Below are 57,671 nucleotides of genomic sequence, written 5' to 3'. Positions count from 1 at the left end.
AAAACTTTACCTGTGGATTTTGTTTTTCAGCTTCAATTTCAATTTCAAAATATTCTGCCTTTTTGAAGTTGGTAATTCCAGCAATAATGTTTGAAGGAAATGAATCTATTAAAATATTAAAATCGCGAGTCGTACCATTATAATAACGTCTTGATTTTTCAAGGTCAGATTCTATATCAGATAATTCGTTTTGCAAGTTTAAAAAATTCTCGTTTGCTTTTAGTTCAGGATATTGTTCAGCTACAGCATATAAGTTTATTAAAGCCCTGTTTAACTGATTTTCTGCAGCTTGTTGTCCTTCAACAGTCGTCGTGTTCTGTGCCTGATTTCTTGCTTTGGTGACATTTTCAAAGGTTTCCTTCTCATGGCTTGCGTAACCTTTTACGGTTTCGACTAAGTTTGGGATTAAATCATACCGTTTTTTTAATTGCACGTCTATACCACTCCAGGCTTCAGCTACGAGTGTGCTTAATTTTACCAATCTGTTGTAGATGCCAACTCCGTAAAATGCTGCCAAAACTACAAGACTAATTAATACATATAATACTATCATTTTGATTGATTATTTAAGAATTAAAGGTATAGAAAAATTAATGAAAATTGCTGCGACTTAAAGTGTAAAAGAAATATTAAGAGATGAAATCGAAAAAATATTGAATATACTACATACAGGAATACACTAGAAGGATAGTCTAACCCTTTAATATCTTATTTAAAAATAACGAAAGCACATCAATTGCTGTAATCTGCCTACGACTGGCAGACACAACTGCTCGCAGCCAAGACTATTGTACGTAATTTTGATAAGATGAGTCACAGGAAAGTAATAACTATTGGGATTTTGGTTTTTATCACTGAGTTGATAATTATGGTTCTGTGGTTTAAGCAAGCGCAACCAGAATCAGAATCGGCTCTTCCTATATTTTATGTGATTCCGATATTATTTGTGGCTAATATTTTAATAGGTTTATTATTCTATTTTATTAAGAAACCGATAGGCCTCTTATTCCTGGCAAATTCAATTCTCTGTCCAATACTGTTTTATGCAATCTGGATTATGTGGTTCACTTACTGGGCACAATAAATATTGGTTTCATTTTATTGAACAGGAAGTTTTAAAAATGAAAAACTACTTACAACAACAGCTCTGCTCCTTCACTTCGCTAGAACGTCATCAAAAATTACTACATTTAATTAAATCAATAATGGCCTAAAAGCCTCGGGCTATTATGAAGGCCGAGATCAAAGCAAATACCATTGTACTTGAGGTTGAAAAATCAAACCAAGGAAAAATATGGATAGAAAAGAAATTTTTTGGTTAGTAGGAACCGTCGGACTTGTGCTAGTTTTAACATTTGTTCTTTTTGGACTTGATGGATTTAGAGCGGACTCCACTTTCGATTATAATATCCACGATACATATTTTGTTATTGCAGATATTCATATAGTTCCATTACTAGTTGTATTAACTTTTTTCACTGTCTATCTTTTTCGAACAATACGTCAAAAGTTTAAAAACTTTACGGTAAATGTAATTCTGATCATTGCTACGATATTGTTCGTACTCGTTCTGGGAAAGACAATTGTATTACTAGATTTATTTGGTAAACCAACTATTAATACTGAATTCAACAAGGATGAGAATCCGGTGGGATATGCTTTGAAAATCTTATCTGATAGCATGTTTATAGTCCAAACAGGGCTTCTGGTATTCCTGGCGTATACTGGTTACAAAACCGGACAAAATTACATTGCTAAAGAAAATAAACACTAAACACAACAACGGCTCCAACCTGCCTATAGCAGGTTTACAGGCCGAAGAAATGCAGGTTTAGCACTGCCTTCCCAGTAAATCGAAAATGCCTATTTTTAATAAAATAAGGAAGTGGCCTTTATGGCGTAAAGCCAGGACCGTTTGCATCAAGCAAAACATATGAAAGTTAAACTTAAAAAATTAGGATTATTAGTAGAAGTATTAGGAGGAATTGGCATCTTAATCTCATTAGTTTTTGTTGGCATACAATTGAAAGAAAACACAAAAGCCACGAGATCATCTACTGCAACTGCCACCATAGATACCATGACAAATTGGTACGTTTCAATGGGCACAAATGCCGAGACAAGCGCATCGTTTTACAGGTTTCTTGAAGACCCGGAATCCATGACCAAAGAAGAAAGATTACAACACATTTATAATTTTCATGGCCTTTTCCTCGCTTTTCAAAATAGCTATTATCTTTCTTTGGAAGGTACTCTTGATGAAAGAATTCCAAAATCTTTAAATCAGGTTATTTATGGCGTAAAGGACCAACCCGGATTTATACTTTATTGGAAATCAAGAAAATCTATATTCTTTGAAGAATATAGAGCTTATGTAGATGATCTTCTTGTCTCTACAGACATTGTTTCTGATGGTGTTTATTACAATGAGAATTCTGACTAAAAGCCATTTGCCGGCAACGGCTCCAACCTGCCTAGAGCAGGTTTACATACCGAAGTAATACAGGTTGGTCACGCCCCTGGCCGCGACCTTCCAAGCCAAGCGAACAGCGCAATCTATTCATAACCTGGACTGTTGTGCAACCTATTAGGCAATTGTTTCCCTGATTGAAAACAAATTGCAAAAAGAAGTAGTTAACAGAGTAAATAAGATACATTGAATAACAACCTGTAAGACCTGGATTTCGGTGGACATGCCGCAGTGAAGATTGCAAGAAAATTATTGCCAGGACCATTGTGGCCTATTTTGAATAAAAAAGACATGAATAAGAAACTATATATTTCAATTGCGTTTTTCATCTTTCTTTTTTCATCTTGCAATGTTGATCTTGAAAAAGAGTCTTTTAGGGCTTTGGTCAAGGATCCCTCCACATCATTAATCATTTATGACATAAACATAATTGATATTATACACGGTGATGTTCTTCAAAACAAAACAATTTTTATAAAAGGTGATTCCATTTTTGATATAACCGAATCCTACTTATTGGAACAGGAAATTGATTCTGCAAAACTTATTGTTGGAACTTCCAAATACATCATTCCTGGTTTATGGGACATGCATGTTCATACAAATGGAAAAGGTTCATTTAAAGAAATGGAGATCCCTAGGTATATCGCTTATGGTATTACCGGAATTAGAGAAATGTTGGGGGATGTAGTTGATTTAAAATGGAGAGATAGTATAAATCAGGGCTCTTTAATAGGTCCAAAAATGCGTGTAGGGCAATTCACGAATGGTTTTTCTGTATATACGGATAGCCCGCAAGATTTAATAATAACCAAGAAAGACAAGGTTGAGACCACAATTGACAGCCTGTATGACTTAGGATACGATTTTATAAAAGTGTATGATAACCTTCAAGAGGATGTATACAAAGCCATCCTCAAAAAAGCTGCAGCATTAGATTTTGAAGTGAGCGGGCACATTCCATTGGGAGTTAAAACAAAAGACGCCATTCTGTTGGGACAGAAGACGTTTGAACATTCTTTGGGAATTGAATTGGGTTCAACTCAAAAAGAGGATAGTCTGCGTACTATCTATCGGAACCTTCTAAGTAAAATGGACTCAAACACCACCATGGAGGAGGAAATAGCAATATTCAGAAGAAGTGAAACAGATGCATTAACAAGTGTAAATCCAGAAAAAAGGGAGGCTCTTTTTCAAACAATCAAAAAGAAAGAATCATGGATAGTACCTACTTATATTTATCAATATTTGGTTTCGTATCCAACATCCAATAGTCTTATTAATAGTCCGGAAATGCAATATTTGACGAAGAATCAAGTCAATTTTTCAGATGACAAAGAAATGTGGAATCCTACTGGTGAACTAGAAGCAACTATAAATTATCGTTTATCCTATCTAAAAGAAATGCATGATGCCGGGGTAGGCATTTTAGCAGGAACCGACACTCCTTTTGGTTTCTTTTTGCACCATGAATTGTTTTTATTTGTAGAAAATGGTTTAACTCCCCTGCAAGCATTACAAACTGCCACGATTAACCCTGCAAAGTATTTGAATATGACAGAATCATTAGGAACGGTTGAAGAGGGTAAAATAGCGGATTTAATTATTCTTAATGAGAATCCCTTAGACGATATTCATAATATTAGTGATATCAATGCTGTATTGCTTAATGGAAGATTATTTGACAGGGACACCTTAGACAACATGTTGTCTGAAGTTAAAATGGCAGTTGATGAATTGAATAAATAATACCAGCACAACAAGGTGCATAGTTCATTTTGATATGACTCCTTTTATGTACGAATCCGGTTAGGCCAGTATTTTGACCTCCATAGCGCCTACCTCCTTGGATATTTTCTCCGCGGCCATTGAATTTTCTTTCCTAAAATCTGTACTGCATAGCTTTCTATCTCCCACTTCAGTATAAGGAATAGGAAACTGATCCCGATTATTTATAGCTGTATCCAAACTACCGACTGCCCCCAGTAATACTGCTCAGAGGCCGTTATAAAATGCCGTATTCGGGCTATTTTCAGAAATAGCTGCCGTTGAAACTATGTTCAATACATAAATAATTTTTATGCTTTAGATAAACAATATAAATAAAAATATATGTATGGAATGTGCAATCTTTGCAACAGAAAATGAACAGTTAACAAGAATTATACTAAAAATTCAACTATGATGGAAACAAACAACTTAGAAAAAGCTGCAGCCACCACCCAAAAACTACAGCTTATTAACGGAGAGTTCACTCCTTCGGAGGCATCTGAAGTGCTACTCGCCTTGATTGATGAAAAAATCAACTTTCACAAAATAAAGAGGCTCCAGCTTTGGGAAGGTGACCATAAGTACGAAACAAGTCACATGGACAGTCGAATCGCAGAACTAAAAGAGGAAAAAAGAATTGCGAGTGAGTTTATAACCAATATTAAAGCTAGTGGGAAAAATCTGAAAATAAACGGAATCGTGGAGATTAGCGTAATCGATTAAGAACAACAACACAGATCCTAAAATAGTCAATCCTCATTACATAAATAACATATCAAATGCATTTATCAAAATCAAAGATATTACCTATCGCCGGAATATTTACGTTAATTGCCTTTATAGCATTGTCCTATTTCAATGGCCAGATCTTTATGGATAGAATATTGGTGTGTGCTTTCATACTATTATTGGTGTTTATGCTCAAAATGGGAAGTGACCCGGGGCAATCACCCTCAAATTCAAATAATGGGAACCTTTAAAACGATCCCGATGAACGATAGCATTACGTTCATAAAAGGCCGTTTTAGTCCTCCGGAAGCGGCAGACATTCTATTGTCGCTGCTCAATGACAAAATCAAATTCCATACGGTAAAATCACTTAATCTTCGAACCGAAGAACCAGATCTCAACATGGCTTCGGAAGAGCGTATCAAAAACCTTAAGGAAGCGAAAAAAACAGTTGAACGATTGGTAATTAAGGCGCATAAAGAGGGGCTGATACTCTCCATAAAAAGCGCTATAGAAATTGAACTTATCGAAAGGCCGGATGCATAGAAAAGCTACGAAACACAGTCCCTGTTTACAGCCATACACGGTTTTAGTCAGGGTCTTTTTTCGACAAATTCTCCTAGACGCCTTTAACCTTAACCCATTACAAAATCTGTAAAATATTAAACATGACCTCCAAAAACAGTTCAAGCCCGGATAATTCAAAAATTACCACAGGAAAAAGCCAAGGTGTCAACAATTCTATGGTTCCTGCGCTTATTACATCGCTCCTATGGATCCTATTCGCGGGAAATCTTACCTATTTGATTTTAAATTATACCCATATCTCCGAATGGCGCCTGGGAAGCATATTTAGAATTGATGGTTTTACGATATTGATCTGGGCAGTTGTCACATTTTTTAGTGCGCTTGTCAGCGGTTTTGCAGGAAACTATTTAAAAGGTTTCAGACATCATTCTAAGTTTATGTGGCTATGTCTGGGATTTACAATGTCCGTAATGCTTCTTGTAATGTCCGAACATGTTATCCCCCTGGTGATAAGTTGGTTGGTCATGGGGGTTTTTATGTCCCGACTGATCGGCATAGATTCCGATTGGGGTGAAGCACGCGAAGCTTCCGGATTTACACAACGATATTTTCTGTTGGGCACCTTGTTTTTGAGCCTGGGAATATTCCTCTTAACCTTCTATAGCAATGAATTCACCATCACTGGCCTGATGGCATCTTTAGATAATATCCCCTCCTATGTTACCTTAATCGCCGGCTTATTGATTATTGGGGCAGCCATAGTACAGTCGGCAATCTATCCCTTCCATCGCTGGTTGTTGTCCGCGATGACCGCGCCTACTCCGGCATCAGCACTAATGCATGCCGGTTTTGTAAACGGTTCCGGAATTTTGCTGGCTTTGTTTGCGCCGCTGTTATTTGCTTCCAACACCTTAGATATACTTTTTATAATTGGAGGTCTCACCGCTATTGTTGCACAATTCAATAAGCTTCTTCAGGTGAACGTTAAACAAAAATTAGCCTGCTCTACCATTGCACAAATGGGTTTTATGATTATGCAGTGCGGATTGGGATTTTTTAATGCGGCGGTGGCACACCTTATACTTCATGGATTTTACAAAGCATATCTCTTCCTATCTTCAGGGGAAGGAATAGCAATGTCTCAACCACAAAATGCGCCACGTATTAAAATTAAACCGCTGCAGGCTTTGATTGTGCTATTTTTTGGTGCCCTGGGAGCGTTTCTTTTTATAAGTTGGACCGGGAAAGAGACCGTACTAGACAGCGGCATTTTCCTTACCCTCATAGTAGCAATTACTGTAGGACAGGCAACGTATAATATCGTAAAAGAGAAGAGTCTTTCGGTCCTTCAAAAAACGTTCTTACCACCACTACTGTTCGTATTTGGTATAGGAACCTATGCACTTATGTACAACGGTGTTTCTGCCTTGATGGCCGATATGCCCATGGTGGCTGTGCCTATGCCTGTTTCCATGCTTCAGATTGCATTCGGTATCATTTTCTTGGCAGGATTTTTCATCATGAAATTGGGCGTCTATCGAAAAATTCCCTGGCTGTATGTAAAATTAATGAACCTCTCGCAACCCTATAAAAAGTCCATTTTAATGTATAAATCAAATTCCTGATGAATCAGCAAAACATTCAAGAAAGTATCGTTAAGGCATCCCGGGTTATTGGTAAAACATGGCCTTTATACTCCTTTGTGACTTCTAATCCGCTATCCGGATATGAAAGATTCCCATTTAAAGATGCAGTAAGCAGTGCAAAGAAACATTTGAACGCCAACGTTTACCCTGATACCAAAATATATCAGCAGGCGTGGGAGCAAAATGAAATCGGAGACATAGAATTGTTGAGCCTTCTGCGCGAAAACGGACTACATGAATCCCCAGAATTCTACCTGGAAAAAATGGAATCCTTAAAAAGGACGACAGAGAAAAATAAGAATCACGATCTGGACAGGATCATGGCAAAGTGGCTTGCTGCTTTTATGGATGAGGGTCTTGCAGAATGGGAAATGCCCAATAAAAAAGATGGTTTTTACGGCGCATGGCGAACATTAGCAAAATATGACGGTGAGATAGGCATCAAGGATAGTCGCGAAATACCGAAAACAAGCTCTGAGGCATTAACAGGCATTTTAAAGGACTATTCCACAGAAGCCTGCGTGGACATCTTCACTCACCATCTGGCTTCCTTATCCGGCTGGACAGGATACATTAACTATCGCAGTGAATCAAATTCACCTTGGCAGCAAGAATATCCGATCAATTTAGAAGATTACCTGGGTGTACGTTTATGGATAGCTCAACATTTAAAGCTGCCGATCACAACCAACAATGATACAGTTCAAACAGACGAGACCCTGGAAAAGCTCCAATATATCTGTTTAAAAGCGTGGGAAAGTAGCTGGCAGAATCAGCTTATCAAGACAATAATGGAGGCGCCTACTACTACAGAACCTACTCCAAAAGAGCCGTTAGCTCCAGACGCACAACTGGTTTTTTGTATCGATACCCGCTCTGAACTTATACGCAGACATGTAGAATCCAAGGGGAATTATGAGACCTTTGGATATGCCGGATTTTTTGGCATCGCCATGGATTATGAGGATCTGGACAATGGCCTTACTCGTAAATCCTGCCCGCCGATAGTTGACTCTGCTTACAAAGTTTCGGAAATGCCTCAAACAGACAAAAAAGAAAAATTATTGGCCTATGAAAAGAAAAACGAAGTCTCTAAGTTTGGTGAATACTTTCTAAAAAGGATGAAGAATATGTTGCCTTCCGCATTTGGATACGTGGAAGGATCTGGAGTCTACTACGGTCTTTCTTTACTAGCCCGTACCCTGGTTCCCGGACATTTGTATTCTTTAAAACAAAAAAACACCTCATCCCCTGAAAGCTACTGCCACCCTACCATAAACAGTGTCCATCCACAGACGGATCACAATTTGCAAATTCCTTTAGATGAAAAAGTGGCGATCGTAAAGTCTGCTTTCGACCTTACCGGTTGGAAACAGTTTGCGCCTTTGGTGCTTTTCGTGGGCCATGGCAGTCATACTGCAAACAATCCGTTTGGATCTAGTCTTGATTGTGGGGCCTGTGCCGCAAGTCCCGGTAGGCATAACGCACGTATGCTGGCAAAACTTGCCAATATGCCCGAGGTTAGAAAAGCGCTTTTAGAGCGCCATGAGATGACCATTCCAGACACAACCATATTTATTGGGGCAGAACACAATACCACTACCGATGAGATCGTAATCTTTGATTCCGAAGTGCCAGATACGCACCATCGCCAATTGGAAGATGTAAAAGCCGATTTACTGCGTGCCCAGGAAACCGCCACCAAAGACAGGTTAGATAACGCACACAATAGTGTTTCACTAGCTAAGACCAAGGCCAATGACTGGGGAGAAACCAGACCAGAATGGGGCCTGGCAAAAAATGCAGGATTTATAGTGGCCCCAAGGAAATTGACCAAAAACACCAACCTCAATAGCCGTTGTTTCCTACATTCCTATGACTGGGAAATGGATGTTAGCGGTAAGGCATTGGAAGGTATCATGCAGGGACCTATGGTGGTTACCCAATGGATTAATAACCATTACTACTTTTCTACGGTAGACAATACCACCTTCGGTGGAGGCTCCAAAATTACCCATAACGTTACCGGGAAATTTGGGGTGGTCCAGGGTAATGGAGGCGATCTTAAGATGGGTCTGCCACTGCAGTCATTGCGCAGTTCCGACCACGAAATGTACCACCAGCCTTTGCGACTCTCTGTGCTCATACATGCGCCCCTTAGCCGGGTTTCTGAAATCATTTCGAGAAACGAAAACCTAAAAACGCTATTGGATAACGAATGGATCTACTTAATGGTTCAAGATCCCAAGCAAGACAACACTATCAAACGCTATCAGAAAAATATAGAATGGATCTCCTCTTCGGAAAAACCCGGTACAAAAGAAAATTCCAATTCTCACATAGAAACAGAAATATTGGCGGAAATTCCTGGATAAAGTTTGGTGGCTCTAAAACACAGAGCATGTCAACTATTTGTTGCTCTTTCTTTTTGAGACCCGTCTTGTTGAAAACGAATAGCTATTTGCCGCTTTACGAACCCCTTGATCCAAAGTTTCAGCCACTTTGAATTTGAGGGGTTTTGTATTAGTCTTTCTTTACACTTAATACCAGTACAGGGATCTTAGCCGAGAATTCGGCCTTATGGATAGTATTCTTTTCCCACAAATTGGTAAACACTCCCCTTTTTCTTCTAAAAACACATAACAAATCAGGATGTTCACCCATAATATGCTCCAAAATTCCTAAATAGGTGGTGGCATGTTCTGCCAGGGTTAATTTAGAACTGATGTCCATCAAAGCGGTATGTATCTGTAGATCCCTGTCTATGTATCCAGGAGTTTTTACCAGTAGCAAATGAATGTTGGACTTGAACTTTTTCTTGATCTCTATAAGCGGGTTTAAAATTCGTTTTCTTTTTAAAACACCCGACTTAAAACCAACCAATACTGTTTTAAAAGGAGTAAACTTTGTCCCCTTGGGAACTATGAGGGTAGGGATGTCTGTCCGTTTGATAATCCTCCCTGAGGTGTGCCCTAAATAAAGCTCTTCCTTAACATCATTACTTCTTGGAGCAATTACCAAAAGATCTATCCCTATCTCATGGTCTATCTCTTTGAGTCCGTCTATCAGATCCCCATTGTAGGTGGCTATCTTAATCTCTACTTTCTTGGCATCCACCTTTTTGATCACCTCTTTAAGTCGCTCTTTCCCACTTTGGGCGACCTTTGCTGACAGGTCCTTTAAATTTCCTGCTCCCTGTGTAACATTAAATACTTCCATTACAAATACCTGTGATGAAAACTTCGAAGCCAAATCTACAGCGTATTGAAGCGTCTCAAAGGCATTAGGGGAGGTTCCGATTGGTACTAATATGTTCTTCATAATGGTTAGCGATTAATACTATAAATTTACGGATTAATTGTAATGAATAGATGATTAGACCTGCAAAGTTAGCAGAAATTCCTCAGATCCTGGGTCTTACGAAAGCCTGTGCTCAACATATGAAGGCCAATGGAATATTCCAATGGAACGAACATTATCCATCCAAAGAAGCTTTTAAAAACGATGTGGCAAGGAAAGAACTTTATGTGCTGGAGGAAGAGTCTGTGATCTTGGCTTGCATAACCATATCTACTGTAATGGACCAGGAATATGCTCCGGTTCAATGGCTCACACCAAATAATTCGAATCTTTATATTCATAGGCTAGCAGTGCATCCTGAGCAGCAGGGGAAGGGAAAGGCCCGGAGGCTTATGGGATTTGCAGAACAAAAAGCAAGGGACGAAGGGTATGTTTCTGTTCGTTTGGATACTTTTAGTGAGAACAAACGCAATCAACGTTTTTATGAGACGCTTGGATATCAAAGACTTGGTAATATTTATTTCCCAAAACAGAGTAGTGACCCTTTTTACTGTTATGAACTAGTACTTTAACCTTCATTTTTTGAAAACTGTCGTATCATTTAAGACCATCAATAAACTAGCTATCCCGGCCACTATAGCAGGTATTGCAGAACCTATTTTGTCTATCACAGATACGGCCATTGTGGGGAATATTCCTGTAGACGGCCTCGAATCGCTAGCGGCAGTTGGAATCGTAGGTGCCTTTCTTTCCATGCTCATCTGGATCCTGGGACAGACCCGCAGTGCCATCTCGGCCATCATTTCGCAATATCTGGGAGCAGGCAAGCTAAGAGAGGTGTCCAATCTTCCTGCCCAGGCCATTTGCCTCAATGTATTGTTAAGTGTAGTCATTTTAGTGGCCACTGTCTTTGTAGTAGAAGATATCTTTATGCTCTTAAATGCCAAAGGCAAGATTCTGGAATTCTGTGTGTCTTACTATTCCATAAGAGTCTGGGGATTTCCGCTAACACTATTCGTATTTGCCATAATGGGCATCTTCAGAGGATTGCAAAATACGTATTGGCCCATGATGATAGCCATTGTTGGAGCCGTCCTGAACATAGGCCTGGATTTTGCCCTAGTATACGGAATTGAAGGAATCATCTCGCCCATGTATATAGAAGGTGCCGCCTGGGCCAGCCTAATTTCCCAGGGAGTAATGGCAGTCATGGCCCTGTATCTACTAATCACAAAAACCAGTATTTCCCTTATCCCAAAACTGCCAATCCATCCGGAATTGGGCCGACTAGTGGTGATGAGTCTCAATCTATTTGTTAGAGCAGTAGCCCTGAACATTACCCTGGTGTTGGCCGTTAGAGAAGCAACAGCCCTGGGTGATAAATTTATTGGTGCGCATACCATTGCCATAAATCTTTGGCTTTTTGCTGCCTTTTTTATTGATGGCTACGGAGCGGCAGGGAATATCATGGGAGGCAGACTATTGGGTGCCAGGGATTATCCTAACCTTTGGAAACTGGCCAAAAAGATCATGCTGTACGGGGTCTTGGTAAGTCTGGTTTTAATGGCAATAGGAGCGCTTTTGTACAGGCCCCTGGGATCGCTATTTTCAAATGATGCAGCGGTATTGAAAACCTTTTATTCCGTGTTCTTTATTGTTATTCTGGCCCTTCCGGTGAACACGGTGGCTTTTGTGTTTGATGGTCTTTTTAAAGGCCTTGGGGAAATGCGCTACCTACGAAATGTGCTGCTCTCTGCCACCTTCCTCGGATTTATTCCGGTGCTCTATCTTAGCAATCTTTTTAACCTTGGGCTACAAGGTATTTGGATAGCCATTAGCGTATGGATGTTTATTCGGGGAGCTGCTTTGGTATGGAAGTTCAGGGTAAAATTTCGCCCGCTATTGCAAAAGATGTAATTTTGAGTAAATATAGAATCCATGGGAACTTCCAGAACAAATGGTAGTCTTTATACCAATATTCAAAATAAGATTGCAACAGTAGAATTTGGCCATCCGGCAAGTAATTCCTTTGTGTCTGAACTGCTTCAGCGCCTTACCAAAACCCTGGATGAGCTTTCCCAGAACGAAGAGGTCTCCCTTGTTGTATTGCGATCTGAAGGAGACGGACCTTTTTGTGCCGGGGCATCCTTTAATGAGCTAATGGCAGTTTCATCGCAGGAAGAAGGAACGGTGTTCTTTAGCGGGTTTGCGCATGTGTTGAACGCTATGCGGCGTTGTTCCCAACCTATCATTGGCCGTGTACAGGGGAAAGCCGTTGGCGGAGGTGTGGGACTTATCGCTGCCTGCGATTATGTATTTGCCAGTGTGGACGCGGCGGTTCGACTTTCAGAATTAACCATTGGTATTGCCCCCTTGGTCATTGCACCGGCGGTAGAACGAAAAATAGGCCTAGCCGGATTGGCCGAAATGTCCTTGGCCCCTACAGAATGGAAAAATGCCTATTGGGGTAAAGAAAAAGGACTTTTCTCCAAGGTCTATGATACCAGGAGGGAGATGGATAAGGAATTAGATCATTTTATTTCTCAACTAGGCAGCAATAATCCTGAGGCTTTGCGTGAATTAAAAAAAGTTTTGTGGCAGGGGACAGATCATTGGGACCAATTATTACCCGCCAGAGCTGCGATTACGGGCAACCTCGCACTTTCGCCACATACCAAAAAAGCACTGGAGGCCTTTAAAAAGTAAACATTTTAACCAAGACTAACAACATGGCCGTGTTCTCGTCCATTAAAAAGTTCTTACAAACCCCCTATCCCTTTTATTTTAGAGGAAGGTCACTTCTGTATTTTGGTCTTATCATCTTTTTCTTAGCTTTATTTTTTAACTACTTCTTTCTCCCCTTCAATGTAAATTCGGCTGAACACAAAATGGATTATTTCTGGATCTGTGTATTGCATTCACTCATGCCCATGCTGATTCTACTTCTTATGTACCCATATATCCATTTTTCACCTTCCCTGGATGAGCATTGGACCATAGGAAAAGAACTGGTTTTTCTAAGCGTCTTTCTGCTGCTTATTGGTATAGGCCAATTTCTTATCAGAGACCTTATTTTCGACAACCCTAACAATTGGTCATGGGGCTATTTGCGGGAAGAAGTGAGCAATACATTTTTGGTGGGTATTCTTCTGGTGGGCCTAATTGTCTCCGTTAATTTCAATAGGCTAAATGCGCGCTATATTAAAGAAGCAAATTTTCTTGAACACTCGCGACGGGTATTTAAAGCCTCTAATCAAATTGGAATTGTTCCTATAGAAACGCAAGTTAAAATGGACAGGTTTGATCTCGAAGTAGACCAATTTCTATATGCTAAAGCGGAAGGAAACTACCTGATACTATACATGTATACTGGCAATGATCTCCTCCAACTATTAAAGAGGATCACCATAAAAGAATTTGAACAGCAAGTAAGTACTATAGGCCAGATCGTACGCACGCATCGTTCGTATATTGTAAATCTTTCCTTTCTTGAGCATGTTAAAGGGAACGCTCAGGGATATCAGCTTACGCTGCAACACAGCAGTAATACTATCCCGGTCTCCAGGAACATGATCCCCAAATTAGAATCCAGATTGCAAAAATAACTTTCTCCTTGTCATTCGCCACAAATCCTTGCTATTCAACACATCCATTTAAAATCAGGAATTTTTCACAATAACTTTGAGTAAAACTTAAAGATATGCGACGATACGATCTGGATTGGTTACGGGTACTTGTTTTTGGATTACTCATTTTTTACCATGTGGGAATGTTCTTTGTTCCATGGGGTTGGCATATTAAAAACAATGTGGAATACTCATGGCTACGCTACCCCATGTTATTTCTAAATCAGTGGCGACTCCCCATCCTTTTTGTGATCTCTGGAATGGGCACCTATTATGCCTTAAACAAGAGAACAGCCTGGCAATTCAGTATGGAGCGAATTACAAGATTATTCTTACCGTTGGTAGTGGGTATGCTATTAATTGTTCCCCCTCAGGTATATATTGAACGGATCGCCAATGGAGAATTTCTTGGATCTTATTTTGACTTTTGGCCTTCCCGGGCATTTGTTGGGGTATATCCAGAAGGTAATTTAAGTTGGCATCACTTGTGGTTCTTACCGTATCTGTTACTATTTTCATTGGTCCTTCTTCCTCTGTTTCTTTATCTCCGGAAACATCCGGGAAACAAATTTCTATTATGGATACAAAAGAAGGCTGAGAACAAATACGGACTTTTCTGGTTCCTGCTCCCATTATTTCTTTTCGAGTCTCTGCTGGAGCCATTTTTTAACGTTACACATGCGCTTGTAAATGACTGGTTTGCAATTGTAAATTTTAGCAGCCTATTCTTCTTTGGCTTTTTGCTGATCTCTGTAAGAGAACAGTTCTGGAATACCGTAACGGAACATCGCAAATTCTATCTTATTTGCGGAATCACAGGATTCACCCTATTCCTTAGTTTGATATTGACCTTTGAAGACTCGGTATGGGAGCATTTTGTGGAAGCCTTTTTGAAAGTCTTTAATCTTTGGTCATGGATCCTGGCACTCTTTGGCTATGCTGCACAATACCTGAACAGGCCCAGTAGGTCCTTGTCCTATGCGAATGAGGCCGTGTATCCTTTTTATATACTCCATCAAACTATTACGGTCATAACGGGCTATTATATTATGAACCTATCCTGGGGACTACTGCCAAAATCGCTTGTTCTTATTACAGCCACCTTTGGCGGCTCGTGGATACTCTATGAACTTTGTATCAGAAGGTGGAAACTTATTAGACCCCTCTTTGGTTTGAAAAAACCGAAGAAACCATCTGCCCCTTCTTAAGAGATACACGGGCCAGGGTAATTAAATAGGGGCTTCCTTTTAAAGAATTCCTACCTTTGTCTTTTAAGCATCTCACAAATGAATAAGATACGAGTAACCAAGGAGTTTAGTTTTGAAACGGGCCATGCCCTTTATGGTTACGATGGGAAATGTAAAAATGTCCATGGACACAGTTACAAACTGGCCGTAACAGTCATTGGAACACCCGTGTCAGAAAAAAATGCCGTAAAACTTGGCATGGTGATCGATTTCGGAGATCTTAAAAAAATAGTCAAAGAAGAAGTAGTTGATGTCTTTGATCACGCTACCGTCTTTAACAAGAACACCCCGCATCTGGAGTTGGCAGAAGAGCTGGAAAAAAGAGGACATCAAGTTATTCTGGCCGATTATCAACCCACCAGTGAAAATATGGTACTGCATTTTGCTGCCAAGATAAAAGCCCGACTCCCTAAAAACCTTAAGCTTCACTCCCTGAAACTTCGGGAGACCGAGACAGCCTATGCCGAATGGTTCGCGGAAGACAATGCATAAACCCCTAGCCGTTTTTCCTATCTTTACACTCAAATGAAGCAAATTCTCGTACCTCCAGGAAAGAAGATCTATTTTGCCAGCGATAATCATTTGGGGGCTCCTACCAGAGAAGAAAGTGCCGAAAGAGAGCGCATTTTTGTCTCCTGGCTAAAGCATGTAAAAAAAGATGCCGCCGCAATCTTTTTACTAGGTGACCTATTTGATTTCTGGTTTGAATACAAAACCGTGGTCCCTAAAGGATTTGTACGCACCTTGGGTACCCTGGCAGAAATTACGGATAGTGGTATTCCCGTTTATTTTTTTAACGGCAACCACGATCTGTGGATGAACGGCTATTTTGAGGAAGAACTGGGAATCCCCGTATTTCATCAGCCGGAACAATTCGAAATAAACTCAAAACGACTTTTTATTGGCCACGGGGATGGACTGGGACCAAATGATAAAGGCTATAAGAGGATGAAAAAGGTATTCACGAACCCACTTGCCAAATGGTTCTTTCGTTGGCTGCACCCGGATTGGGGCGTGCGCCTGGCCCAATACTTTTCAGTAAAAAATAAATTGATTTCCGGGGAAGAAGACCGTGAATTCCTGGGAGAGGAAAATGAATGGCTTGTTCAATATGCCAAACGAAAATTATCTCAGGACCATTATGACTACTTTGTTTTTGGACACCGCCATCTGCCTTTGGAAATACCCTTACAAGAAGATTCGGTCTATTTCAATCTGGGCGACTGGATAAGTCATTACACCTATGGTGTGCTAGATGGCGCTGATTTTAGGCTGGAACATTATAACCCTTAGGAGGCCCTAAGATCTTTCAGTTTCAATTGTAAATGCACCATGCCATTCCACACATTTTCCTCAAGGGTATAGACAGCACTGAACTCTCTCTTGTTCTCTGCCAGGGGTAATTTATCCCCAAGGCCAAACCCGATAGCTCCTATGGGTTTTGGAGTGCGTTGTATTACCGACAATTTTAAATGCTTGTTCCCCTCCCCAACACCTTTGGCATATCCGCTGTCTTGCAGATGGTGCGATAAAAATACGGGCTTCATGTTCCCGGGGCCAAAAGGTGCAAACTGATTGATGATGCGCATCAGTTTAGGTGTGATCTCGGATAGTTTTATTTCGGCATCTATGTTGATCTCTGGAGTGAGCAGCATAGGGTCTATAGTGCTTGCCACCACCTTTTCGAACTGAGCCTTAAAATCCCCGTATTGTTCTTCGATAAGTGTTAAACCAGCCGCATATTTATGACCCCCAAATTGTTCAAGGTGCTCCTGGCATAATTCCAGTGCATTATACACATCAAATCCCTTTACAGACCTTGCAGAGGCTGCCAATTTATCTCCACTTTTGGTAAACACCAGCGTAGGCCTGTAATAGGTCTCCGTTAAGCGAGAAGCTACAATCCCTATAACCCCTTTATGCCATGATTCCTTATAAACTACAGAGGTAAATCTCTCTTCTTCTTTATTCTCCTGAATCTGCACTAAAGCTTCTTCGGTGATCTCCTGATCTAAACCACGACGATCCGAATTAAAGGTTTCAATCTCTTTGGCCATTTCCTCGGCCTGCTGGAGATTGGTCTCTGTTAATAGTGCAACGGCATAACGTCCATGCTCCATTCTACCTGCCGCATTTATTCGCGGTGCAATAACAAAAACAACATCCGTAATGGTAAGATTAGTTTTTTTAAGGGCCTTTAGAATGGCCCTGAAACCCGGACGGGGGGCCGAATTAATTACCTGCAGGCCATAATGTGCCAGAATTCTGTTCTCCCCGGTCATTGGAACAATGTCTGCGGCGATCGCCGTGGCCACCAGATCCAGGTATGGAACCAGATCGTCTATGGATCCTCCCTTGCGCAACTCTATGGCCTGAATTAATTTAAACCCAATCCCGCAACCACACAATTCATCATACGGATAGGAGCAGTCTTCCCGTTTTGGGTCTAGCACAGCCTCTGCCTGTGGTAAATGTTCGCCCGGCCTGTGATGATCACATATAATAAAATCGATTCCTTTTTTGGTGGCATAGGAAACCTGGTCTAGCGCTTTAATCCCGCAATCCAGGGCAATGATAAGGTCTATGTCATTATCATCAGCAAAATCTATCCCGGTAAAGGAGATTCCATACCCCTCGGCATACCGATCGGGGATATAGGTTGCAACCCTTGGATAGGAAGCCAGTAGATACGAAGATAGCAGCGCCACTGCGGTGGTACCGTCCACGTCATAATCTCCGTATATCAAAATATGTTCTTCTTCCTTTATGGCACGTTCAATACGCTCAACGGCCTTGTCCATGTCCTTCATCAGAAAAGGATTATGGAGGTCTTTAAGTTGTGGTCTGAAAAAATGAAGTGCTTCCTCATAGGTGCTAATGCCCCTTTGAAGCAAAAGCGTAGCTACCAATGAGCTCACTTTCAATGCCTCACTTAATTCCTTGATCGCAACTGCTTCGGGTTTTGGTCTAAGCGTCCATCGCATCTCTGAAATTTCATTGAGACTCATAAGGTAACGGTATAAGATGCATTATTTGTGCAGGAAGGTGTGCAATACTAAAAAATTGTAACTATTCCCTGGGACAAAAGATCAGGATTTATGGAAAATGGTCTGCGTAGTGACCCTGGCAAACTTCCGAAACATCTCCATAACACCGCAGTATTTTTCAACAGACAGATCTACCGCCCGTTGTAGTTTCTTCTCATCCAGGTTAGATCCGTAAAAATGATATTCTACTTTTACCTCATCATAGAATTTAGGGTGCTCTTCAGTGAGATTTGCAATGGTTTCTATATGAAATTTATCGACCTCTAATTTCATTTTCTTGATCAGGGAGGCTACATCCAAGCCAGAACAGCCTGCCAAAGAAGATAACATCAATGCCTTTGGCCTAAAGCCCTTTCCTTCACCTCCATCTTCTGCTCCTGCATCCATTATGAACTTATGGCCGGAAGGATTATTACTCTCAAAGGCCATATTACCCATCCAATTGGTAATGATATGATTTGTCATACTTTTTTTTTGTTTCTTGTGACTCAAAATTACAACAATAACTACAAAAATAATCCTATGCCACTGGTCAATCCACTTTCTCCCGATCACGATGCTGAAACTCGAGAATTAGCTGCTTTTTTTAATGAAACACTGGGCTTCTGTCCTAATTCTATTCTTACCATGCAACACAGACCTGCCATCTCCAAGGCATTTATAAATTTAAACAAGGCCGTTATGGAAAATAAAGGTCGGGTTACTTCGGCCCTAAAGAGAATGATCGCCTGGGTAAGTAGCAATGCCACTGGCTGCAGGTACTGCCAGGCACACGCCATCCGCGCCGCGGAACGCTACGGAGCGGAACAGGAACAACTAGAAAATATTTGGGAATACAGAACACATCCTGCTTTTTCAGAGGCAGAACGGGCAGCCCTGGATTTTTCGTTAGCCGCCTCCCAGGTTCCCAATATGGTAGATGAAAAAACAAAAGTGGCCTTGTACAATTATTGGAATGAAGGTGAGATCGTCGAAATGCTGGGGGTGATCTCACTTTTTGGCTATCTGAATCGATGGAACGATTCCATGGGCACCTCTATTGAAAAGGGGGCGGTTGAAAGTGGGGAGCAATACCTGGGAAAACACGGGTGGGAAAAAGGGAAACACCTTTAGTGAGATCTAATTTAACCCAATAAAAAGTGTTCCAATAAATAGATTGTTAACATCCCCCAAAAAGTCCCGGTAGCCATGCTTAAAATTGCCAATACTACCGCGTGTGGCATCCATTTCTTTTCATAAGCTGCCGTAACTGCCGGTGCCGTAGCAATCCCCCCAACATTGGCCATACTGGCAATAGGTACCCAGGCCATATTGATGTTCAATACCTTGGCAATACCCATCATAAAAATAAAATGCCCTAGCAGCCAAATTATCAGGAACAGTAAAAAGTACGTATTAAATCCGAGGGTTTCGAATTGTAGTTTAAGCCCGAGAATGGCCATCACAATCAGGATAAGGATAGCCCCGAACTTTAAAGCGTATTTAAAATTCCATTGCGGCCAAACATTGCTGATCGCCAATCCGATCAGCGAAAGAAGAATAACCTTGGCTATAAAACTATCCAGGAGTTGATTCATCAGTAAGACCGATGCTATCAGCACCAGTACCACAAGCCAGGAAGGTAAGGTTTTGCCGCTGCTAAACCTCAAACTCTCGGGGATCCCAAGGTCTGTGATCCTGAACAACTTGTTCATCTTGTTACTCCCTTTTATGCTTTGGAACATAAGGATGGTCCAAATATTCACGAGTATATTATCCATCACCAAGACCGAAAGAAAAATATCTTCGGGGCAGTTCACTAATTCTTTAAGGACCAACTGACTTGTACTACCGCCTATCCAGCTACCTACTATAGGTGGTACCCCTCTCCAATAACCTTCTGTGACCAGGGTTTCTGAAATAAATTCGGTTTCCTGAAAACTCATGGCCAGCACAAAAGGGAAAAGAGCAATAAATACCGAGCCGCTTACAAAAAGTACTATCGGCTTCCATCCTATGGCCCTTAGTTGTCCTAATGACAAGCTGCTCATCACTGCAACGATCGCCAGGGGGATAAAATAATCCCTGCTAAAATCATGGATGGGGGCCTGGGAATAATCCACATTTGCCAGCTGAGAAATAATAGCGGGAATTATATAGGCCAGTAAAATGGCAGGGACCCAGTCGAATAGCGATTTAATATGTTTATTTTCCCAGCGATCCAGAAAGAAGACTACTATGACGGTAAATAAAGCAATTAGCCATGGGGTGATCATTGGGAAAAAATACAACTTTTAATGACACTCAGGAAACTATTTCTTGCCTGCGACTACCAAAACAAACTCTCCCTTTACCGGATGGGTTGTGTAATAAGCGAGCACTTCGGATAAAGATCCACGGATAGTTTCTTCGTACAACTTGGTTAGTTCTCTGGAAACTGATGCCGGTCTTTCTGGGCCAAAATAGCTTGTAAACTGTTCCAGGGTCTTTAGCAATTTGTGGGGCGATTCATAGAAAATCATGGTACGTGTTTCGGTTGCCAACTGCTCTAATTTAGTTTGCCTTCCCTTCTTTAATGGGAGAAAGCCTTCAAAAACGAAACGGTCTGCCGGCAGGCCACTGTTCACCAAAGCAGGGATAAGGGCTGTAGCACCGGGGAGACATTCAACCGAAATTCCCGCCTCAACGCAAGCGCGGGTAAGCAAGAATCCAGGGTCCGAAATAGCGGGGGTCCCGGCATCGGAGATCAGGGCAATAGTATCTCCTCCCTTGAGTCTCTCCAATAGCTTGTCCAATATCTTATGTTCGTTGTGCATATGATGCGACTGCATGGGAGTGCCTATCTCATAATGTTTTAATAGCTTTCCGCTGGTTCGCGTATCCTCTGCCAGGATCAGATCTGCCTCTTGTAGAACTTTAATAGCCCTAAGGGTTATGTCTTCCAAATTCCCAATTGGGGTGGGTACCAGATATAGTGTTCCCATGAACGAATTTGATGTATGTTAAAAATAAGAAGCCGAAAGCTAGATCCTCAACTTTCGGCCAATACGTTTCTAATGTTTCTTCAACTTATGAAAACCGCCGTTCTACCAAGGCCATAAAACGAGAAGCGTACTCCTCTTTCCCCTGCCAGTTGTTGTACTCCGGTTTAACCATGTTTTCTATGAAGGCCAGGGAACGTTCCTGACTTTCTATTGTATTCAATTGTGAAAGGACCCGGTTAAATTCTTCAGTGCTGTCATTAAACAAATGCTTCACAAAAGCCAGCCGGTCATTCAATCCTACAGCCATTTTATTAGCAGTGTGTGTGTCATTCAAAGACCTGCTCTTGGTATTTTTTGAAAGTGACTCCTTATCTGGAGTTACATCATTCATGTCATTTTTTAGGACTTCGGTCTTTGCCACAAATTCTGCAAATAATTGTTCAATATGAGCATCCTTAGGCATTTCAGAGACCATGTGTTTAATGGTATCTATCCCCGGAGTCATAATATCCTCGTCATGTGGGTTACTTTCCGGGACCGTTTTATTGCCATCCATCACGGCGCTGGCCATTTTTTCAAACTTTGCAGCGATCACATTCTTGGAAACATCTATTTCAACATCGTTCAATTTCTCCTCAATAAATTTTAATACGGCCAACCTCTCATACAAATTCTTTGCGGCTTCGTACAATTCAGAAATATCACCCATGTCATGGGAGGTAATAATCTCCGTAGACAACTTCACTAATTCCTCTTTCAATTTACGCTTCATTTCTTTTTATTTTTCTGCCCTGTAAAGGTCTATCTTTTTTAATACTTTTATACATCTATAATTCTAACGGAGGAATAGACATATTTCGTCTAAAATTACAAAATGTTTCTCGAAAATACTGTTAATCATAAGGAACAATTTGGGTGGATAGAAGTGATCAGCGGGTCCATGTTTTCAGGGAAAACAGAGGAGCTTATCCGAAGATTAAAACGCGCCCAGTTTGCAAAACAAAAAGTAGAGATCTTTAAACCCATCGTGGATACAAGATACCATGACGAACGTGTGGTATCTCACGATGAGAACGAGATCAGGTCTACTCCGGTGCCTGCAGCAGCCAATATCAGGCTATTGGCAGACGACTGTGATGTGGTAGGGATAGATGAAGCACAGTTCTTTGATGATGAGATCGTCACTGTATGTAATGATCTTGCCAACAAAGGGATCAGGGTGGTGGTAGCAGGTCTCGATATGGATTTTAAAGGCAACCCATTTGGCCCTATGCCTGCTTTAATGGCAACAGCCGAATATGTGACCAAGGTGCATGCGGTTTGCACGCGCACCGGGAATTTGGCAAACTACAGTTTTCGTAAGTCCGACAATGACAATCTTGTCCTTTTAGGAGAAACAGAAGAATACGAGCCCCTGAGCAGAGCTGCATTCTACAAGGCGATGTTGAGGGAAAAAGTAAATATGATGGACGTGAAGGCAGCAGAAATAGTGCAAATACCGGGATCTAAAAAGCAAAAAAGAGCACCAAAGAAATAATTTCCCTTCAAACCATAAGAATGAATCTCATAGTTGTTAGTTGGAGCTTGCCAGTACTAAATCATTTCAATGACTAAGTTGAGCGAGACCGTTTTAGAAATAGATCTTGGTGCACTGGAGCATAATTATCACTTCCTACGAGCTAAACTCAGCCCCACCACTAAGTTTATGGGAATTGTAAAAGCTTTCGGGTATGGAAGCGATCCGCTGATCATTGCGAAGAGATTAGAATCCTTAAAAGTCGATGCTCTTGCCGTTGCCTATGTTTCAGAAGGTGTTTACCTGCGAAAAGCAGGTATCAAATTGCCCATTCTTGTTTTGCATCCTCAGTTGGCTAATTTTGACTTGCTTATGGAACATTGTCTTGAACCGAGCATCTACAGTGCCAGAGTATTGAGAAGCTTTCACCAAGCTGCGTTGAATGCGGGCCAGAAAGAATATCCTGTACATCTGAAGTTTAATACCGGATTGAACAGACTGGGGTTTTGGGAGAATGATGTAGCGCATATTGCAAAAGAACTTAAAGGGTCGGAGGTATTAAAGATCAAAGGGATATTTTCACATTTAGCCGCCTCCGAAGATGCGGCGGAAAAGGTTTTTACCCGGGGTCAGATCGAAGGCTTTAAAAAGATCGTAAAGAAAGTCGAATCTGCATTGGGCCTTGTTGAAATTAAACATCTGTTGAACACTTCAGGAATCCTGAATTACCCCGAAGCACAGTGGGATATGGTAAGAAGTGGGATTGGCCTTTATGGCTATGGCAACGATCCCATAATAGACCCCTTACTAAAACCGGTAGTGTCTTTAAAAACCATTATTTCGCAAATTCATACCATTGAACCCAATGAGTCCGTAGGTTATAACCGGGCCTATCGCTCTGAGGGATACAGAACCACTGCTACCCTTCCCCTGGGCCATGCAGACGGTATTGGAAGGCAATATGGAAATGGCAGGGCCTGGGTAATTATACAAGGGAAAAAAGCACCTATTATCGGCAATGTTTGTATGGACATGCTTATGATAGATATAAGCGGTATAGATTGTAAGGAAGGAGATGAAGTAATTGTTTTTGGAAAAGGGCAGTCGGCCGAAGCCTTCGCAGCCTATGCCCATACCATCTCGTATGAACTTATAACAGGAATCTCATCTCGTGTTAAACGTGTTTATAAATAAAGCCAATAAGTTCATTACTACATACTTAGGAATGTTAAAAAAACCTATCTTGCGGCCTAAACAAACAATCATTAACTAATTAAAACAAACAAACAATGTTTAAAGAATTTAAAAATTTCATTATGACCGGCAACGTCATAGAATTTGCTGTTGCCGTTATTTTAGCCGGGGCCGTTGGGCAGGTGGTCAATGGATTTGTAAATGACATCATTATGCCCATTGTCGGTGAATTTTCTGGTGGGGTCGACTTTGCGAATCTAAAATATGTGCTTACCGAAGCATCGGGGGTAGCAGGAGAAGCAGGAGCCATTGCAGAAAATGCCATTCGCTATGGTGCCTGGATCAATACTATTGTGAATCTTATCATTGTAGGATTCGTGTTATTTGTGATCATCAAAGCGTACAATAAAACGAAGACACCTCCGGCACCTCCGGCACCGGCAGGGCCTTCTCAGGAAGACCTTTTGGCAGAGATAAGAGATCTTTTAAAAAAGAAATAAAAAGTAGATACCTGTTCCTGCAGGGAAACCGCTACACTATTTACTACTATAAACCCCTTGTTTGGTGCTAAACTAAACAAGGGGTTCTTTTTGTTACAAAAACAACAATATGTTATATTTTTATAAAACTCATGGCAGAGTTTGTGGCATCTTGCTCATTCAATTACCTTTGGCCCTATAAAAGTAGTTATATGAAATTAGCAGTAGTTGGTGCTACAGGCATGGTAGGCGAGGTAATGCTCAAAGTATTGGCGGAAAGGAATTTCCCTATTTCAGAACTTTTAGTAGTTGCCTCCGAAAAATCGAAAGGTAAAATACTCCATTACAAAGACAGACCCTACACGGTAATTGGGTTACAAGAAGCCGTGGCGGCTAAACCAGACATAGCCATATTTTCGGCCGGAGGAGACACTTCTTTGGAATGGGCCCCAAGATTTGCTGAGGTGGGAACTACAGTGATCGATAATTCATCGGCCTGGCGAATGAACCCCAAGATCAAATTAGTCGTGCCCGAGATCAATGCTCATGTGCTTACCCAGGACGATAAGATCATTGCAAATCCCAATTGCTCCACCATTCAATTAGTGATGGTGCTGGCGCCTCTTCACAAGGCCTACCATATGAAGCGAGTAGTGGTATCTACCTACCAGTCGGTAAGCGGCACTGGAATAAAGGCCGTAAAACAAATGGAAAATGAAATGGCAGGCACCCAGGCAGAAATGGCCTATCCCTATCCCATTCACAGGAATGCCCTGCCACATTGTGACGTATTCCTGGATAATGGGTATACCAAAGAGGAAATGAAATTGGCGATGGAGCCCCAAAAGATCCTTGGTGATAGCAGTTTTGCAATAACCGCCACCGCCGTGCGTATCCCAACTGCCGGTGGGCATTCTGAATCAGTAAACGTTAGCTTCAGTAAAGAGTATACCCTCAATGATATTCGCAAGCTTTTAAGAGACACCCCAGGGGTTGTGGTGCAAGACAATCCGCATACCAACACCTACCCAATGCCCCTGTATGCACATGACAAGGATGATGTTTTTGTGGGCAGGATACGACGGGATGAATCACAGCCCAATACGCTCAACATGTGGATCGTAGCAGATAACCTTAGAAAAGGTGCCGCCACTAATGCCATTCAAATAGCTGAGTACCTGCTTAGCGAAAAACTTGTGCCTCAGCCAGTTTAAAACTCTGTAAAAAAAGACAAACCATCTTTCTTATCCTGAAGATTTTAAGGTATTTTTAAGGCCACTTATAAGCCCTTGTTTATGAAAAAAATTGCCTTTGTGCTTTCCGCAGGTATTGCCTTAATTGCCTGTAAAAACGAATCAACCTCAGAACCTTTGACCGTGAATTATCCTGTAACTGAAAAAGTAGATACCGTAGATACTTATTTCGGTGTAGAAGTCGCTGATCCATACCGATGGATGGAAGACGACCGTAGCCCTGAAACTGAAAATTGGGTTGCCGAGCAGAACAAAGTAACCTTTGGCTATTTAGAGCAAATTCCGTTCAGGGAAGATCTGAAAAAGCGAATGGAAAAATTATGGGACTACGAAAAAGTCAGTGCCCCCTTTAAGGAAGGATCCTATACCTATTATTACAAAAATGATGGGTTACAAAATCAGAGCGTGGTCTACCGAAAAAAAGATGGTGGGGACGAAGAAATTTTCCTTAATCCAAATACCTTTTCTGAAGATGGCACCACCTCTCTTGCGGGTTTGAGTTTTAGCAAGGATGGATCCTTAGCTACCTACCTTATCTCCGAAGGTGGAAGTGATTGGAGAAAAGCCATTGTACTGAATGTAGAAACAATGACTGCGATCGAAGATACCCTAACCGACATTAAATTTAGTGGTATTGCATGGAAGGGGAACGAAGGGTTTTACTACTCCAGTTATGATAAGCCCAAAGGCAGCGAACTTTCTGCAAAAACGGATCAACACAAAGTATATTATCACGCCCTGGGACAGGATCAGGACATGGACGAGTTAATATACGGGGGGACCATGGCTGAAAAACACAGGTATATTTCGGCCAGTGTTACCGAAGATGAACGTTATCTGATCTTATATCCCGGTACCTCAACCTCTGGCAATAAGATGTTAATACGAGACCTTACTGATCCTAACGGACTTTTTATTACCGTGCTCAGTGATACAGACTCTGATAGTTATGTCATAGACAATAAAGAGGCTACCCTATATATACAAACCAACAGAAACGCTCCCAATAATAGAGTGGTAACCGTTAATGCTTTGAAACCAGGTCCTGAAAATTGGAAGGACCTAATCCCTGAAACAGAGAATGTGCTAAACACAAGTACTGGCGGGGGATTTATTTTTGCAGAATATATGGTAGACGCCATCTCCAAAGTAATGCAATACGACTACGACGGGAAACTTGTTCGCGAAGTTAAATTACCCGGAATTGGTAGCGCAGGAAGTTTTGGAGGAAAGCTGGATGCTAAAAAACTTTATTTCTCCTTTACGAATTACAATACGCCAAGTTCCATATATCAACTAGATCCAAAAACGGGTGAATACGGCAGTTACTGGAAGCCTGAGATTGATTTTGATCCAAATACCTACGAATCCAAACAGGTGTTTTATTCTTCTAAGGATGGTACCAAAGTGCCTATGATCATTACGTATAAGAAAGGCCTGGAGCTCAATGGAAAGAACCCAACCATTTTATATGGGTATGGCGGATTTAATATAAGCTTAACCCCTTCCTTCAGTATCGTGAACGCCATTTGGATGGAACAAGGCGGAGTCTATGCAGTTCCCAACCTGAGAGGTGGAGGCGAATACGGCAAAAAATGGCATGATGCAGGAACCCAATTACAAAAACAAAATGTTTTTGACGATTTTATTGCAGCCGCGGAATATTTAACCGCAGAAAAATATACCTCTCCCGAATATCTGGCCATTCGTGGTGGGTCTAACGGAGGATTGTTAGTAGGGGCAACTATGACTCAACGACCAGATCTTATGAAAGTTGCCCTCCCGGCTGTGGGAGTGATGGATATGCTGAGGTATCATACCTTTACCGCAGGGGCAGGGTGGTCGTACGACTATGGTACGTCTGAAGACAGCCCAGAAATGTTCGATTACTTAAAAACCTATTCTCCGGTCCATGCCATTAAAGAAGGGGTGTCTTACCCGGCTACCCTGGTAACTACTGCAGATCATGATGACCGGGTGGTACCGGCCCATAGTTTTAAATTTGCAGCAACGCTACAGGAGAAACACTCTGGCAAGAATCCTGCTCTTATACGCATTGAAACAAATGCAGGCCATGGCGCGGGAACACCCATCAGTAAAACTATTGAACAGTATGCAGATATTTTTGCATTTACTTTCTATAATATGGGTTATGACCAATTACCTAACCAAGCGGTATTAAAAGAATTTAAAGACTAAGTATCGATATAGTACAGCGAAATCCGTTTCTTTAGAGGCGGATTTTTTTTCAATAAACCACAGTACCAACATACCAATGCTGCAAGTAAATAAGCTTTCCTTCGCTTACGACACCTCCAATGTGCTCGAAGGCCTCTCATTTGAGGTGGCCCAAGGCGAACATGTGGCTATTATGGGTGAAAGCGGCTGCGGAAAGAGCACCTTGTTAAAACTAGTGTATGGTCTGCTTACCCCTGGAGATGGCAATATCCTATGGGGAAAGGAAGAGGTAAAAGGCCCCCTATATAGGCTAGTGCCCGGAGAATCGTATATGAAATACCTGTCTCAGGAGTTTGATCTGATGCCATTCACCACTGTAGCCGAGAACATTAGTGAACACCTATCTGTATTCTTCCCAAAGGAAATGAAAGAGAGGACGGATGAGTTACTCGAAATGATTGAAATGACGGCCGATGCAAAGACCAAGGTAAAAAATCTGAGCGGAGGTCAGCAACAAAGGGTGGCCCTTGCCAGGGTCCTGGCTCAGAAACCAGATGTACTGCTGCTCGATGAACCCTTTAGCCATATTGATAATTTTCGAAAGAATAGTCTGCGCAGAAATCTATTTCGATACCTTAAAGAAGAAAAAATAACCTGCCTTACCGCAACCCACGATCATTTAGATGTACTTCCATTCGCAGATCGCATCCTGGTACTAAAAGACAAAGAACTGCTCATAGAAGGAGCAACAAGGCAAGTCTATGAATCACCTCCCAATATCTATGTAGCCAGTTTGTTTGGAGAAGCCAATATTTTGCCCATCACAGTATTAAAGTCATATGCCGATAGCAAAAGAAACATCATTGTCTACGCCCATGAGTTTAAGGTTTCAAACTCTTCCGGTTTAGCTACCAAGGTAAAAAAAATCTATCCCATGGGAGGATATACGCTGGTAGAAGGAGACTCTGAGGACGGTACATTATTCTTTCATTCTGAAAAGGATCTGAAAATTGGCACTAAGGTCTACCTGAATGTATCCATTGAAACCATTAACAAGCGACTAAAAGATCTTCCTTAGACCAATATTAAAGAGGCGACAAATACAGCAATAGCGGCCGTAGTGCCAAGGACTACCGTGCCTAATCCAAACAATCTATAGCCCGTTTTTACGTTCATTCCGCTCATTTGTGTTACCACCCAAAAAAAGCTGTCATTGGCATGAGAGATCATCGCCGAACCAGCACCGATAGAAACTACCACCAATGCCTTTTGGATCTCAGTTTCATACCCCAGTGATGACATCATGGGGGCTAATATAGAAGCTGTAGTCACGAGGGCAACCGTAGAGGATCCCTGGGCCGTTTTTAGGGCTGCGGCCAGCAGAAAAGGAAGAAAAATCCCAATGTTCAGGTCTTTTAGGGAGTAACCAAGAACCTCGGCTATCCCAGACATTTGTAAAACCGTGCCAAAAATACCTCCGGCACCGGTGATCATCAGAATTGAGGCGGCATCTTTTATGGCGTTTCCTACCCACCCGGTAGATGACAGCATCTCCAAATGAAGTTTTTTGGGGAGTAGTAAACAAAGAAATACTCCTATGAGCAAGGCAATCACCGGGTCCCCTAAAAATGAGATCAGGCTTTGAAGTAGGCCCAATTCTTCCGCTCGTGCTTTTATGAATAACGACTTTAATACGATCAGGATAATTGGGATAACAATTGGCAAGGAAGATCTAACAATTCCCGGATCTTGTACCTCCTCTGTCTTTTTGTCTTCATTAGAGTCGTCCTGGCCCGGATCAATATAGGTTTTGGCCGCAAATTTCGTCGCAAAAAGCACTGCTGCCCCAAGGGCAAGTAAACTAACCGGGATGCCAATGGCAATGACTAACCCAAGATTTGCTTCCAAAATTCCTGCAGCTGCTATAGGTCCCGGGGTGGGAGGCACCATCGTATGTGATGCCATTAAGCCCAGTCCTAGGGCAATGGCAGCACCAGCCAGGGAAATTCCTGCTTTCCTGCTAAGTCCTTTACTTAAAGGGTGTAAAAGCATAAATCCACTATCTGCAAATACCGGGATGGAAACAATATATCCAATGAAACCCATGGCCAATGGGATACGTTTTTTCCCAATTAGTTTCAGCACGCTTTTTGCAATGGTCTGCGCACCTCCTGTGTGTTCCAGAAAGGCGCCAATGATAACTCCCAATACGATGATCAACCCTATTTTGCCCAAAGTACCCCCAAAGCCATCATTAATAGCAGTGGTAATATCCTGCAGCGGCATTCCCGCAAAAATTCCGTATGCAATTGAGATAAGCAAGAGAGCGAGAAAAGGGTGAACTTTAAGCCTGGTGGTTAAGACCACAATAAATAGAACCGCAATTATTAAATAAATGATTTCCATTGGATAAAACCTCTAGTGTACTTCAAGTACTACGGAAAATTACATATTTCTGGGGAGTCCGCCTAAAAGATCAAAAATGATGAAAAAGTAGTTAAACTATATCCGCCAACTCTTTGCCAACATGGCTGCCTATTGCAATCCCCATACCGCCAAGACGCACCCCGAAAGCAACTCTATCTGTAAGTCGGATTACTATAGGTCTTTTCTGCGAACCTGTTCCCATAATGCCACTCCAGCGCCGATCTATCTCAAATGGGATGTTAGGCAGGATGGTTTCTCTCAATACCTCTTCCAATTTTTCCTGAATCTTTGATGTAAGCCCAAATTTGGTAGTTTCTTCGGTCTTAAAATCCAAGTTTCGGGCACCGCCAAACATGATACGATCCTCAACATTTCTAAAATAATAATAGCCTTTATCTAAATGGAATGTTCCTTTAATTTTAAGTCCGGCTATCGGTTTTGTGATCAAAACCTGTGCCCTTGCAGGCACTATATCTTCCCGAAGCCACTCTGCCGCAAAACCATTTGTCGCAACTAACATTTTCCCGGAGCGGAATTCAAAATCTTTTGTACTGATGGTGACTCCCGATGCATCCTCTTCGTAGGAAGTTACCTCCATGGCATTTAAAATGTGCACACCAGCTTCCCTTACCTTCGTCAAGAGCGCTTGCATCATAAAACCCGTGTTGATCTGCGCCTCAAAAGGATTGGTGATATAATTGTCTACCAATTTTTCAAATCCAAAAGTGTTTGGTTGCACCTGAAAGGCATTTTTTCCAAAAACCGGCCGCAGCAAATCATTGACCTCATCTACGCGATCCAGGCATTTTTGAAATAATTTTTGATCTTTTTTAAAGAAAAGTTCGTGTCCACCCCTCCGCTGGTAATCAATGGTTTTGTCTCCGAGAGTAGCTCTAAGCAGTTCAATACCTTCCCAACGTTCCTGGACCAATTGTAGGACTTCAGCCTCACTGTGATGTTCCAGGTCTTCCAGGATCTCAGAAATACTCCCAAAACAAGCAAATCCGGCATTTTTAGTACTGGCGCCCTGTGGCATACTGCCTTTTTCAAGCAGTAAGATCTTTGATTTTGGGTGTTTTTTACGAAGTGAAAGCGCACATGATAACCCAACAATACCACTGCCTATTATGGTATAGTCCACATTGTGAAACCATGTTTTGTATTCCCAATAGCTAAGATTCATAGGTATAAAAAACTCCGGACAAGGCCGGAGTCTATATTAGTTATTTTCAGGTTCCGGATCCATTTTAAATCCTTCCATAAATTTAGTGGTGTAATTCCCAGCTAAATAGTCCGGATGATCCATTAATTGCCTGTGAAACGGAATAGTTGTTTTGATCCCTTCGATCACAAACTCATCCAGTGCCCTTTTCATTTTATTGATGGCTTCTTCCCTGGTTTGAGCCGTAGTAATTAATTTGGCGATCATTGAATCATAGTTTGGCGGAATGGTATAGCCACTGTATACATGGGTGTCTAATCTAATTCCATGGCCTCCGGGCGTATGCAAGGTGGTGATCTTTCCTGGAGATGGCCTAAACCCGTGATATGGATCTTCGGCGTTTATCCGGCATTCTATAGCGTGTAATTTTGGATAGTAATTCTTTCCGGAAATCGGCACTCCTCCGGCAACAAGGATCTGTTCCCTGATCAGGTCGTAGTCTACCACCTGTTCTGTAATGGGGTGTTCTACCTGGATGCGGGTGTTCATTTCCATAAAATAGAATTTGCGGTGTTTGTCCACTAAAAATTCAATGGTTCCGGCCCCTTCGTACTTAATAAATTCGGCGGCCTTAATTGCCGCTTTTCCCATATCCTCCCGTAACTTATCTGTCATAAAGGGAGAGGGGGTTTCCTCTGTAAGTTTCTGGTGTCTTCTTTGTATGGAACAATCGCGCTCAGAAAGATGGCATGCCTTTCCATATTGATCTCCCACTACCTGGATCTCAATATGTCTCGGTTCTTCGATAAGCTTTTCCATATACATCCCCCCGTTGCCAAAGGCAGCGGTGGCTTCTTTTACAGCGCTGTTAAAAGATGCTTCCATCTCTTCTTCCTTCCACACGGCACGCATACCTTTACCGCCCCCGCCAGCAGTAGCTTTAATCATTACCGGGTAGCCTACTTTCTTCGCTGTTTTTATGGCGTCTGGTACGTCCTTTAATAGTCCTTCTGACCCTGGCACTATGGGAACCCCGGCCTTTTTCATGGTCTCTTTTGCGGTAGCCTTGTCTCCCATTTTATCGATCTGTTCTCCGGTGGCTCCGATAAACTTAATATCGTGTTCGGCACAAATTCTGGAAAACTTGGAATTCTCGGATAGAAATCCGTATCCCGGATGAATTGCATCTGCATTTGTGATTTCTGCGGCTGCAATGATGTTAGGGATCTTCAGGTAGGATTCACTACTGGGTGCAGGTCCTATACAAACTGCCTCATCCGCAAAACGCACATGAAGACTTTCTTCATCGGCCTTGGAATAAACAGCAACCGTTTTGATGCCCATTTCCTTGCAAGTACGAATGATTCTAAGGGCTATTTCACCTCTATTCGCTATGAGTATTTTTTTAAACATATTTACCTAGGTTTCGCTGCCAGGGAAGTTGTTTCTGCTTTTATACAGAGCAACCATAGTCCCGGGCTATGTTAGTTTCTTCTTAAGAAGGATCTACGAGGAATAAAGGCTGATCGAACTCTACCGGAGAAGAATCGTCTACCAATACCTTTACGATCTTTCCAGATACCTCAGATTCAATGTCATTGAAAAGTTTCATGGCTTCAATAACGCACAATACATCGCCTACTTCAATAGTATCTCCTACTTCCACAAAAGAAGGTTTGTCTGGAGATGGTTTTCTGTAGAAAGTTCCTATGATAGGGGATTTGATAGTGATCAAATTTGAATCTTCCTCTTTTTTTGCCGCTGGAGTTTCGGCAGGCGCTGAGGCCTGAACCTGTGATGCTTGCGGAACACTTACGGGAAGTTGCTGAATATATGTGGTCTCCCCACCAGACCCGGCAGCTCCTGTCCTGATGGTTATTTTAATGTCGTCTGTTTCCAGTTTAACTTCACTGGCTCCTGACCTTGCCACAAACTTAATTAAGCTTTGAATCTCTTTAATATCCATGGAATTCTTTTTTGATTAGTTCTTGCTTAGTTATATGCCCATTTTAAATAGATAGACCCCCAGGTAAATCCACCGCCAAAGGCCGCGAAAACCAGGTTATCTCCTTTTTTTAATTGCTGCTCATAATCACTTAATAAAAGTGGCAGTGTAGCAGATGTTGTATTTCCGTATTTCTGTATGTTCATCATTACTTTGGAAGGCTCAAGGCCCATTCTATTTGCGGTGGCATCAATGATCCGCTTGTTAGCCTGGTGTGGTACTAGCCATTGTACATCATCGTGGGTAAGACCGTTCCTCTCCATGATCAAAGCAGCCGCATCTGCCATATTGGTTACCGCAAATTTAAATACCGATTTGCCATCTTGGTATACGTAATGCTGTTTATTTTTTACGGTCTCCTCAGTTGCCGGCAACAAGGATCCTCCCGCTTCAATTTTTAGAAACTCCCTCCCGTTTCCGTCAGACCTCAGAAACTCGTCCTTCAATCCATATCCTTCAGAATTGGGTTCAAAGAGTACCGCTCCGGCCCCGTCTCCAAAAATGATACAGGTGGTTCTGTCTGTGTAATCGAGAATGGAAGACATTTTATCAGCTCCTATTAAAAGTACTTTTTTGTACTTCCCTGATTCTATATAACGAGCCGCAGTAGACATCCCGTATAGAAAGTTACAACAGGCGGCCTGAATATCGTATGCAAATGCGTTTACAGCGCCAATTTTAGTGGCAACGTAGACTGCAGTAGACGCCACTGGAAGATCTGGAGTGGCAGTACCCAATAAAACGAGGTCTATTTCTTTTGGATCAATATTACTTTTTTTCAAAAGGTTCTTAGCGGCTTCTATAGCTAGAAAGGATGTACCCTTGTCTTTGTCTTTGAGAATTCTTCTCTCCTTGATACCGGTACGAGTGGTGATCCATTCATCATTCGTATCCACCATGGTTTCCAAAAGTTTATTGGTTAACCTGAAGTCGGGTACGTAGGCCCCCACAGCTGTGATTGCTGCTGTAATTTTGGTCATGCTCCCATCTAATTATTTGCGTAAACCTTCAAAAATGCTCCAAAAGTTGTGAAAAATAGTGATTTTTTATGACTTTTTGCCCAATTCAAGGGATTTTAGGCCCTTGCATATTCCCCATAAAAAAACTCCCATCTTTGATGATGGGAGTCTAGTTGTTATTATAGAGACTTAAGCCGTTGCTTCTTCCTCTTTATCGATCAGAACCTGGCCTCTGTAATAAAGTTTACCTTCATGCCAGTGTGCTCTGTGGTACAAATGCATCTCGCCAGTTGTTGGGTCTTTGGCAAGAGTTGGTGCCACTGCTTTATAATGAGTTCTTCTTTTGTCTCTTCTGGTTTTAGAAATCTTCCTTTTAGGATGTGCCATTGTGAAACTTATTTATCCGTTAGTAAATCTTTTAAAGCGTCCCATCTGGGATCTGTCTTGTTTTTATCGTTCTTCTTTGTTTCTTTTGGTTGTAATTCTTCCAGTTTCTGCAATACTTCAGATTGGAGACTTCCGTCTTCCACCCCTGGGTGAATGCGTTTTGGAGGAACAGCCAACACTAGCATTTCGTAAATGTATTGTGCTATATTCAACTGATGCTCCCCGTGTGGAATGACCAAAATTTCGTCATCCTCGTCATTGAACTCCTCTCCAAACTTCACCACCAACCGCAAGGTAGCAGTAATGGCCTGGTCAAAAGGTTCATTCGTGAGGTCGCAGGCAACGTTTACGGTGCCTTCGGCACTCATGTCTAACTCCATCACAGTGGTCATTTTGTTTAATTTAACCCGCACCGAAATGTCGGCTTCATTAAACTCATGATATTCAAAAGATTCAAAGAACTTATTCTTAATTTGAAACTCAAACGTATGTGCTCCTATCTTTAATCCTGAAAAAGGAATGCTAAATTCCTTACGCGTCGTCATCTTTTACAATCGTTTAAGGCGTGCAAAGATAATTTATTTTTGTCAATTGCAAACCTATTTCCTAATTATTTCGGCCCTTTACCCCGGGAAACAATCCGAATTATACCTGTTTAGGCAGGTCTCACTTTTTGCTTCTTGAGAGGGTTGCTTGTAAGGCCTTCATATTCCTCTCTGTTTTTAAAGATCTTTATCCCTGTAAAGACCGCCTCTTTAAACGATCCGGCATCGGCCACACCCTTGCCGGCAATTTCATAGGCCGTTCCGTGATCCGGGGAGGTTCTCACCTTTGACAGACCGGCTGTGTAATTAACGCCTTGCCCAAAGGAGAGGGTTTTAAAAGGGATTAGGCCCTGATCATGATAGGCTGCTAAAATAGCGTCGAACTGCCGATAAGTATCCGAACCAAAAAAACTATCGGCTGCATAAGGGCCATAAATCAGTTTTCCGGCAAGCGACATTTCCTTTATGGTGGGTTTAAGCACTTCTTCATCTTCTTTCCCGATCACCCCATTGTCTCCACTATGCGGATTGATCCCCAGCAGGGCGATCTTTGGTTTTCGTATTCCAAAGTCAGCGATCAGGCTTTTTTCAATTATACCAACTTTGGTCTTGATTAACTTTGGGGTTATAGTAGTTGCCACATCTTTTACCGCCACATGATCTGTTAACAAGCCCACTTTTAAGCTTTCTGTAACCATAAACATCAAGCTGTCCCCATCCAGTTCTTTTGCCAAATAATCTGTATGCCCCGGAAAATTAAAATCTTTAGCCTGAATATTCTTCTTGTTGATAGGAGCGGTCACTAAAAGGTCTATTTCATTATTCTTTAAGGCATTTACTGCTGCTTTTAAAGAGCGAATGGCATACATCCCTGCCTCTTCTGTAGCCATCCCGTAATTTACGGTTGGGACTTCCTTCCATACATTTACCACATTGATCTTACCTTCCAGGGCATGAGAAGCGCTGTCCAGGCCATGGAAAGTGAGCTCCATTCCCAGATCGTTCTTCTGTTGTGAAATGGTTTTGGTAGAGGCAAATATTACCGGGGTGCACAACTCCATCATTCTCGGGTCTTCGAAGGTCTTTAAGATCACTTCGCAGCCAATGCCGTTTATATCTCCAATGGAGATACCCACTTTTATTTTTGAACTTTCCTTTCTCATTTAATTATGGTTTGCACTAACTTTGCGATCCCTGGCAGGAAGAGAATACAACTAAGCCAAGGAGTTCTTTTAGTACTCATTACGCTTATGCTTCCTGCGAGATTTATTGTTCAAAAATAAGCTTTAAACCGCGTTTGCATTGCGAAATTATCGCTTTTCTTAAAACTTCCGATACATGTTTACAGGAATCATTGAAACCCTTGGAACTGTTACCCACCTTGAAAAAGATGGAGGCAATCTGCACCTTAGTATTTCCTCCTCTCTTTCCTCAGAATTAAAAGTCGATCAAAGTGTGGCACACAATGGGGTTTGCCTAACCGTTGTGAAGATACAGGATGATCAATATACGGTTACGGCTGTAGAAGAAACCCTTTTAAAAACTACCTTAAACGGACTTAAGGAAGGGGAGCCCATAAATCTTGAAAGGGCCATGATACTGGGATCTAGATTAGATGGTCATATCGTACAGGGACACGTGGATACTACTGCAGTATGCTCCAGAGTAGAAGAGAAAGACGGGAGCTGGTATTTTACTTTTACCTATGACCTTCAACCACACCATATAACTATTGAAAAAGGCTCTATTACGGTAGATGGTGTGAGCCTGACCGTTGTAAATTCTGAAAAGAATTCATTTAGCGTGGCCATTATTCCCTACACCTATGAGAATACCCGATTTAAGCAATATTCCAAGGGCAGCAGGGTGAATCTGGAGTTTGATGTGATAGGAAAATATGTTGCCAAACTGGTAGCTAACAGCCAGTAGGATAGTCTTAAACCGTACTTATTAGTCTTCAAAAAAGCTGATGGAAGACCCTATCCAGGTGTCTTCAGTGAGGTGCGAAACATTGATAAGCCCACCTTTCCCCATCCTTGTAAGATTTATAACCGGTTTTAGTTTCCCTGCCTCATCATCCCATACATAGAGAATGCGTAGCTCCACTTTAGAATTCTTATCTGTATTGGTCTTAACTAGAGACGCATAGGTAACCTTCTTCTGTAGCATATAATTTTTACGGTCCTCTATCTTGTTGAGCATTTCCCAGCTGGGATCAAGGTTTACGCCCTTACCCGCAAATGAGAACAGTGGCTTTAAGACGTATTTCTGAAGGTCTATATCCTCAGGAATCTCATCCAGATAATAAGATTCTGGCACACTCTCGTGAGACAACATGGGCATAATACATTTAGAGATCATAAAGAACCAATCCGGGTTGGTGATCCAGGTCACATCCAGGTCGTCAAAAATATTGAAGTTGGTCTTCAGGTCTTTAAATTGGTAGAGGTCATCGAAGATCACACGGTTATAAATACGACGTATGGGAATGATTTGCCCATCCTTCTCGTAAAATAATTTTTTTCCTTCCTTGATCACTTTGGTCATGCAAACAATCTCTATCCCGAGGGCCTGTTTTGTAGCCCAAAAGTCGATTCGCGTCTTTTGTTTCTCCGGAAAGATCTCCATGAGAATCACATTCTCCGGGTCTTCTTCCCCTAGTATTACCTCCTTTAGTTTCTCGAAATACGTTTCTTCTGTATGTCCGCCCAAATAGTAGTGGTGCCCTTCTTTGGGAATGTTTGGGTAATGCTTTAAGTATGCTTTCGCCAGAAACGGTTGATAACAGAATAAAGAGGGAAATGCCTGTAACTCTATCAATTGTGGGCTTAAATTGCCAGCTTCGTCTTCACACAATCCGAAATCGATGCCCAGGAAATGAGGATTTCCTGATTGTGAAGGAGAATGCAGATGCTTGGGCATAAAACGTTGTTTTACCGCTTCAAAATCCAGATTCATTACTTGTTCAAGGATGGCATCACAGGCATCAAAAACCTTTTTCTTCATTGCTTTGTCAAAGAAAACAGGCGATTCCGAGATCCTGAAGGCACAGGGCTCACCAAAGGTATCTACTACCTCTTTTTGAAGGCCTTCATAATACGATTGTTTAAAGTCTTTGTTAAACTGGTCCCTAATGTTGGGTATCATACAGAAATTGGTGTTTTGTGGTCTATGGCGTCTGCTGCCTGTTGTAAAAATCTGGGGATAATGGTCCTGTTTGTCTTCAGGATCTTGTCATCATCGTCTAAGTGAATCATCATATCGTGATACTTCCTTTTTCCGTGGTGTTTTATGATATGGGCTTTTTTATCTGCTCTTTGAAAATAGCGCATCATCCCTTCAGAATCGGCCTCAGGGTGAAACTGAACCCCAAAGATCTCTTTTGAAAATCGAATTGCCATAACGGCCCGTTCCAATGGAATATGCGGGCGTTTCTTCTCCTTACACAATACAGAGCACCCCAGGCTTTTAAGTTTCTTCTTTTTAGGTTTTATCACCTGATAATCCCTGGAATCTACCGCATAGAATGGGTTGTGCAACCCTTCTAACAGGTATTCCTTCTTTCCCCGCTTTGTTTTATGCACCGGCATAATTCCAAAGGCTGTAGATTTCCTTCTTTTTACTTTCGCCAGTTTCCAATGCAGACAGGCAAGTTGAAAGGAATGACAGATAAGGAAAAGGTATTTTTTTTTCTCTTCTAACAGATTGTGATCGTAGAGCTCATCCAGGAAGCGAAAGTATTTTTTCTCCCATTCTTCCCCAGTGGGTTTTGGGGAGTCCGGGCCTCCGGAAGAGATAAAAATATCAAAGTCGGTGTAGTCAGGGACCACATTATTCACACGGACATCAAAGATCTGATAATCTCCTTGAACATCATCTTTCTCAAAAAACTGTTCCACCAACATTTTTATGCAACGCATGCCTTCATTTGGCTGGCCTGCATTCATATCAAGGATGGCGATCTTATAGGTAGGGAGCATGTATTCTTATTTGTGTTGCAGGAGTATTTGCTTCAAAAGTGGTTGAGCACATGAATGACATTTGCTTACAAGCCTTTTGAGGTTTCTTCCACAATATATTTAACGACCTCTTTAAGGTCCTTAGTATCTTCATAAACTTTCAGCTGCCTGTCTGCCCCGGAACCTTGTTCTAACATCTGGTACACATAATTCACTTCATTTCGGCAACCTAAATCATCTACCACGTCTTCCACAAAGTCGAGTAACTCATTAATCAGTGTTTTAAATGGTACTTCCTCTTCCTTCCCAAAATCTATTAGTTTGGCATCTATGCCCCATCGGGCCGCTCGCCATTTGTTCTCATTGATCAAAACACGTCTGTACGATCTAAAGCTCTGGTTCTTTTGATGTAATCTGTGCAGTTTGGCAATGATACACTGCATCAAAGCCGCAATACAAGTAACTTCATCTACGGTCATCACCATGTCGCACACGCGGAATTCTACCGTAGGGTAAAAAGGATGCAGACGTATATCCCACCAGATCTTTTTTCCATTATCGATGCAATTCGTTTTTACGAGTACATCAATAAACTTATCGTATTCTGCAACACTGGAGAAATAAGGAGGGATCCCGGTACGCGGGAATTTGTCAAAGATCTTTGAGCGAAACGACTTAAATCCGGTGTCTCGGCCTTCCCAAAAAGGGGAATTAGTAGAAAGGGCATACAAATGTGGCAGAAAATAACGGGCCACATTCATGATCTGCAGGCCTTCTTCCCTACTTGGGATTCCCACATGCACATGAAGTCCAAAAATAAGATTAGACCTGGCTACATCTTTCATTTCAGCAATAAGCTGATCATAGCGAGGGTTAGGTGTAATGGGTTGTTCGCTCCATATCGAAAAAGGATGCGTTCCTGCAGCAGCCACTTTCAATCCTTCTTTTGCTGCCAATTCAATGACCTGTTGCCTCAGATATGACACCTCATCCCTGGCCTGGCTAATATTCTCACAGATGTTGGTCCCCATTTCCACCACAGAAAGGTGCATTTCTTCTTTGATCCGTTCTTTTAAAAAAACTTTCCCGTCTTCTAGTATTTTGGACATTTGTGATACCAAGGTATAGCCCTCACTATCCAGGATCTGGAATTCCTCTTCAATACCCAGGGTAAACTTGTGCATAATGGCTGCTTTTTGTTAGCTTATTTTTTCTTCTTAGGTGCGGCCTTGCGGGCCAGAGTTGCCTTTTTGGGAGCTGGTTTTACTGCCGTCTTACGGGCCGGTGCCGCTTTTTTGGGCGCTGACTTTGCCGTGGCCTTTTTTGCGGGTGTTGCCTTTGCGATAGCGGGCTTCTTTTTAGGAGTTGCCTTTGCAGCCGCAGCTTTGATAGGTGTCTTCTTTGCCTTAGTTTTATTTACTTCAGCAGCCGACTTTAAGGAGATCTTTGGCGCTTTGGGTTTTGAAGGAGTAACCGCTTCCCGTAGAAAAGTGCCCCAGGAACTGTTATTCTTCTTCTCAGAATGCGCATTTGCTTTTTCAATAGCAAATTTTGCCGCATGATCCACGATCCATTTAAAATTTCCTTCCCCTACAGAGTGGATATCTGCATCCGGAGCCGGATTACAGAAATCAATAGCGTATGGAATGCCGTTTCTAACCGCGAATTCTACCGTATTGAAATCATATCCCAGTGCCTGGTTAAGTTTTATGGTATAATCGTGAATGGTCTTCATTAATTTTTGATGTTCTGCCCCGGTGGTCTTGGGTTCAGTCACATAGCGCAAGTGAAACTCATTTCTTGGTTCATAAGGCATTATATGCACATACTTCTGTCCAAGACAATACACCCGGTAGTAATCATCAAAAATGATCTCTTCCTGTAGCATCATCACTAACTGCCCTGTTTCTTCATGTTTCGCAAAAAGATCTTCCGGAGAATCTACCTTGTATACACTTTTCCAACCCCCACCAGAATGTGGTTTCATGTAGGCAGGAAAACCAATATAGTTGAAGATATATTCCCAATCTAAGGGTGCTTTTAAATTTCGAAACGATTTTTCAGTAGTATCGTCCGGCCTTTCTTTAGAAGGCAATAAAATAGTTTTAGGAACAGGAACCCCTACCTGCAGTGAAAGACAGTTATTGAAAAACTTCTCGTCTGCACTCCACCAAAACGGATTATTAATCACCGCCGTTCCCATGAGTGCGGCGTTTTTCAAATAGGCCCTGTAAAAAGGAACCTCTTGTGAGATCCGGTCTATGATCACGTGGTACCCATAGTCTATCCCCTGCTGAACCTTGTCTATCAGAACCGGCTCTGCGATGACCTTCCCGTTACCCAGCTCGTTAACTTTATCAATAAACGCCCATGGAAAGGTGTCTTCCATTCCAAATAAAATTCCTACTTTTTTTACCATCTTACTTTATTTTTTTAAGTTTTTAAAAATACCGGCCTATGTATTCCGGAAATGCCATTTTCCAAAGTGGCCAATCGTGTTCTATCCATTTTTTTTCATCGTACCAATAAGGGATCCCTTTAGCCTGTAGTATCCCCGCCATATGTTCATTTTTAGGTTTACAACTATCCCAATCTGAGGTGCTTAAGACAATATTCATATGCTGATATCTCCAGGGTTCCTCATTCTGCATAAATTCATCCGGACAATTGTAATAGATCCTTATATCATCGGAAAGTGGTACAAAATTACGAATGCTGAATACCCCGGATAAAGAGAATAAATGCGATACAAGATCCGGAAATCTAAAGGCCGTATTCCCTGCGTGGTATCCTCCGAAACTCACCCCCGCCACACCAATCCTATGGGTGTTGCATTCTGATTGAATATAGGGAATCAATTCATTCTTGAGAAATTGCATGTACATCTCGTAGTTATGGATCTTAACCTCAGATGACATATTCTCTGCGTAAAATGAAAGTCCGTCTAATGTTTCAACATTATACAATTTTATTTTCCCCTCATTTACAAAATTCATCACAGCGCCATTGAGACCAAAATCATTGTTTTGTGTAAAGCTCCCGTAAGAAGATGGAAACATCAGAATAGGATAGCCCCAATCCCCTGTGATCTCTAGGTTAATGTTGCGGTTCAAGGTGTTGGAATAATACTGTATATGCTTAATAGAGGCCATGCTATAATGTATGCTAATTTTCTTTATTTACAAATAAATTTTAACAGGCAAAGGTATTTATTTTTAGATACATCTCGCTTAAAATAAACGGAATCCTTATACTTGCCTTTTTTAAAGAATACCGATGGTTTTTGATGTTGAATTCATAAGTTTAAAAGGCAGTTTTGCTTCCCAATTTCTTGGTCGCAAAGTTAACTTTCGCTTGGTAGCACCACCAACCTATAGAACCAGCGATCTACCCTTCCCCGTGATGTTGATGAATGATGGACAAGATTTCAGATCCATGGGATTAGAGCGTATTCTTACTGATGCCTACTCAAACAACCGTATTACCCCTTTTATATATGTTGGTCTGGAAACCGATGAAAACAGAATGCACGAATACGGCACAGCCAGCAGTGCAGATTACAAAGGCCGAGGTGAAAAAGCCATTCTTTATTCGCGATTTATCACAGAAGAATTTATCCCATTCTTAAAAAAAGAATTTAAAGTAGCCTCTCCAAAAGAGGCATGGGTTTTTTGTGGAATGTCACTCGGTGGCCTCTCTGCCTTCGATATTGTCTTTAACCATCCACATCTCTTTAACAAAGCCGCTGTTTTTAGCGGTTCTTTCTGGTGGCGCAAAAAGGCATATGTAAAGAAAGATCTAAAAGACCGCAGCCGCATTGTTTTAGATATGGTTAAAAATGGGACGTATTCTCCCCATCTTTCTTTCTGGTTTCAGGTAGGTACACTCGATGAAAAAGCAGATCGGAACCATAGTGGGATCATAGATGCCATAGAGGACACTACAGACCTTATTAAGGAACTGGAACTAAAAGGATACCCCAGGGAAAAGATCTGTTATGTGGAGATGGAAGGCGGGAAGCACGATTTGCCCACCTGGGCCAGTATTTTTCCTTCCTTTATACAATGGGCCTTTGGTAAAACTGCCCATACTAAAACTCCTGGTAAATAGGCACGCTGCTTCTTTCCTTATTATACTTTAATAAAGATCTTCCTTCTGTACATCACCAGAGCCAGTAAGAGGTAAAACCCTACTACAGTTAACCCATACAAGAGGGACGAGAGTTCTCCGGAGAGAACGTTGTGCCTGTAAATATTTTCAAAAAGCCATTGGTGAACAGATACCCCATCGCCTACTCTGATAGAATAAAAAAGCTTGGACACGAAGCTGGAAAGAAAATACAAGGTAATAGCATTGGCCCCGGTATATCTAAAAATACTTCCAAATTGTATCCCCTTTACATCAGTTAAATAATAGATCAGCGCTAGCAGTAAATTTGCCCATCCGGCGGTTACCAATACAAAACTACTACTCCACAATGCCTTATTGATGGGGAAAGCCATGTCCCAGAGATATCCCAGTGCTAACATGGAAATTCCCAGGCCAACCAGCAATGCTTCCTTTTTAGCTCTTTTAGAAACTAAGATAAGTCCGGTAAAGATCCCAAGAAGAGAAGAAGCTATAGAAGGTAAGGTACTCAACAAGCCTTCAGGATCATAGTCCTCCTTATAGTTATGACTTCCAAAAACCTGTACATCCAAATAATTTGCCCAGTTATTTGGGGCTCTCTCAAAAGTTGGTGATTCGCCCAGTAAGGGAATATATCCAAGCCATATCCAATAACCAACCAGGATCGCAATGCAAATCCCAATCAGAACTTTCCAATTACAATTAAGAAAAAGAATGGCTGCAAAGAAGAACACGACACCTATTCGTTGTAAGACCCCGGGAAATCGGATCTGCTCAAAATCCTTGAAGAAGGGGAAGGAAATGGTAAAGGCCCCCAGAAAAAGTCCAAGACCTATTAACTTAAGTGTTCGGATACTTATTTTTCTATAGGTAACGGCATTGGGCGATTTATTCTTATACGCAAAAACGATAGAGGTTCCTACGATAAAAAGAAAAAACGGGAACACCAGATCTGTAGGGGTATAGCCGTGCCAGTCTGCATGTCGAAGTGGAGGATACACATATTCCCAGGTACCCGGTGTATTCACCAAAATCATCAGGGCGATGGTCAATCCCCTGAAAATATCCACAGATACAATTCTTTCTTTCATGAGTTTTTACAATATGGTTCCTTTCATTTTATTCCAGACCCTGGCCAATAACAATCCAGAAATAACAGCAACACCCGTAAGTATGCTTGCCTTTAAAGTATACCCATAGATCCAATATCCGGTAGCGAACATACAGGAGTATATGAGAACGCAGCCAATGAGCATCGCGGCAATACCAGAAGGCACGCTCCATTTCTCATCAGTGGTAATTATCTTTTGCTGATCTTTTTCAGCTTCCCTTACAACCTTTGACCAACCAGGGCCGCCAGGTTGAATTTTTATATAAAATGAACGTAACACCTCATTTGTCTCTGGCTTGGTTAAAAAGGTAGCTGCCATCCAAATGATGGTTGTAAATAGGACCACAAAAATATACTCGGACCAATCGGGGAAGATGCCGGTTTCTGACGCAAAAAGGTATGCGCCTACTGAAGTGAATTTTAATACTATGGAAATGATTCCAGAGGCGAACATAGCGGTGATCTCACTCCAGGCGTTAATGCGCCACCAGAACCAGCGCAGAATAAAAATCAGACCCGTCCCCGCTCCAAACACCAGGAGTACCTCAAAAAGCTGAAGGGCGTTCTGCAGCAGTAACGCCAGGGCGGCACTAAAGACCATCAGAATAACGGTAGAGATCCTCCCCACAGCCACCAATCTTTTCTCAGAGGCATGCGGATTGATTTGTTGCTTGTAAAAATCATAGACGATATAAGACGACCCCCAGTTAAGCTGGGTAGAAATAGTAGACATATAAGCCGCGATCAGGGAAGCCAGAACAAGGCCCAAAAGCCCGCTGGGCAACTTGGTTAGCATGGCAGAATACGCAAGGTCGTTTCCTAATTTATCATTCGCAATCATTGGAAATGCTTCTTGAATACTGGCCACATCCGGATATACTACTAAGGATGCCAGCGCCACTAAGATCCAAGGCCAAGGGCGTAAGGCATAGTGCATGATGTTAAAAAAGAAGGTGGCACCAATGGCGTGGTTTTCATTTTTGGCTGCTAACATCCGCTGGGCAATATATCCCCCGCCTCCGGGTTCTGCCCCGGGATACCAGGAGCTCCACCATTGCACGGCCAGTGGGATCACAAATAAGGTAATAAGGGCCTGCTTGTTACTAAAGTCTGGTAAGATAGATAGCTTATCAATCACGTTTTCATTTGCCATTAAGGCTTGTATTCCTCCTACTTCAGGAATGTTCACCAGGTAATACGCGGCACCGATAGCTCCGGACATGGCCACGAAAAAGAGCAGAAAATCTGTATAGACCACCCCTTTAAAACCCCCAAGGGCACTGAAGGTCACCGTTATTAAACCTGCACTGATCACAGTTTGCCAGGGCTCCAGTCCCAACATGATCCCGCCGATCTTTATGGCTGCCAGGGTAACGGCAGACATGGTGATCACATTAAATATGACCCCCAGATAAACGGCTCTGAATTTTCGTAAAAAACTGGCGGCGGCCCCTCCGTAACGAAGCTCATAGAATTCGAGATCCGTATTCACATTCGACTTTCGCCATAGCTTGGCATAGACAAATACGGTAAGGAGGCCGGTAATTAAAAATGCCCACCATACCCAGTTGCCAGACACCCCATTGGTACGCACAATGTCTGTAACCAAATTAGGTGTATCGGTGGAGAATGTAGTGGCTACCATTGAAAGTCCCAGTAACCACCAGGGCATGGTACGCCCGGATAAAAAGAATTCTGTAGTATTTTTTCCTGATTTTTTAGAAACTATGACCCCTATGGCGAGGACAATAGAAAAGAAAACGATGATAAAACTATAATCGAGTGTACTTAATTCCATGGATACCGGCATTGGTTGGTGGTTAAAGATATTATTTTTTGAGATACCTTTGAATATCTTCTTGTCTCATAGAGAATCAACTCCTAAACGCCAGTGGAAATTTCAATCACTTCCTGGGTACTAGCCTTTATCGCTTCCTTTGTTTTAGGCGTTTCCAAATCCGGGATCAAGGGAATCGCAGTAATCATCATTACCCTAATGGCCATAGCCTTCGGGGCCCGGGCATCCACAGGACTATTGGTGCCACTATTTGTGGTGGGCGACATCTTTGCGGTCTTTTATTACAACAAGCATACACAATGGAAATATATCCGCCGGTTCTTACCCTGGATGATGAGCGGGGTTGTTTTGGGAGTCCTCCTTGGAAATGACCTCCCGGAAAAGAGCTTTAAGATCTGTATGGTTATTGTGATCCTGGGAAGTGTAGCCATGATGGCCTGGTGGGATATGCGAAAATCTACCACAGTGCCCACCCATTGGAGCTTTGCAGGATTTATGGGAATAATGGCCGGGATCACCACCATGATAGGTAATCTTGCCGGTGCTTTTTCCAACATTTTCTTTCTGGCTATGCGGATCCCAAAAAATGAATTTATTGGAACAGCCGCCTGGTTATTCTTTTTTATCAATCTTTTTAAACTTCCTTTTCACATTTTTGTGTGGGAAACGATCACCCCGGATACACTGTTAATCAATGCAAAATTACTGCCAGGGGTGGCACTGGGGTTGTTCTGTGGGGTGCGACTCGTAAAGATTATCAAAGATCAGTTCTACCGTAAAATGATCCTGATCCTTACCGCCCTGGGTGCATTAATCCTCTTGTTTAGATAAGCATTCATTTAATTTTACTATTTTACTACGTTCTTTGAGCCAACTAATTATGAGCAAACTCATCAGGTTCCTCTTATTATTCTTGCTGTTACTGGGTTCATGCAATGAACATAAGTCTAGCATGCAGGTGGCCAATAAGGCTGAATACAACCCACGTGATCTTGCAGAAATCAAGGCAGATGGTAAACTGCGAGCCCTTATTGCCTATAGTGCGACCAGCTATTTCTTGTATAGAGGACAACCCATGGGCTATGAATATGAATTGCTCAAACGGTTAGCAGATGATCTTGGCGTAGAATTAGAACTTAAGGTATCCAGGAATCTGGATGACCTTCTTGTTGAACTAAAAAAGGGATCCGTTGATATTGTCGCCCATGGTCTTGCGATCACTCAGGAACGAAAAAAAGAAGTGGCCTTTGCCGAATACCTCTATATTACGGAACAGGTATTGGTGCAGCGCAAACCAGAGGGATGGAGGCAAATGACTTTGGATGAGATCCAAAATGTCATGATCACAGATCCCATCGAACTTATTGGAGATACTATTTCTGTAAGGAAGAACTCTTCCTATTTTAAGCGGATCAAAAACCTGTCAAAAGAAATTGGTGGCGAGATCTTTATCGATACACTATTGGGGAATTTTGCTACAGACGAGATCATTAAAATGGTAGCCGATGGGACCATTAAATACACCCTGGCAGATAAAAACCTCGCTTCCATCAACGCATCTTATTTTCCAAATCTGGACGTGGAGGTTCCCTTAAGCTTTTCCCAGCGCATTGCTTGGGCTTTAAGTCCACAGGCCCATGACTTGTTAACCGCTACGAATTCCTGGATCCGGAAAGAGAAAGAACAAGCAGATTACTATGTGATCTACAATAAATACTTTAAAAACAAACGAAGTTTCAAAAGGCGTGTAAATAGTCCGTTCTACAGTCTTAACCAGCGACAGATCAGCAAGTACGATCCTATTATCAAGGAAAGTTCTAAACAGATAGGCTGGGATTGGCGTTTACTGGCCTCGTTGATCTATCAGGAATCGCGCTTCGATCCGGAGGCTCAATCCTGGGCCGGAGCAAAGGGGCTTATGCAAATGATGCCTGCAACAGCAAAAGAAATGGGAGTAAGCGCGTCTTTAGACCCCACAGATGTCATTAGGGGTGGTTCCAGATATCTGAAAAAGCTGTATGACCACTTTGAAAATATTTCCGATCCTGTACAACGCACTAAATTTACCATGGCAGCTTACAACTGTGGGCTGAGTCATGTGTTAGATGCTCAAAACCTTGCCCACATCAAAGGCCTGAACGATACTATTTGGGATGAACATGTGGAGAAGATGATCCTGGCCCTTAGCTTTCCTAAGAACTACAATCACGAAGTGGTGAAATATGGTTATGTGCGAGGTCTGGAACCCTTTGAATATGTAGATCAGATCTTTAAACGATATGATCACTATCGCAAGTTCATTGATTTAGACGATTCGTAGTAGACCGCCTTAGCGGGTTCTTTGCCGTCCTAAAATTTCCCTGCTGAATTTTTTATCATCCTCAAGAATATCGAAAAAAGAGACGACAAACGCATGCGCCTGCCTATACTGATTGGGGTCCCGGAAGAGCAGTTGCAAAGCCCTTACCTCCTCTAACATTTCTTCCTTTTTTGCCAGAAATAGATTCCGCACCTCCTGCAGTTGTTCCTCATTGCGCTCATATCCTTTGTAGATCCTATCTGTGACATGGGTAATAGAACCAGACAGGTTTTGAATGTTGGTCACTGCGGCATAGGGGGCATTTACCAGGCCACACATATCAAAATCATACGGTACCGGAATGATTTTTTTGGAAGCAAAGAGTATTTTTTGATTGTGTTGTTGCTTGGTAGAATAATCTGTATTGGCGATCATATATTCAAAAAAGGCATTTTGGATGGAAGCAATGGCGTCTTGCTGCAAAGGATGTATGATTCTTTTCACCTCCTGCCCTTGATACCTCGTGCTAAGCTGGTCCATGTCTTCTATTAAAAAGCCCATAAGATCGTGAGCCACTTTTCTTTTGCCCCTTTCCTCCAGGAGTTCTATCTGGGTAAGTCTAGTTTTAAAGTGATAAGACCCTACGCATTCATAAAGTTTATAGGCCATATATTCCTTTAACACATAGTCACCGCTATTCCTGTCTAATAAACAGGGAAGGACCATTTTGATTTTTTCATTACCCTGAAATAAGGTGCGTTTGGTATGAGCCTTTCTTAATTTGAGTTTCAGTGGTGCAAAGTAACAGTTGGCCCTTCGGAAATTTCCACGGGCCCTCAAATCAACCGGGAGTGAATCCCAGGGAGTATCTGCTTCTCTGAACCATACCATAGACTGCAGGTAGGTACTGTCATTGGTGTCCTTTTTTAGCGCTTTATTGGAATATCGTAACTGAAGCAGCAAAGGCTGCTCCTTCCCAAAAAGTTGCGCTGAATCTTCCCCGCTCGCCACAAGGAGGCTTTCCTGTCCCCGGGTGAACTGTATCTGATGCAATATCAAAATGAGCAGCGCCGCTTTAATCCAAAGCTGTTTCATACCATTCTTGTGTACTTTAAATGTACATATAAATGTTGCATGAACTACCCGCCTGCTAGTACCCCCTGTGTTCCCAGATTTATAAGTAAGCTTTTAATTTTGTTAAGGATTTGTTAAATTCTGTACTTTTTTATATCTTCAAGGTACACTTCCAATTATTGGGACACCTAAAATGATCTAATGGAAAAATCTGTACAACTATTTGGAGCAAGGGTCTTTACCGGCTTGTTGCTGATCACTTTAACAACCTTAGTAATTCTTATGTATCAAGAGTATTCTTCTGAATTAGCCAAAAATGCGGAATTATATATGGCTACTTCTTTACAAAGTTTTGACACCTCACTAGCTGTCAAATAATAGCCAGTACTCTTATTATAAGCATCCTTGAAACTCTGTAGCTTGAGATTTAAAAAATTAGACATTCAAGAATCCAGCTTTTTACTAAGCTGGATTTTTTTACTTTGCCACTTACAGCGGAATTCATAGAATGATCGGAAAAATTGGACTCGGAGGTGGTTGTCACTGGTGTACAGAGGCTATCTTTCAATCCTTGCTTGGGGTTACCAAAGTGAGGCAGGGCTGGATCGCTGCGAAAGAAGTTGAATCTTTTTCAGAAGCCATTATCGTTTACTTCAATGATGCAGTTCTCCCTTTACAGATACTTATTAGTATTCACCTACATACCCATAGTTGTACCTCAGATCACTCCATGCGTGAAAAATATCGCTCGGCAGTATACGTGTTTTCTGAGACTCAAAAAGAGGAGGTGGAAGCAATTCTGAATAACCTCCAATCAGATTTTACACAACCCATTCTAACCAAAGCGCTTTTCTTTCATGAATTTAAAGAGAATGAAGCGCAGTATCTGGACTATTACCACCGCGATCCGGGAAAACCATTTTGTGAAAATGTTATAACTCCCAAGCTAAGGATATTACTCAATTCTTATAGTTCTCATGTAGATCTAAAAAAGATAAACCACCAGAATGGGTAGGCGTCTTTCAGCCTACATATTTTGTTATCTCCCTTAATATGAGTACCTTATAAATTGAATTCACCACAAATTCTTCAGATATGGGAATTGTTAAGGCACTGAACAAATGGGCCAATGCCCATACCTATTACCTCTTAGACCTTCTACGAGCTGCACTTGGCGTTTTTCTTATTTTGAAAGGCGTAGCTTTTATGTCGGATTCAGAAGCCATGGCGCTTGTCATGAATCCTTTCCGGGAGCTCCCCGGCAGTATGATGATCATGCATTACGTAGCAGCCGCTCATTTTGTAGGCGGATTCTTTATTATCGTAGGGCTCTTAACTCGCTGGTGTGTGGCATTGCAAATGCCCATTTTGATAGGAGCCATCCTCACCAATTTCCTGGGAGTAATGATCGTTTCTAACCTAGTCCAGGCCAGTGTTGTATTTCTTGCATGTATCTTCTTCCTGTTGTACGGATCAGGGAAGCATTCGCTAGACTATTATCTTAAAATGCAGAAGTAATGGAGTTACAACTATCAATTGGTGGCTGTCGTTGCCGGACGTCTTTTGGGCATTACCAGGCTATCTGCCGGATAATTGTCCTTTAAATAGGTCATTTGTGATTTGGCCCAGGAAATAAGAACCTCTCGTTGCTCATCAGATAGTTTAGCCTCAGCATGCAATCCTAAATAGGTATAGTCCTTTAATGGCATTTCCTTTTCCTCTACCATTTCTATGGTTTCCTCCAGCTTGTGGTTCTGAATGGCTATCGGTCTTTTGGTAAATTCTGAGAAATTCAGGTGTCTTTTTCCATCCTCAATATGATCCGCAAGCCACCAGGCTACCGGTTGTACATTGGAATACCAGGGATATTCCGTTTTGTTAGAATGACAGTCGTTACAAGAAACTCTTAGGATCTCATCTACCTCCTCAGGCACCTCGTACTTTGTACTTATATCATAGGTAAGGTCATTACTTTCATTCTTCTCCGGTCTGAAGAACTGTATGATGACGAGTAAAGCCAACAGGGCAAGCAGAATTTTTTTGATCATGATTTGTGAGATTAGGATTGATGCGCAAATTTAAAATTATTCTTGGTGATATCAACATCCCCATTTATGTTAAAATCTCGATGAAGTGCAAAGAACATCTCTTTACACCACAGAAAATGGCCCTTTCACAACAAATACAGGAGAGTTCGCCACATAAAATTGTATCTTAAGTATAGTTATAACACGATAAAATCCCCACAGCTATGGAAACAAATACCGAGAAACACCCTATTTTAAATAGGATCTTAACAGCCCTCAACATTAGCCTTGAAGTTATACTGGCCCTTATCGCCCTTGGCTTTGTCATAGGCATCTATAATTTTCTAAATTAAATGCCCTAACGGAATCTTATTGGAATCAGTACAACACTAAAAAATCCGAACTGAAAACAGTTCGGATTTTTCTTTTGAATTGGCACTATTTCCAGCACCGCGTTACTCTATTCGCTTAATTCTATATCGGTGATTTTTATTGTCAATATAGATCATATAATCTGTAAAAAATGCCATCCCGAGTCTGATCTGACTAGATTGATTAATATTTACCTCTATATTTTTAAATTCAGCGGAATCTATTTTTAAAAGCGGTACGCTACCGACAAGTTCGGTGATGTTTTGTGTTCCACCCACCGTATATCTTTCTCTTCGGTTTTCCGAAAATTGGTATCTCTCTATCAAAAATTTCGCAAGTTCCGTGTTTTCTGGAACGTTCAAAACGGAGGTAGAGCCCAAATCTATGATCGCTTTATACCTTTTGTTGTCTATATCTATGTAAGTATACGGTGTGCTTGAGGATTCTAGAAGCGGAATATCCGTATAGGTTTCATCCGAGAGGTCTTCGTTTGATATTTCAATGGTCTTACCAGGGTAATTAATTAGCCAGTTTGATTTGTCCATCACTGTTCTTCCAAGGACACCTCCAAAATTCGGAATCTTTTCATGCAGCTCAGTCATGTTATCATTGGTTGCAAACGTATTTATAAAATCGACACCGCCGATTTTTAAGGAAGCTACAATCTCACTGCCATTTTCTATGGTCCTGTTAGATCCCCCCCTAACCGTTACGATCTCACCAAAAATAGAATCTCTATGAATTCCGGTCACCTGGGCCCCTGTATCGAACAGAAAATTTTTACGCTCCCCGTTGAGTTCGCATGGAAGTATAATTAACGACTTGACCGTTGTAAAAGTAGTCTTCCCATAAAAGCCTGAGGGGACTACTTTTCCCTGCGTAAATCTGTTGGTTGTTGCGCAGCAAAGACAGCAGAGCATTACTATACTACAGACACAAACCTGCTGGATAAAAACTTTAGTAACTTTTTTAAAAATCATGACGTATTATGTTCAATAAGCATATAAAATGTGAGTTATCACTCAGATGCTTTTAGCCTTACTTCTCGCCGTCTTCCCCCACAAATTCATATCCCTGGTTAATGCCCTTTTCCATGGCGGGTACGCCCCGTTCCATCCACTGGGGTTTGGGAGCGCCTTTCAGATAATGATCAAAGAATTGCGCCATTCTAATGGTAAAATCCTTGCGGTTCTGCAACTTTAAGGGCCAATGTGGTTCCCCGTTATAATTCAGGAACCAGGAGGGTTTCCCAAGACGCCGCAGGCTCACAAAAAACTCAATACCCTGGTACCAGGGCACATGGCCATCAGCATCGTTGTGCATGATCAAAAGTGGGGTATTGATCTTATCCATATTAAAAATGGGTGAGTTTTCCAGGTAGCGGGTAGGATATTCCCAGGGGGTGCCTCCTATCCTGCTTTGGGTATGCTCGTATTGAAACTGCCTGCTAAGGCCTGTCCACCAGCGGATCCCTCCGTATGCACTGATCATATTCGGAACAGGAGCACCCGCTTCGGCGGCCTTAAAGATATCTGTCTTGGTGACCAGGTAGGCGATCTGATAACCGCCCCAACTATGCCCTTGTACGCCTATATTCTCCTTGTCTACAAAGCCTTTTTCAATAAGCGAGGTCACCCCTGGGATCACGCAGTTGTAGGCACTTTCTCCGGGATAGCCAATTCTGTACTGCACATCCGGATTAAAGATAAGATAGCCCCTACTGGCATAAAAGCTGTAATTTATGGTAGACCTTCCGGCCGAAGGTGCCCGGTGGCGGTGCAAGCCATCCGCACTCTTTTCATAAAAATTTACCAGCATAGGATATTTTTTGGAAGGGTCAAAATCTGTCGGCTTTACCAACATCCCAGTGAGTTCTATCCCGTCCAAAGATGTCCAAGTTACCAGTTCTATAGTACCCCAATTGTATTCCTCTTGCTGAGGATTGGCATGACTGATTTTTTTGGTAGCCTTAAAGTTTAGATCGGTTATCCACAGGTCCGGAAACTCGGTAAAGGATTCCCGTGTAAACAGCATTGTATTGGCAAGGGTAGCTTTGCTGGACCAGCTATATCGGTAGGGCCCGCTGAGGAGCGGCTGCAGGGTTTTCGACTTAAAATCATAGGCTGCATAACCACTGCCTTTATTATTTTCATTAAACATGCTTAGAAGCGCCTTTTCAGAGGTATCTATAAATTCTTTTTCCTCATCCAGTGGCACATACCTGTAGACGTTTTTGATTTCCCGTCCCATGGTGAGTCTATCGGCTGCGCCTGTATCCGGATTAAATTCCCAAATATCATATCGGTCGTATAGCAACAGGGTTCCGTCTTTCTCTGTCCAGCCTGCAAAACCGTAAGGCGACGGGTAAGTGGGGGAGTCGTTCAGCTCATCATAAAACAACTTCCCTTTGGTAAGGGGGGTATATTTTTCTTTATCGATATGGTAAGTAAACCAAAGGCTGTCTGCATTGTTGTAGCCATAAACGTAGTTGCCTTTCGGACTTAAAGTTACTCTCCCTGCCACTTTGGTCAGCACCTTTTTAATGGAGCCGGTGGCAATATTCACCACCGCATAGTCGCGGGCTCTTTCCCCGGTCCATTGCCGTTCCAGTTCGTATGGAGTACTATTTATAAGCAGGGCTGTTGCTGCATTGCCTTTGTCTGTCATTGACATTTCCGGATAGGTGGGATTGGCTAACTGAGTGAGCGCATTCTTTTTATCCAGGTGAATAACTGCCGTGTAGGCTTGTATGGTATCGTTCTTTAATGACATCTCCTGTACTGTGTAGAGTCTGGGTTCGTCATATGTCCAGACCTCAACATTTACGATCTCCTCTTCCGTAAGCAAGGTGTCCTTCATTACAGGCGGTTTGGCAAGGCCAAAATAGAGCTTGGTTTCATCTTTTGAAAAATGAACCTCTTCGGTAGCCGAGGGCCGAAGGTCATTTTTAAGGGATTGAGCATCCACTAATTTTTCTGCCGTATTCATTCCCTCTTCCCAGTGAAAGAGCTCGCGCGGGCGGAGTTGCACCTTGGTAGTATCTGTGTCTACCACAAAGCCAAGATGTTTCCCGGTCTCACTAAAACTAAGTTGGGCATAGGTGGCCTTCTTGGCCTCGTGCACTTTGGTGAGTTTCGCCTTGTCAAAATTCAGGACATAAATAGCCGCATTGGCCGAATCTGTTTCCCCCGTGGTGGCCCAAGCCAGGAATTTTCCCCTTTTGGCAAAGGTATAGTCCGTTACAAACTTAAAGGTGTCTTGTTGCCCTGTTTGGATATCCCGTACCAGGAGGTGATAGCCATTTTTCTTTCCAACTTTTTTCTCCTTCTCTTTCGTGGACTTTTTAGTCTCCGTACTGTCTTTGAGACTGTCTTTTTTGGCTTCTATTTCCTCTAGTTGATAGGCGAGGTAGCCACTCCATTTTTCCGGGATCTTGAAGTTCTTTATATTCCCAAATTTCTCTAGTTGCCGAGTGTTTAGGTTGTAGATTCCCAGGCTGTCTTTGGGCATATCCTTCTTCTTCACCTTTCGGCGTTTCATTGCCAGGATACTGTCTTTCCAGGCGGTAATGGCAAATACAGCAAAGTTGGAATCATAGGTAAAACTGCCTTTGGAAGCCCGGTCATAACGGAATACTTCCTGCCTCTGTGCGTCTTTTAGGTGGAGGAATTGGTCTTTTTCTCCTTGTTCCAGGCTGTACATCACATAGGCTCCATTGGGTGAGAGTAAAGGGTTTTCAATGGTATTCCAACGTTCCAGGTCCGGATGGTCCAGCACCTTTTTTTGAGCTGTTAGGGAAAGCGTAAACAGGGTGAAAACCGAACAAATAAAAAGCCTCATAGGGATAGTTTTAGAGTAAGGTCTAAATATACTATTTCTACGGGTTACGGAAAATAATTATGGCAGGGACACGCTCTGTGAACTGGCCAATTAAGGTTCTATTCCTTTTTCTGTCCGCTCTTCATCATATTCACGACAACGGCGATTATTAAAATAACCACCAGGGCAAATACGCCTATGATAAGGATGCCATTCCCCCAGGAGACCAGGGGCAGTGTTGTAACTAACTCCATCTGTAGATATTTTAGTTTCCGGGGATAAAAGTAAGTCGCACATCCAGAAGAAGGTATGACATTTGTCAGTTTTCTGAAATACGGCCCGGCAGGGGAGAAGCCTTTAGTTCTTCCCGAATGAGGGAGACTAAGCTTATATTTTGTGTTCTTTTACTTCGCGGTATCGAAGCTTAATTCCATGTCAATAGCAGTAATGATTTCAGTGCACAGCGCCTTCATTTCATTGAACTGTGCATTCATCATGGAGAATTCATAGACTGCCATGACAAACCCATTTTTCTGTTTAAGATCTTGTAGCATGGTTTCATAGTTGGCTCTGGATAATGCTATATTCTCGCCGGCTTTTCCATCGGTGACCTGATAGGTGTAGTTTTTTACAATGGGATTAAGATCTAAAACCGCATAGGAGGGTTCGTACAACAACACCTCAGCATCGTACCTGAAGTGCTCTTCTTCATTCTTTAGTTTTTTGTAGAGTGCCTGGAGATTCAGCAGCCCATTTTTTATGGTGTCGTTAGAGATCAGGGCGAGATTCCCGGAATTGGTGAGTTCCTGAAACGTATTATCGTGCTGGGTAAACTTCTGCCAGATATAGATGTTGGTAGTATGAAATGCGAAGGCATTCAGATCGGTCAGTGGTTTGCCTTCAAAATATTCTAAAACATAGTTGGCAGATGCTATCCTGGAATTTCTAACCGTTATGTATTTATCCAGTTCTGCGATGTTTAGCTGCAGGTCTGTTTTTAGATTTATCAGATAGTGAACTTCCTGATTTCGCAGTTTTCTGTCTTCATTCGCGTTGTTGATCTGTAGGGCGATCAATATGCCGATCACCACCAGCACAATTTCACCAAAGGCGTATGTAAGGTACTTAGCTGTTTTCCCTGTTTTCATAAGGTCGAATCTTATTTTTCTAAAGAATTTTATCATAATTCATGGGTATTCCCCTCCTGGGAGGGGCCGGGGGTGGGTTTTAGATTCTCTATCCCCCTTTTTAATTCGTCCAGCACTAAAACCAGGTTATTTTTTACATCCAAATCACTTAACCTTATTAAGCGTACCCCTAAAGACTCCAATCGTTCTTGCCTTCGCCTGTCTTTCTCTGGTTGCCCTACACCGAAGTGAATTGAACCATCTACTTCTATAGCCAGTTTTAGATCTTTGCAATAGAAATCTACGATATATTTATCAATTGGTATCTGTCTGCTAAATCGGAATCCAAGCTTTTTGTTTTTGATCTCACGCCAAAGAGCAATCTCACCATAGGTCATATTATTGCGGAGCTTTCTGGCAAAGGCAAGCAGATAGGGATGGTATGGGATGATCTTTCTCATGGGGTTACCCACCCCTTTTTCCCCTCCTGGGAGGGGAGGAATTTGAGCATTGTATAATGAACAGT

At 41.9% G+C, this 57,671-nt stretch carries 57 protein-coding genes and 1 pseudogene (1 of these 58 running past the window's edge); 29 read left to right on the top strand and 29 right to left on the bottom strand.

All coding sequences use genetic code 11. The features are described 5' to 3' along the window. A protein-coding gene (locus WBM49_RS01120) for a LemA family protein (protein ID WP_424370218.1) crosses the window boundary here: on the bottom strand, positions 1-553 show its 5' portion. The gene continues 2 nt to the left of window position 1, outside the view; the window shows 553 of its 555 coding nt (coding positions 1-553); it begins with the start codon at positions 551-553; the stop codon is cut by the window's left edge — 1 of its three bases falls inside, at position 1. Between the two features lie 741 nt (positions 554-1,294). Here WBM49_RS01120 and WBM49_RS01115 point away from each other — a divergent pair. The 7 genes from WBM49_RS01115 to WBM49_RS01085 all read left to right on the top strand — a co-directional run bounded on the left by WBM49_RS01115 (position 1,295) and on the right by WBM49_RS01085 (position 9,518). Next, positions 1,295-1,774 carry a hypothetical protein gene (locus WBM49_RS01115; protein WP_424370217.1) on the top strand — a complete coding sequence of 160 codons (480 nt, stop codon included), beginning with the start codon at positions 1,295-1,297 and terminating at the stop codon, positions 1,772-1,774. Between the two features lie 159 nt (positions 1,775-1,933). Continuing rightward, positions 1,934-2,443 (top strand): hypothetical protein, encoded by a 510-nt coding sequence (locus WBM49_RS01110; protein WP_424370216.1) that lies wholly within the window; start codon positions 1,934-1,936, stop codon positions 2,441-2,443. A 258-nt stretch (positions 2,444-2,701) separates the two neighbouring features. Further along, on the top strand, positions 2,702-4,219 hold the full coding sequence (locus tag WBM49_RS01105) for an amidohydrolase family protein (RefSeq protein ID WP_424370215.1): 1,518 nt from the start codon (positions 2,702-2,704) through the stop codon (positions 4,217-4,219). A 432-nt stretch (positions 4,220-4,651) separates the two neighbouring features. Then, on the top strand, positions 4,652-4,963 hold the full coding sequence (locus WBM49_RS01100; protein WP_424370214.1) for a hypothetical protein: 312 nt from the start codon (positions 4,652-4,654) through the stop codon (positions 4,961-4,963). 243 nt (positions 4,964-5,206) lie between these two features. Next, on the top strand, positions 5,207-5,515 hold the full coding sequence (locus tag WBM49_RS01095) for a hypothetical protein (protein WP_424370213.1): 309 nt from the start codon (positions 5,207-5,209) through the stop codon (positions 5,513-5,515). A 122-nt stretch (positions 5,516-5,637) separates the two neighbouring features. Then, on the top strand, positions 5,638-7,122 hold the full coding sequence (locus WBM49_RS01090) for a proton-conducting transporter membrane subunit (protein ID WP_424370212.1): 1,485 nt from the start codon (positions 5,638-5,640) through the stop codon (positions 7,120-7,122). Continuing rightward, complete coding sequence (locus WBM49_RS01085; RefSeq protein WP_424370211.1) at positions 7,122-9,518, top strand: DUF2309 domain-containing protein; 2,397 nt, start codon at positions 7,122-7,124, stop codon at positions 9,516-9,518. Before WBM49_RS01090 ends, WBM49_RS01085 begins: the two co-directional genes overlap by 1 nt. Before the next feature lie 148 nt (positions 9,519-9,666). Here the strand turns inward: WBM49_RS01085 and WBM49_RS01080 are convergent, their stop codons facing one another. Then, entirely contained in the window at positions 9,667-10,464 is a 798-nt protein-coding gene (locus WBM49_RS01080; RefSeq protein ID WP_424370210.1) for a universal stress protein, read from the bottom strand. Positions 10,465-10,514: 50 nt separating this feature from the next. Between WBM49_RS01080 and WBM49_RS01075 the strand changes: the two genes are divergently transcribed. The 7 genes from WBM49_RS01075 (at position 10,515) to WBM49_RS01045 (ending at position 16,609) form a co-directional block, all read left to right on the top strand. After that, positions 10,515-11,015 (top strand): GNAT family N-acetyltransferase, encoded by a 501-nt coding sequence (locus tag WBM49_RS01075; RefSeq protein ID WP_424370209.1) that lies wholly within the window; start codon positions 10,515-10,517, stop codon positions 11,013-11,015. 10 nt (positions 11,016-11,025) lie between these two features. Then, complete coding sequence (locus WBM49_RS01070; RefSeq protein ID WP_424370208.1) at positions 11,026-12,360, top strand: MATE family efflux transporter; 1,335 nt, start codon at positions 11,026-11,028, stop codon at positions 12,358-12,360. A gap of 21 nt (positions 12,361-12,381) precedes the next feature. Beyond that, entirely contained in the window at positions 12,382-13,149 is a 768-nt protein-coding gene (locus WBM49_RS01065; protein WP_424370207.1) for an enoyl-CoA hydratase/isomerase family protein, read from the top strand. A gap of 23 nt (positions 13,150-13,172) precedes the next feature. Beyond that, positions 13,173-14,048 carry a LytTR family transcriptional regulator DNA-binding domain-containing protein gene (locus tag WBM49_RS01060; protein WP_424370206.1) on the top strand — a complete coding sequence of 292 codons (876 nt, stop codon included), beginning with the start codon at positions 13,173-13,175 and terminating at the stop codon, positions 14,046-14,048. Positions 14,049-14,143: 95 nt separating this feature from the next. Next, a complete protein-coding gene (locus WBM49_RS01055; protein ID WP_424370205.1) occupies positions 14,144-15,277 on the top strand; it encodes an acyltransferase family protein in 1,134 nt (377 codons plus the stop codon). A gap of 78 nt (positions 15,278-15,355) precedes the next feature. Beyond that, positions 15,356-15,808: a 6-pyruvoyl trahydropterin synthase family protein gene (locus WBM49_RS01050; protein ID WP_424370204.1), complete on the top strand. Its 453-nt coding sequence runs from the start codon at positions 15,356-15,358 to the stop codon at positions 15,806-15,808. Between the two features lie 33 nt (positions 15,809-15,841). Then, positions 15,842-16,609: a UDP-2,3-diacylglucosamine diphosphatase gene (locus WBM49_RS01045; RefSeq protein WP_424370203.1), complete on the top strand. Its 768-nt coding sequence runs from the start codon at positions 15,842-15,844 to the stop codon at positions 16,607-16,609. Here the strand turns inward: WBM49_RS01045 and recJ are convergent. Further along, positions 16,606-18,300 (bottom strand): single-stranded-DNA-specific exonuclease RecJ, encoded by a 1,695-nt coding sequence (gene recJ, locus WBM49_RS01040; RefSeq protein ID WP_424370224.1) that lies wholly within the window; start codon positions 18,298-18,300, stop codon positions 16,606-16,608. The two genes, WBM49_RS01045 and recJ, sit on opposite strands and share 4 nt — an antisense overlap. A gap of 105 nt (positions 18,301-18,405) precedes the next feature. Then, positions 18,406-18,828, bottom strand: coding sequence for an OsmC family protein (locus WBM49_RS01035; RefSeq protein ID WP_424370202.1), 423 nt, complete (start codon positions 18,826-18,828; stop codon positions 18,406-18,408). A 57-nt stretch (positions 18,829-18,885) separates the two neighbouring features. On the opposite strand from WBM49_RS01035, the gene WBM49_RS01030 reads away from it, so the two are divergent. Then, positions 18,886-19,476, top strand: a complete 591-nt coding sequence (locus tag WBM49_RS01030) for a carboxymuconolactone decarboxylase family protein (RefSeq protein WP_424370201.1) — start codon at positions 18,886-18,888, stop codon at positions 19,474-19,476. Positions 19,477-19,487: 11 nt separating this feature from the next. Here the strand turns inward: WBM49_RS01030 and WBM49_RS01025 are convergent, their stop codons facing one another. The 3 genes from WBM49_RS01025 to WBM49_RS01015 all read right to left on the bottom strand — a co-directional run bounded on the left by WBM49_RS01025 (position 19,488) and on the right by WBM49_RS01015 (position 22,098). Further along, positions 19,488-20,618, bottom strand: coding sequence for a DUF819 family protein (locus WBM49_RS01025; protein WP_424370200.1), 1,131 nt, complete (start codon positions 20,616-20,618; stop codon positions 19,488-19,490). 36 nt (positions 20,619-20,654) lie between these two features. Next, the gene (gene rsmI, locus WBM49_RS01020) at positions 20,655-21,326 is read right to left on the bottom strand and encodes a 16S rRNA (cytidine(1402)-2'-O)-methyltransferase (RefSeq protein ID WP_424370199.1); all 672 of its coding nucleotides are present in this window, start codon (positions 21,324-21,326) and stop codon (positions 20,655-20,657) included. Between the two features lie 85 nt (positions 21,327-21,411). Continuing rightward, positions 21,412-22,098, bottom strand: a complete 687-nt coding sequence (locus WBM49_RS01015; RefSeq protein WP_424370198.1) for a hypothetical protein — start codon at positions 22,096-22,098, stop codon at positions 21,412-21,414. A 102-nt stretch (positions 22,099-22,200) separates the two neighbouring features. Here WBM49_RS01015 and WBM49_RS01010 point away from each other — a divergent pair, with 102 nt between their 5' ends. The 6 genes from WBM49_RS01010 to WBM49_RS00985 all read left to right on the top strand — a co-directional run bounded on the left by WBM49_RS01010 (position 22,201) and on the right by WBM49_RS00985 (position 29,024). Continuing rightward, positions 22,201-22,863, top strand: coding sequence for a thymidine kinase (locus WBM49_RS01010; protein WP_424370197.1), 663 nt, complete (start codon positions 22,201-22,203; stop codon positions 22,861-22,863). A 69-nt stretch (positions 22,864-22,932) separates the two neighbouring features. Beyond that, on the top strand, positions 22,933-24,036 hold the full coding sequence (gene alr, locus WBM49_RS01005) for an alanine racemase (RefSeq protein ID WP_424370196.1): 1,104 nt from the start codon (positions 22,933-22,935) through the stop codon (positions 24,034-24,036). A gap of 95 nt (positions 24,037-24,131) precedes the next feature. Beyond that, positions 24,132-24,536: a large conductance mechanosensitive channel protein MscL gene (mscL, locus tag WBM49_RS01000; RefSeq protein WP_424370195.1), complete on the top strand. Its 405-nt coding sequence runs from the start codon at positions 24,132-24,134 to the stop codon at positions 24,534-24,536. Positions 24,537-24,727: 191 nt separating this feature from the next. Further along, positions 24,728-25,729 (top strand): aspartate-semialdehyde dehydrogenase, encoded by a 1,002-nt coding sequence (locus WBM49_RS00995; RefSeq protein ID WP_424370194.1) that lies wholly within the window; start codon positions 24,728-24,730, stop codon positions 25,727-25,729. A gap of 81 nt (positions 25,730-25,810) precedes the next feature. After that, complete coding sequence (locus WBM49_RS00990) at positions 25,811-27,967, top strand: prolyl oligopeptidase family serine peptidase (protein ID WP_424370193.1); 2,157 nt, start codon at positions 25,811-25,813, stop codon at positions 27,965-27,967. A gap of 76 nt (positions 27,968-28,043) precedes the next feature. After that, positions 28,044-29,024, top strand: coding sequence for a sulfate/molybdate ABC transporter ATP-binding protein (locus WBM49_RS00985; RefSeq protein ID WP_424370192.1), 981 nt, complete (start codon positions 28,044-28,046; stop codon positions 29,022-29,024). Here the strand turns inward: WBM49_RS00985 and WBM49_RS00980 are convergent. From WBM49_RS00980 to pdxA, 8 genes are all read right to left on the bottom strand, one after another. After that, a complete protein-coding gene (locus WBM49_RS00980; protein WP_424370191.1) occupies positions 29,021-30,352 on the bottom strand; it encodes a GntP family permease in 1,332 nt (443 codons plus the stop codon). The two genes, WBM49_RS00985 and WBM49_RS00980, sit on opposite strands and share 4 nt — an antisense overlap. A 91-nt stretch (positions 30,353-30,443) precedes the next feature. Continuing rightward, positions 30,444-31,556, bottom strand: coding sequence for an NAD(P)/FAD-dependent oxidoreductase (locus tag WBM49_RS00975; RefSeq protein WP_424370190.1), 1,113 nt, complete (start codon positions 31,554-31,556; stop codon positions 30,444-30,446). A 36-nt stretch (positions 31,557-31,592) separates the two neighbouring features. Beyond that, positions 31,593-32,948, bottom strand: coding sequence for an acetyl-CoA carboxylase biotin carboxylase subunit (gene accC / locus WBM49_RS00970; protein WP_424370189.1), 1,356 nt, complete (start codon positions 32,946-32,948; stop codon positions 31,593-31,595). An 82-nt stretch (positions 32,949-33,030) separates the two neighbouring features. Next, entirely contained in the window at positions 33,031-33,501 is a 471-nt protein-coding gene (accB, locus tag WBM49_RS00965) for an acetyl-CoA carboxylase biotin carboxyl carrier protein (RefSeq protein WP_424370188.1), read from the bottom strand. A gap of 26 nt (positions 33,502-33,527) precedes the next feature. Further along, complete coding sequence (locus WBM49_RS00960; RefSeq protein ID WP_424370187.1) at positions 33,528-34,520, bottom strand: beta-ketoacyl-ACP synthase III; 993 nt, start codon at positions 34,518-34,520, stop codon at positions 33,528-33,530. A 168-nt stretch (positions 34,521-34,688) separates the two neighbouring features. After that, entirely contained in the window at positions 34,689-34,886 is a 198-nt protein-coding gene (rpmF, locus tag WBM49_RS00955) for a 50S ribosomal protein L32 (RefSeq protein ID WP_424370186.1), read from the bottom strand. An 8-nt stretch (positions 34,887-34,894) separates the two neighbouring features. Next, positions 34,895-35,431 (bottom strand): YceD family protein, encoded by a 537-nt coding sequence (locus tag WBM49_RS00950; protein WP_424370185.1) that lies wholly within the window; start codon positions 35,429-35,431, stop codon positions 34,895-34,897. Between the two features lie 110 nt (positions 35,432-35,541). Beyond that, complete coding sequence (pdxA, locus tag WBM49_RS00945; RefSeq protein WP_424370184.1) at positions 35,542-36,594, bottom strand: 4-hydroxythreonine-4-phosphate dehydrogenase PdxA; 1,053 nt, start codon at positions 36,592-36,594, stop codon at positions 35,542-35,544. A gap of 175 nt (positions 36,595-36,769) precedes the next feature. Between pdxA and WBM49_RS00940 the strand changes: the two genes are divergently transcribed. Beyond that, positions 36,770-37,360, top strand: coding sequence for a riboflavin synthase (locus tag WBM49_RS00940; protein WP_424370183.1), 591 nt, complete (start codon positions 36,770-36,772; stop codon positions 37,358-37,360). 21 nt (positions 37,361-37,381) lie between these two features. Here WBM49_RS00940 and WBM49_RS00935 read toward each other — a convergent pair whose 3' ends face one another. The 5 genes and pseudogenes from WBM49_RS00935 to WBM49_RS00915 all read right to left on the bottom strand — a co-directional run bounded on the left by WBM49_RS00935 (position 37,382) and on the right by WBM49_RS00915 (position 42,542). After that, entirely contained in the window at positions 37,382-38,578 is a 1,197-nt protein-coding gene (locus WBM49_RS00935; RefSeq protein WP_424370182.1) for a hypothetical protein, read from the bottom strand. Further along, on the bottom strand, positions 38,575-39,411 hold the full coding sequence (locus WBM49_RS00930) for a type 1 glutamine amidotransferase (RefSeq protein ID WP_424370181.1): 837 nt from the start codon (positions 39,409-39,411) through the stop codon (positions 38,575-38,577). Before WBM49_RS00930 ends, WBM49_RS00935 begins: the two co-directional genes overlap by 4 nt. A 65-nt stretch (positions 39,412-39,476) precedes the next feature. After that, positions 39,477-40,574: a carboxylate-amine ligase gene (locus WBM49_RS00925; RefSeq protein ID WP_424370180.1), complete on the bottom strand. Its 1,098-nt coding sequence runs from the start codon at positions 40,572-40,574 to the stop codon at positions 39,477-39,479. Between the two features lie 287 nt (positions 40,575-40,861). Then, positions 40,862-41,809: pseudogene (locus tag WBM49_RS00920) on the bottom strand (ATP-grasp domain-containing protein); the annotation flags it as partial. Between the two features lie 22 nt (positions 41,810-41,831). Further along, positions 41,832-42,542, bottom strand: a complete 711-nt coding sequence (locus WBM49_RS00915; protein ID WP_424370179.1) for an alpha/beta hydrolase-fold protein — start codon at positions 42,540-42,542, stop codon at positions 41,832-41,834. A 124-nt stretch (positions 42,543-42,666) separates the two neighbouring features. Here WBM49_RS00915 and WBM49_RS00910 point away from each other — a divergent pair, with 124 nt between their 5' ends. Then, entirely contained in the window at positions 42,667-43,500 is an 834-nt protein-coding gene (locus WBM49_RS00910) for an alpha/beta hydrolase (protein ID WP_424370178.1), read from the top strand. Between the two features lie 20 nt (positions 43,501-43,520). Here WBM49_RS00910 and WBM49_RS00905 read toward each other — a convergent pair whose 3' ends face one another. After that, positions 43,521-44,609 carry an acyltransferase family protein gene (locus WBM49_RS00905; protein WP_424370177.1) on the bottom strand — a complete coding sequence of 363 codons (1,089 nt, stop codon included), beginning with the start codon at positions 44,607-44,609 and terminating at the stop codon, positions 43,521-43,523. Between the two features lie 6 nt (positions 44,610-44,615). Next, positions 44,616-46,427: a sodium:solute symporter family protein gene (locus tag WBM49_RS00900; RefSeq protein ID WP_424370176.1), complete on the bottom strand. Its 1,812-nt coding sequence runs from the start codon at positions 46,425-46,427 to the stop codon at positions 44,616-44,618. 93 nt (positions 46,428-46,520) lie between these two features. On the opposite strand from WBM49_RS00900, the gene WBM49_RS00895 reads away from it, so the two are divergent. Continuing rightward, a complete protein-coding gene (locus tag WBM49_RS00895) occupies positions 46,521-47,258 on the top strand; it encodes a sulfite exporter TauE/SafE family protein (protein ID WP_424370175.1) in 738 nt (245 codons plus the stop codon). A 49-nt stretch (positions 47,259-47,307) separates the two neighbouring features. Further along, positions 47,308-48,747 (top strand): transglycosylase SLT domain-containing protein, encoded by a 1,440-nt coding sequence (locus WBM49_RS00890; RefSeq protein ID WP_424370174.1) that lies wholly within the window; start codon positions 47,308-47,310, stop codon positions 48,745-48,747. Between the two features lie 9 nt (positions 48,748-48,756). Here WBM49_RS00890 and WBM49_RS00885 read toward each other — a convergent pair whose 3' ends face one another. Further along, positions 48,757-49,821, bottom strand: coding sequence for a hypothetical protein (locus WBM49_RS00885; RefSeq protein ID WP_424370173.1), 1,065 nt, complete (start codon positions 49,819-49,821; stop codon positions 48,757-48,759). A gap of 180 nt (positions 49,822-50,001) precedes the next feature. Here WBM49_RS00885 and WBM49_RS00880 point away from each other — a divergent pair, with 180 nt between their 5' ends. The 3 genes from WBM49_RS00880 (at position 50,002) to WBM49_RS00870 (ending at position 51,318) form a co-directional block, all read left to right on the top strand. After that, positions 50,002-50,178, top strand: a complete 177-nt coding sequence (locus WBM49_RS00880) for a hypothetical protein (RefSeq protein ID WP_424370172.1) — start codon at positions 50,002-50,004, stop codon at positions 50,176-50,178. Between the two features lie 130 nt (positions 50,179-50,308). Further along, entirely contained in the window at positions 50,309-50,815 is a 507-nt protein-coding gene (locus WBM49_RS00875; protein WP_424370171.1) for a peptide-methionine (S)-S-oxide reductase, read from the top strand. A gap of 80 nt (positions 50,816-50,895) precedes the next feature. Beyond that, a complete protein-coding gene (locus tag WBM49_RS00870) occupies positions 50,896-51,318 on the top strand; it encodes a DoxX family protein (RefSeq protein WP_424370170.1) in 423 nt (140 codons plus the stop codon). 14 nt (positions 51,319-51,332) lie between these two features. Here WBM49_RS00870 and WBM49_RS00865 read toward each other — a convergent pair whose 3' ends face one another. Continuing rightward, positions 51,333-51,848, bottom strand: a complete 516-nt coding sequence (locus WBM49_RS00865; RefSeq protein WP_424370169.1) for a heme-binding domain-containing protein — start codon at positions 51,846-51,848, stop codon at positions 51,333-51,335. Positions 51,849-52,051: 203 nt separating this feature from the next. Here WBM49_RS00865 and WBM49_RS00860 point away from each other — a divergent pair, with 203 nt between their 5' ends. Beyond that, the gene (locus tag WBM49_RS00860) at positions 52,052-52,180 is read left to right on the top strand and encodes a hypothetical protein (RefSeq protein WP_424370168.1); all 129 of its coding nucleotides are present in this window, start codon (positions 52,052-52,054) and stop codon (positions 52,178-52,180) included. A 102-nt stretch (positions 52,181-52,282) separates the two neighbouring features. Here the strand turns inward: WBM49_RS00860 and WBM49_RS00855 are convergent, their stop codons facing one another. The 5 genes from WBM49_RS00855 to WBM49_RS00835 all read right to left on the bottom strand — a co-directional run. Continuing rightward, positions 52,283-53,179 (bottom strand): hypothetical protein, encoded by an 897-nt coding sequence (locus WBM49_RS00855; RefSeq protein WP_424370167.1) that lies wholly within the window; start codon positions 53,177-53,179, stop codon positions 52,283-52,285. A gap of 58 nt (positions 53,180-53,237) precedes the next feature. Then, positions 53,238-56,039 (bottom strand): alpha/beta hydrolase family protein, encoded by a 2,802-nt coding sequence (locus WBM49_RS00850; RefSeq protein WP_424370166.1) that lies wholly within the window; start codon positions 56,037-56,039, stop codon positions 53,238-53,240. 98 nt (positions 56,040-56,137) lie between these two features. Further along, a complete protein-coding gene (locus tag WBM49_RS00845) occupies positions 56,138-56,272 on the bottom strand; it encodes a hypothetical protein (RefSeq protein WP_424370165.1) in 135 nt (44 codons plus the stop codon). A 150-nt stretch (positions 56,273-56,422) separates the two neighbouring features. After that, positions 56,423-57,202 carry a DUF6090 family protein gene (locus WBM49_RS00840; RefSeq protein ID WP_424370164.1) on the bottom strand — a complete coding sequence of 260 codons (780 nt, stop codon included), beginning with the start codon at positions 57,200-57,202 and terminating at the stop codon, positions 56,423-56,425. Beyond that, the coding region (locus tag WBM49_RS00835) for an endonuclease domain-containing protein (protein ID WP_424370163.1) at positions 57,199-57,671 on the bottom strand (473 nt) is incomplete at its 5' end. The genes WBM49_RS00840 and WBM49_RS00835, both read right to left, overlap by 4 nt.

Source organism: Muriicola sp. (genome assembly GCF_049669965.1).
Taxonomy (GTDB): Bacteria; Bacteroidota; Bacteroidia; order Flavobacteriales; family Flavobacteriaceae; genus Muriicola.
This window is presented reverse-complemented; position numbering and strand designations above follow the sequence as displayed.

Coding starts and splice junctions, on each gene's coding strand:
- WBM49_RS01085 (WP_424370211.1), top strand. CDS start 7,122: ATGAATCAGCAAAACATTCAAGAAAGTATCGTTAAGGCATCCCGGGTT.
- WBM49_RS00960 (WP_424370187.1), bottom strand. CDS start 34,520: ATGACCAAAATTACAGCAGCAATCACAGCTGTGGGGGCCTACGTACCC.
- accB (WP_424370188.1), bottom strand. CDS start 33,501: ATGGATATTAAAGAGATTCAAAGCTTAATTAAGTTTGTGGCAAGGTCA.
- WBM49_RS00880 (WP_424370172.1), top strand. CDS start 50,002: ATGGAAAAATCTGTACAACTATTTGGAGCAAGGGTCTTTACCGGCTTG.
- WBM49_RS00875 (WP_424370171.1), top strand. CDS start 50,309: ATGATCGGAAAAATTGGACTCGGAGGTGGTTGTCACTGGTGTACAGAG.
- WBM49_RS01065 (WP_424370207.1), top strand. CDS start 12,382: ATGGGAACTTCCAGAACAAATGGTAGTCTTTATACCAATATTCAAAAT.
- WBM49_RS00930 (WP_424370181.1), bottom strand. CDS start 39,411: ATGCTCCCTACCTATAAGATCGCCATCCTTGATATGAATGCAGGCCAG.
- WBM49_RS01015 (WP_424370198.1), bottom strand. CDS start 22,098: ATGAAGCGTAAATTGAAAGAGGAATTAGTGAAGTTGTCTACGGAGATT.
- WBM49_RS01035 (WP_424370202.1), bottom strand. CDS start 18,828: ATGACAAATCATATCATTACCAATTGGATGGGTAATATGGCCTTTGAG.
- recJ (WP_424370224.1), bottom strand. CDS start 18,300: ATGCGATGGACGCTTAGACCAAAACCCGAAGCAGTTGCGATCAAGGAA.
- WBM49_RS00885 (WP_424370173.1), bottom strand. CDS start 49,821: ATGAAACAGCTTTGGATTAAAGCGGCGCTGCTCATTTTGATATTGCAT.
- WBM49_RS01045 (WP_424370203.1), top strand. CDS start 15,842: ATGAAGCAAATTCTCGTACCTCCAGGAAAGAAGATCTATTTTGCCAGC.
- WBM49_RS01030 (WP_424370201.1), top strand. CDS start 18,886: ATGCCACTGGTCAATCCACTTTCTCCCGATCACGATGCTGAAACTCGA.
- WBM49_RS00840 (WP_424370164.1), bottom strand. CDS start 57,202: ATGATAAAATTCTTTAGAAAAATAAGATTCGACCTTATGAAAACAGGG.
- WBM49_RS00860 (WP_424370168.1), top strand. CDS start 52,052: ATGGAAACAAATACCGAGAAACACCCTATTTTAAATAGGATCTTAACA.
- WBM49_RS00935 (WP_424370182.1), bottom strand. CDS start 38,578: ATGATACCCAACATTAGGGACCAGTTTAACAAAGACTTTAAACAATCG.
- WBM49_RS01055 (WP_424370205.1), top strand. CDS start 14,144: ATGCGACGATACGATCTGGATTGGTTACGGGTACTTGTTTTTGGATTA.
- WBM49_RS00995 (WP_424370194.1), top strand. CDS start 24,728: ATGAAATTAGCAGTAGTTGGTGCTACAGGCATGGTAGGCGAGGTAATG.
- WBM49_RS00950 (WP_424370185.1), bottom strand. CDS start 35,431: ATGACGACGCGTAAGGAATTTAGCATTCCTTTTTCAGGATTAAAGATA.
- WBM49_RS01075 (WP_424370209.1), top strand. CDS start 10,515: ATGATTAGACCTGCAAAGTTAGCAGAAATTCCTCAGATCCTGGGTCTT.
- WBM49_RS00910 (WP_424370178.1), top strand. CDS start 42,667: ATGGTTTTTGATGTTGAATTCATAAGTTTAAAAGGCAGTTTTGCTTCC.
- WBM49_RS01060 (WP_424370206.1), top strand. CDS start 13,173: ATGGCCGTGTTCTCGTCCATTAAAAAGTTCTTACAAACCCCCTATCCC.
- WBM49_RS00990 (WP_424370193.1), top strand. CDS start 25,811: ATGAAAAAAATTGCCTTTGTGCTTTCCGCAGGTATTGCCTTAATTGCC.
- WBM49_RS01110 (WP_424370216.1), top strand. CDS start 1,934: ATGAAAGTTAAACTTAAAAAATTAGGATTATTAGTAGAAGTATTAGGA.
- WBM49_RS01115 (WP_424370217.1), top strand. CDS start 1,295: ATGGATAGAAAAGAAATTTTTTGGTTAGTAGGAACCGTCGGACTTGTG.
- WBM49_RS01025 (WP_424370200.1), bottom strand. CDS start 20,618: ATGATCACCCCATGGCTAATTGCTTTATTTACCGTCATAGTAGTCTTC.
- WBM49_RS00980 (WP_424370191.1), bottom strand. CDS start 30,352: ATGGAAATCATTTATTTAATAATTGCGGTTCTATTTATTGTGGTCTTA.
- WBM49_RS01050 (WP_424370204.1), top strand. CDS start 15,356: ATGAATAAGATACGAGTAACCAAGGAGTTTAGTTTTGAAACGGGCCAT.
- WBM49_RS00925 (WP_424370180.1), bottom strand. CDS start 40,574: ATGCACAAGTTTACCCTGGGTATTGAAGAGGAATTCCAGATCCTGGAT.
- rsmI (WP_424370199.1), bottom strand. CDS start 21,326: ATGGGAACACTATATCTGGTACCCACCCCAATTGGGAATTTGGAAGAC.
- pdxA (WP_424370184.1), bottom strand. CDS start 36,594: ATGAGAAAGGAAAGTTCAAAAATAAAAGTGGGTATCTCCATTGGAGAT.
- WBM49_RS00915 (WP_424370179.1), bottom strand. CDS start 42,542: ATGGCCTCTATTAAGCATATACAGTATTATTCCAACACCTTGAACCGC.
- WBM49_RS00855 (WP_424370167.1), bottom strand. CDS start 53,179: ATGATTTTTAAAAAAGTTACTAAAGTTTTTATCCAGCAGGTTTGTGTC.
- WBM49_RS01095 (WP_424370213.1), top strand. CDS start 5,207: ATGGGAACCTTTAAAACGATCCCGATGAACGATAGCATTACGTTCATA.
- WBM49_RS01090 (WP_424370212.1), top strand. CDS start 5,638: ATGACCTCCAAAAACAGTTCAAGCCCGGATAATTCAAAAATTACCACA.
- WBM49_RS01080 (WP_424370210.1), bottom strand. CDS start 10,464: ATGAAGAACATATTAGTACCAATCGGAACCTCCCCTAATGCCTTTGAG.
- WBM49_RS00940 (WP_424370183.1), top strand. CDS start 36,770: ATGTTTACAGGAATCATTGAAACCCTTGGAACTGTTACCCACCTTGAA.
- WBM49_RS00985 (WP_424370192.1), top strand. CDS start 28,044: ATGCTGCAAGTAAATAAGCTTTCCTTCGCTTACGACACCTCCAATGTG.
- alr (WP_424370196.1), top strand. CDS start 22,933: ATGACTAAGTTGAGCGAGACCGTTTTAGAAATAGATCTTGGTGCACTG.
- WBM49_RS00865 (WP_424370169.1), bottom strand. CDS start 51,848: ATGATCAAAAAAATTCTGCTTGCCCTGTTGGCTTTACTCGTCATCATA.
- WBM49_RS00905 (WP_424370177.1), bottom strand. CDS start 44,609: ATGAAAGAAAGAATTGTATCTGTGGATATTTTCAGGGGATTGACCATC.
- WBM49_RS01010 (WP_424370197.1), top strand. CDS start 22,201: ATGTTTCTCGAAAATACTGTTAATCATAAGGAACAATTTGGGTGGATA.
- WBM49_RS00850 (WP_424370166.1), bottom strand. CDS start 56,039: ATGAGGCTTTTTATTTGTTCGGTTTTCACCCTGTTTACGCTTTCCCTA.
- accC (WP_424370189.1), bottom strand. CDS start 32,948: ATGTTTAAAAAAATACTCATAGCGAATAGAGGTGAAATAGCCCTTAGA.
- WBM49_RS00900 (WP_424370176.1), bottom strand. CDS start 46,427: ATGGAATTAAGTACACTCGATTATAGTTTTATCATCGTTTTCTTTTCT.
- WBM49_RS00975 (WP_424370190.1), bottom strand. CDS start 31,556: ATGAATCTTAGCTATTGGGAATACAAAACATGGTTTCACAATGTGGAC.
- WBM49_RS01100 (WP_424370214.1), top strand. CDS start 4,652: ATGATGGAAACAAACAACTTAGAAAAAGCTGCAGCCACCACCCAAAAA.
- WBM49_RS00890 (WP_424370174.1), top strand. CDS start 47,308: ATGAGCAAACTCATCAGGTTCCTCTTATTATTCTTGCTGTTACTGGGT.
- mscL (WP_424370195.1), top strand. CDS start 24,132: ATGTTTAAAGAATTTAAAAATTTCATTATGACCGGCAACGTCATAGAA.
- WBM49_RS00845 (WP_424370165.1), bottom strand. CDS start 56,272: ATGGAGTTAGTTACAACACTGCCCCTGGTCTCCTGGGGGAATGGCATC.
- WBM49_RS00870 (WP_424370170.1), top strand. CDS start 50,896: ATGGGAATTGTTAAGGCACTGAACAAATGGGCCAATGCCCATACCTAT.
- rpmF (WP_424370186.1), bottom strand. CDS start 34,886: ATGGCACATCCTAAAAGGAAGATTTCTAAAACCAGAAGAGACAAAAGA.